Source organism: Clostridium sp. (assembly GCF_036643715.1).
Lineage (GTDB): Bacteria > Bacillota > Clostridia > Clostridiales > Clostridiaceae > Clostridium.
Window position 1 is genome coordinate 1 of the sequence record NZ_JAVXRL010000009.1, and the last position, 57,671, is coordinate 57,671.

Genomic DNA, 57,671 nt, shown 5'->3' on the forward strand with positions numbered 1-57,671 from the left:
AAATAGTACTCTTTCCTCTTCCAGATTCCCCTATTAAACAATTAATTTGTTTATTATCAAGTTCTAAATTAAAGTCTTTTAATACTACTTTAGTGCCAAAACTCTTATTAATATTTTTTAAAATTAATTTACACATCCTCTTGCCACCTATAATACCTTCCTGTTAAGACTTTATTTAATACTTCAAATAATATTGATATAACTGCAATTATAACAATCCATGAAAATATGCCAGGAGTATTAAAGTTCATCTTTTCAAGCTGAACTGCAGCACCTATACCATACTTAGGTTGTCCATGAACTTCTCCAGCAATTACAACTTTAAATGCTAGAGATAATGTTGGTACTAAAACTTTAAGTATATAAAAAATAACATTTGGTATATATACTTTTCTTACTTTCCAACTAAGGGGTACTTCATATATATCCATCATCTCTTCTATTTTTTTATCATTCTTTGTAAGAGTATTTAAAATACCTTCATAAAGAATAGGAAATACTATTGCAACACCAACTACAAAGGGCGCACTATCTTTGTTAAACCATATAAGAGCTAATACAACTAATACTAAAGTTGGAATTGTTTTGCCTATAGAATTTAAAGGTTTCAAAAAATTATTTATAAAGGGGTACAAACTTGAAAGTACCCCTATTATTGTTGCTAAAAGAAGTGCAATTGAAAAACTTACCAAAGTCCTGTAAAAGCTCCACAGCACAGTCTTTGTAAAGTCTTTATTGCATACAATTTCAACTAGTGAAGTATATACCTCTTGAAGCTTTGGAAGGTATATATCATTATTTATATAGCAAGCTATACCTTGCCATACTATTAATAATATAACACATCCAAATAAAATTTGTAATTTACTTTTCCATGTATAATCCGTCATCTGGAACTTTTCCACCTACTGATTTACTATCAAAATCATATAGTTTTTTGAAATAAGTATTGTATTCATTTTTTGAATCCTTAATTGGTACGTATTTTAAATTGGCTTTTTCCATAGCTTTTGCTATTATATCTTTATTTGCTGATACTCCAATTTCTTCACAAATTGGTCCTAGTTCATTTTTATTATCTACAGCAAATTTTACACTATTATCTAATTGTTCTAAAAACTTATCTACAAATTGTTTATTGTTCTTTATTAAATCTTCCTTAACAATAACAGTTGCTTGTGGGAATCCATAATCTGTTTTATTTAATTTTTCCCATTCTTCATTTAAATTCATAACTATATTTAAATCAGGCTTCTTTGCTAAAACTTGGCTTAATGCAGGTTCTGGTACAACTGCAAATTTTGCCTTTCCTGAAAGTATAGTCGGTGCAAGTTCTGTAATTCCATTTAAATAACTAAATGTTACATCCTTATCGACATTTAATCCAAGACTTTTTAATATATCTCTTGTAACTATATCTGGTGTAAGACCCTTTCCGATGTTATATATATCTTTTCCCTTTAGCTCATCTATATTGTTAATCTTTTCAGTTGAAACTAAATAAAATGATCCCCATCCTGTTGTTCCTGCTATTTTATAGCCTACCCCTTTATTATATTGAGTTGCTGCAACATTTGATGGAACTATAGCAATATCAGCATCACCTTTCATAACATCAGTAACAAGGTTCTCTGGTGTTTTCTCTATTGTATAATTAACGTTATACCCATCTTCAATCTTTGGATTATCTTTAATAAGTTTAGCAGCTCCCATAGCTGGCAGACCATCTGGTACAACTACCTTTATTTCTTTAGCTGTCTCTTCTGCTTTCTTATCTGATGTGCATCCAATAAACATGAATACTGACAGTACAACAAGTAAAATACTTGCAATTTTCTTTTTCATAATATCTCCTCCTTTTTCTGTTCTATATATATTATTGTGTTATTACACTGAAAAAATGTATATAGTATATAATCATACTATTTTTATAATTTTTTCGCTTTATATTAAATTATATCAAAAAAAAATATATATCTCTATAAAATTACCATGTATTTAATTCCATTGATATGATTACCCTATATTTAGTAAGTACTTTTAAAATTATAATATTTTTATTGAGGTGATTAATTTATGTATAACAAAAATATTGATGAGGTGCTAAAGGAAGTCTCCTCTGATAGTATAAACGGTCTTACAAATAATGAGGCTAAAGAAAGGCTTCAAAAGAATGGACCAAATAAACTATTAACTAAAAAGCCAAAAACATTAATTAGTATATTCTTTGCTCAAATAAACGATGCAATGATTTATATACTTATTGGTGCTGCTATTATCTCTGCAATAATGGGTGAATATAGTGACTCTATAATAATATTAATAGTAATTTTTATTAACGCAATAATAGGCGTTGTTCAAGAGTCAAAGGCTGAAAAGGCATTATCCGCTCTCAAAAGTTTATCCACACCTAAAGCACTAGTTAAACGCGATGGAGAAATTATTGAAATCCAATCTGAGGACGTTGTTCTTGGTGATATTATTGTAATTGATGCTGGTCGCTACATCCCTTGCGACCTTAGACTTATAGAAACTGCAAACTTAAAAATTGAAGAATCAGCCTTTACTGGTGAATCAGTACCTTCTGATAAGGATGCTACCGCTTTATTATCCGAAGCTGATGTTCCTATTGGTGATAGAAAAAACATGGCATACATGTCAACTCTCGCAACATATGGCAGGGGTTTAGGCGTATGTGTCGGAACTGCTATGGATACTGAAATCGGAAAAATTGCAAAAATGTTAGATGAAGAAAAAGAAGAACTAACTCCACTTCAAAAGAAATTATCCTCCCTTGGTAAAACACTTGGTATTGCTGCTGTTTTAATCTGTGCTTTAATACTTGTAATTGGAGTTATTCAAGGTAGAGACTTATTTGAAATGTTACTTACTTCTATAAGTTTAGCAGTTGCTGCAATACCTGAAGGTCTTCCAGCAATTGTTGCTATAGTACTTGCACTTGGAGTTCAAAGAATGATAAAGCAAAATGCTATAGTTAAAAAACTTCCAGCTGTTGAAACTTTAGGTTCTGTTAATATAATTTGTTCAGACAAGACAGGTACACTAACCCTTAATAAGATGACTGTTAGAAAAATTTACGATAATAATGATTTAGTTAAAGTACCTGACCTTAAAGAACTGAATCAAAATTGTAAAATTTTATTTGAAACAATGATTCTTTGTAATGATGCTACTGCTTCTGACAAAGGTGCTACTGGCGATCCAACTGAAGTTGCACTTTTAGATGTGGGGGTTAGATTCAATTTATTCAAAGATGATTTAAATAAAAAGTACCAAAGAGTTGATGAAGTTCCATTTGACTCTGACAGAAAACTTATGAGTACTTTAAATAAGTATGAATCTGGATTTAGAGTTCATACTAAAGGTGCTATAGATTCATTATTCACAGTTTGTAATTCAATATTATTAAATGGTGAAATCATTTCATTAACATCTGAAATGAAAGATAATCTACTTTCAAAAGCAAACAGTATGTCTGATGATGCTTTAAGAGTCCTTGGAGCCGCTTATAAGGATTTACCTTCTAAAGATATCGCTGTAGATAAAATCGAAGATAGCCTTGTTTTTGTAGGTCTTATGGGTATGATAGATCCGCCAAGAGAAGAAGTTAAAGATTCTATATCTCTTTGTAATAAAGCTGGAATAAGAACAATTATGATAACAGGTGACCATAAAAACACAGCTTATGCTATAGGTCACGAACTTGGAATTTCTGATGATTTTTCTGAATGTATTGAAGGTAATGAACTAAATAAATTAAGTGATGAAGATCTTACTAAAAATATAAATAATTATCGAATATTCGCAAGAGTATCACCTGAGCATAAAGTAAAAATTGTAAAAGCATTTAAATCTTATGGCAATATAGTATCAATGACAGGAGATGGCGTAAATGATGCTCCATCACTTAAGAGTGCTGATATAGGTGTTGCTATGGGAATAACAGGTACGGATGTTGCTAAAGGGGCTGCTGATATGATATTAACCGATGATAACTTTACAACAATAGTCAGCGCAGTTGAAGAAGGCCGTAATATTTATACTAATATTAAAAAGGCTATTACTTTCCTTTTATCTTGTAACTTTGGCGAAATAATAGCTCTATTCGTTGCAATACTACTTAACTGGGCAGCTCCACTTCAACCAATACACATTTTATGGGTAAACTTAATAACAGATAGTTTCCCAGCACTATCTCTTGGTGTTGATCCATCAGATGAAAGTGTTATGGATGACCCACCAAGAAATCCAAAAGAGAAAATATTTAGTAAAGATAATACAGTGATACTAATATTAAACGGTATTACAATTGGTATAGTTACTTTAATTGCTTTCCAAGTTGGACTTAATTACTATAGTGATTCATTAGTTCATGCACAAACAATGGCTTTCGTCGTACTTAGTGTATCTCAACTTTTCTTATCACTATCAATGAGAAGTTTAAGAAAATCAATATTTAAAGTTGGCTTATTTAAAAATAAATTCCTACTGCTTTCAATAGCACTCGGAATTGCACTTCAAATAATAATAATTTCAGTACCATTTTTAGCATCAGTATTTAAAGTGTATCCTTTAAGCATAAACGACTTTGGATTCGTATTCTTAATATCCCTAGTACCACTTGTAGTAAACGAAATAGTAAAACTTTTCATAAAAGACTAAAAAAATACCCTAGTATAACATGTACTAGGGTATTTTTCACTTACTAAATATATAAAACACTTAATTAACTTTAATATATACTTCATTTATATACTATAAGCATAAGAGCTATCTAATAAATCGGAAAGAATATTACAATAAACCTTAGAATTTAAACATTGCTGTATGAAAATTTACGTTAAAAAGATTCAATTGTCCGAGCGTATGCGAGTTTTGAATCTTTAGTAAATTTTCATTAAGGCAATGTTATAAATTCTTGGTGAAATTGTATTAATTCTTGTAGAATTATTAGATAGCTCTTTAATTTATTTTAAGATTGTTCCATTTTCATTTTGTTCTATAATTCCGTCCTTCATTAAGCCACCAAGTGCCATCTTGAAGTAGTTCTTACTTACATTAAATATTTCCTTTATTTCTTCTGGTGTTGATTTATCGTTATAAGCCATAGCACCACCATTAGATTTTAAATAATTAATTATATCTTCTTTAATCTCTTCTCTTGCATCTAATCTCTTTTTTCTTGTTGTTAATCCGATTATACCATCTTCGTATATTCTCTTAACTCTAGCTTCTATTTGTTGTCCTGGGAAAATAGTTTCGAAATGCTCATTTCCAAGTACTATCCCTCTATACTTTCCATCAATAGCAACTTTTATAGTAGTAGATGTTCCTTTACCATATGAAATTGCTGTAACCATTTGGTCAATCTCATATCCTTCACCTTCATCTAAATATCCGTCAACTTCAGTTGTTGCAGCAAGTCTTCCTGTTTTATCTAAGTATGCATAAAATAAGTATTTCTTACCAGTTAACATTTTGAATCTTTGCTCTCTCATTGGAACAAATAAATCTTTATCAAGTCCCATATCACAGAAAGCACCGATATTGTTTTGATCAACTACTTCTAAGTATGCAACCTTTCCAACCTCTATTAAAGGTTTCTTAAGTGTTGCAACTGGTCTATTTTTAGAATCTAAGTATATAAATACTTCTATTTCATCTCCAATTTCAATTTCCTTACCATTTAATAATCCTTTTGGAAGTAATATTTCTTCCTTTTCATCACCTATAAAGTAACCAAAATCTCTCTCTTTTAATACTTCTAGTGTATTGTATTCACCTATTTTTATCATTTTTCCTCCTATGTTAAGCGTACTCTTTGCTTAAACTTATATAATGTTTTGCTGATTGTTTTATACTATCTATTTCTTCTAGTTTTAACTTTCTAACAGCTTTTGCAGGATTACCAAGTATTAGAACTCCGTCTTCAAACTCTTTATTTTGAGTTACTAAAGCTCCAGCTCCTACAATAGAATTTTTCCCAATTTTTGCACCATTTAATATTATTGACCCCATACCGATTAATACATTATCTGAAATAATACATCCATGTATTATAGCCCCATGCCCTATAGTTACATCTTCTCCAATAATAGTTTCATAATCATCATCAACATGAACAACTGAATTTTCTTGTATGTTGCTACCTTTTTTAACAGTTATCTTGTTCATATCGCCTCTAAGTCTTGCGCCAAACCATATATTGCAATCTTCTTCTATATATACATCTCCAATTATTGACGTATCTTCTGAAATGTATGCCTTTTCACTAATTACCGGTGTATTTTCCTTAAAACTTTTAATCATAATACTCATCTCCATGTGAAATTCTTATACCATTTTATCATTTAAACAAATTGTTGTCATTATTTTATGCTATTTATCACTATATATAAGTAATAACAATTTTAAGGATATATTAAATATGGGTAAACATGATAAATGTGACATTAATATTTATAATTTAAAAGATGTAAATATGTTTTATGGCGTGCCAAGCTGTTATACCTCTTATTCTAATGGTATCTCCACTCCCTTCGAAGCTTTTAATTATGGATATCACAATAATTTAGATTTTTTATTTATTACAGATGTAAATAATTTTTTATCAAAAAACATTTCATATAATTCGAAAAATATATCTATGTGGAATTTATCTACATATCTATGTAGGAGATTTTCAAAGAAGAAAGAGAATTTCGTGCCAATGATAGGATTTGAAACAAAAATTATTCCTTATGGTGATATTGATATTATAAATTCAAATACGTTCTTTGTTGGAGACGTAGAAAATATTGAATTACTTATTTTATGGATGCTAAATAACAAAGATGCTTTTGCCATTCTAAAACACCCATTAAAAAGCACTTTAAGCCTTCCTTATAATAACGTACTAAATAAGATAATAACTTCTGTAGAGGTCTGTTATGGAGCTTTAGGTGATAGATATATAAGACGTGATAAGTTCTTCTTCAAATTATTAGATAAAGGTTGGAAATTGGGTACTATAAATAGCCAAAACAATACTAAGTTGGATTTTGGAGATTATGATAACGTAACAGGAATAGTAACTTCAAAGCTTTCAAAATCCAGTGTTATTGACAGTTTCCGTAATAGGCGTACATTCTCAACCGAATCAAGAAGTTTAAAACTCTTCTTTTTAGCAAATGATACTCTAATGGGTGGTCTGTTAAAAGGTGATACTAATAGAATAAAATTTTCTATATTATTAGAAGATAGATATTATGAGATAGTTAAAATAGAAATAATATCTAATGGTGGGGAAGTTGTTCATTCTGTTGATAATTTGAATTTAAATAGAATTAAATACATTTATGAACATATTGTTAACAAAAACCAAAGCTGGTTTGTAATCAAAATTTACCAAGCTTCTGATAAAATCTCTCTAAGTTCACCAGTTTTCATAGAATAAATGAAAAAAAAATCCAAAGATTATCTTTGGATTTTTTTATTTTTCTTTTATATGTTTAGCTCTATTTGGTTTAGCTTTTGGCTTTATAACAATCTTCTTTTCAGTGTTTTTCTTTACTCCACCAGTTTGTTGTATGTCCATAAACCATAAGAAACATAATACAATTACCGGAGTAGCAATTAAGCCTGCTATTGTATTTGGCATTAGACCTGTCATTTGTACAATAAGTAATATAACTGATACCGCAAGTGGTATGTATTTATTTACATGCACTTTTGGAAATACATATTTTCTTAGTAACATATATAATCCACCAACAACAACTAACATAATTAAAAAAGAAACTATAGAAATTAATATACCCATATCCTGTCCTCCTAACTGCGTTTATATAATTAATATTAATTTAAATTACTAATCTTTTCAAGTAGAATAAGTAAAAGATTAATTTTTTTTAAATTATCTATGCAATATATTGACTTTACTATCATTTAATGTAACATTATCAAAATAATAATATTTGTTAATATTTTTAAACATTTCTCATTTTAGCCTTTAAAAAATATTGATTCTTTGATAAAATATATCTTGATTTATAAATTTATTAATTCATAGAGGTGATTTAATGGCTGTAAACCCTAATTTACAATTAGATGATTTAGATCTTCAAATATTAGATTTATTAATAAAGGATTGTAGAACTCCATATTTAGAAATAGCTAGAATATGCCATGTTAGTGGTGGTACAATACACGTAAGAATGAAAAAAATGGAAGACATGGGTATTATAAAAGGTACCCGTATAATATTAAACCTACCAAAACTAGGTTATGATGTTTGCTGCTTCGTAGGTGTATATGTTGATAAAACTTCATCTTTCGAGTCCGTTATTGGCGAACTTCAAAAGATTAAAGAAGTAGTAGAATTACACTTAACTACTGGTAATTACTCAATATTCACAAAAGTTATTTGTAAGAACATAGCTGATTTACAAGAATTATTAATGAATAAGATAAATAATATATCAGGTATTCAAAGAACTGATACTATTATTTCATTATCACAACCTATAGACAGAAATATAACACTTTAATAAAATGAATAATGCTTTCTTAAGATGTTAATACTAAGTAATGAAAAAAAATGTTTTAAGGAAGTGTTTTTTTATGAAATTTCTTGATACTGTAGCACTTTTATTAGTAATAATAGGTGCAGTCAATTGGGGTTTAATTGGATTCTTTGGATTTGATTTAGTAGCTACCCTTTTTGGCGACATGAGTACCTTAAGTAGAATAGTATATTCACTTGTTGGTATTGCCGGACTTTATTCTATATCATTTTTTGCTAAGAGCAAATATGTAAATGATTAATAAGAAAAAAAATCAGTATGGAAGGTATACCCTTCCATATTGATTTTAAAAAAGAATTTTAGGAGGGATTTTATGAGTATAACTAGCCTCATTATATTATTTGCTATATATTCATTTTTGGGATGGTGTGCTGAAGTAATCTACCAGTACTGGACTCAAAAAAAGTTTATAAATAGAGGCTTTTTGTATGGACCGTTTTGTCCTATATACGGTATTTGTATTTTATTAGTTATTAATTTGTTAGAACGTTTTAGTAACAATTTAATTGTATTATTTTTAATATCAACTATTTTAATATCATTTATCGAATATACTACAAGTTTTGTTCTAGAGAAATTATTTCACCTTAAATGGTGGGATTATACAGATGACCCTTTAAACTTACATGGTAGAATCTGTTTTCATTTCTCTTTAGGTTGGGGCCTAGCTACTGTTTTTGCAATTAAAATAGTACATCCTATTTTAATAAATTTAGTAGAATCAATTTCGTTAAGTAGTAGTAAAATTATAATAATTATATTAATAAGTTACTTTACAATTGATTTATTATTAACCTTTATTAAGTTAATAAGCCCAACAAAAACTTCAGAGTTCCTAAAAAGTCATTTTAGAAATTAAAAAGAAGTTAATTAATAAAAGTAAAAGTGCCACATTGAATGTATAACATTTAATGTGGCACTTTTATATTTAAAACTATAATCTATTATAATTTTTTAATTTCTTCAAATAGTTCTAAAGCGGCATTTCTTGGTCCTACCTTTTCTTCACCCTTAACACCTAAACAAGTTCTTAATTGTCCTACTTTCACAGTTCCATCAAACATAGCTTTAAAGTATTTATCTAATAACTTATCTGTTTCTTCTTGTTTCTGTGCTGGTCCAAATGGATTTGCAAAGTATGATTCAACTAACCCTGTTTCTGAAGTTGTTCCCTTTGCCATTCTAGCTCCTGATCTGAATACTTTAATTGCATCCTTCGCATTATCAAAATAACTAATTGATTTTCCGTCCTCTGTTACTTGATCATAATTATTAGCATAATAGAATAAATCTATTTCATAACCTTTAATTATTTCACTATATGGTGCAACTGGCATTACTAGTCTTGCATTTATCTTATCTGGATTCATAAAGATACTTCTATCCATCTCTTTAAATGCATACCCTTGATCTAAATCATCTAATCTTACAAATGCCCCTGTTTCTGTTCCATAACCAAATATCTTTCCATCTTTAAGCTTAAATGTACCCATATCATCGAATATGATTGTCATATTTGAAATATGCTCTTCTCCAAGGGCTCTAAATGCTTCTAAACTTTCTGACTTTCCAGCTCCACTATCACCCATTATGGCAACATTAGCTGTTTTTCCATCTTTTAATGTAATATTTACCATAGCCCCATGAATTGGTAAATTACCTCTTTTTATCATTATTAAATTATGAAGAGTTAATGTCATCTTTTTCATATATCCGAAATAATCAATTTCTTCTGAGTGATTAACATATCCAAGCATAATATCATTTTCTTTGTCATCATAGAAAACAGTTTTAAGTTCATTTTTACTATTTTCGTCAGTAGCTCCAAAGACATAAATCATATCTGGCTTTCTTCCTCTACATTCTTCTTTTCTAGCCATTTCAAACAAGTTACATAATGTAATTCCATGAGCCATATAATCTCTGTGGAAATAAATATATGCTAAAAGTTCCCCAACTTTTGCAGGATAACAGAACCAATGATCTTCATTAATACTTGCGTACTTTAATGGATTTTCTTTGATTTCACTAAACATACCAGTTCTAGTATTTCTCTTAGGATATGTTATAAATGGTGTTTCTAAAAGTATACTATCTATAAATGGTACATTTTCTAAACCTTCATATCCCTTTGGCATTGGCCATAATAATTTATTTATCATAATACATGAATTTCCACCAGCTGGTATTTGTCTAAATACTTTTGGTTGAAGTTCAATTATGTTTTTCTCTACTTTTCTATAAAGACGAAGTATAAGTTTTGATAATGCGTCATTAGCTTCTGTAAAACTAATTTGAGCTAATCCATTCTCAACTCTTCCACCATTAATTAATGTATATCTTTCAAGTCTTCTCCAGAATAAGTATAATTCTTCAACTAATCCTATAAATTCTTCTTTATTCATAAGTAGTTCTTTATACTTTTCATTGAATTCAACTATTTCTTCAACATTCATAACAGTTAAAAATTTAAATGCTCTCATTAAATCAGTTCTTAAAACTAATATGTCTTCTGAATCTAATGCCTTAGATAAATATCTATAACTTAACGTTCTCTTATCCTTTATCTTCCTTAAATAACTATCTAAAACTCTTCTAAATCCATCGCTTTCAAGCACCCCTTCAAATGTAGAACAGTACTTTGCTGTGAAGTTTATTATTACTTTATCATTGCTCATAGAAAACTCTTTTTTCATAATTTTTGCCCCCTCATGAAATTTTCTCATTTAAAAAATTGCATATTTTGCATCATTTCAATCATTTAAAGCCATTATATCATATTTTATGCAATATTAATAACAAAATTTTATCATTTTTATTTTTATTTCATTTTTCCACATAATCCCACAATTCTTTTGTTTCAATTTTATTATTTCTAATATTTATTAAAACTTCATGTGAAGTTACGTTTAAATTAAAATGTGAAATGTGAAATGTAAAGTTTAAAATTCTTAATTTCTAATTCTAAATTTTAAATTCTAAATTTCTCTCCACAATTCACTAAAAAAAAAAAAAGAACTACACTTTACTGCAGTTCTTTTCAACTTATACTATACTCTTATCATGTTATTTATTACTTCATTTCTAACTCTTTCAGTTAGTGTTTTCTCTTCTTCTTTAGTAATTTCACTTGTATAAATAGGCTTTCCAAATACAATTGTAACTTTCCCTGGATTAAATGTCCTGTTATCTTCAAAACATTTTGATGTACCATCTATTGATACAGGAACTATTGGAGATTTAGCTTTAATTGCAAGTTTCATACTTCCCTTTTTAAATTCCTGAACTTCACCATCTTTTGATCTTGTTCCTTCTGGGAATATAGCCATATTATATCCACTCTTTAAATATTCAGCACCTTTATTAATAACTTTGATAGCACTTCTTGGGTTACTTCTATCTAAAGGAACACAATTCATATTCTTAACCCAAAAACCTAGTACAGGTACTTTTAAAACTTCTTGCTTAGCAACAAATCCTATATCTCGTTTTGATGCATATCTTAAAACCGGTATATCTAAAATACTCATATGATTACCAATAAAAGCACATGCTTCTTTAGGTATATTTTCATATCCTTTAATTTCAATATCCATTCCAACCATTTTTATAGTATAAATACACCATTTATAAAAAACGTCTTGTCCATAAGCGAAAGCATCTTTTTCACCTTTTGTTTTATATATGTACTTAAATTTTATTCCTTTTATCCATACGAACATCATATATACAAAATAACCAATATATTTAAATATCTTCATTTACTCACCTCATATTAAAATTTATTTAGTATTATATCACAATATGTAATCCTTTATTATTATACAATATGATGATAAACTAATACAGTATATATTTAAAATTGGAGGTTCAAGATGAAGAAAAATCTAAAAATTCTTTTATCATTTCTATTAATTTTCGCTATTTTTAGCCTTTCTGCATGTAGTACTACTACTTCTACTAATCCTGGTTCTAACATGTTAGTTCATTACATAAATGTTGGTCAAGGTGATGCAGAGCTTATTCAAGTAAATGGTTTAAATATGTTAATCGATGCTGGCCCTGGATCAAATGAGAAAGATTTAATTTCATATTTAGATAAATTGAAAATTAAAAATTTAGATTATGTAATAGCAACTCATCCTCATGAAGACCATATAGGTAATATGGATGATGTTATTAATACGTATGAGATAGGTAAATTCTATGCACCGAAAGTTGAACATACAACTAAAGCCTTTGAGAAAATGGTTACTGCCCTTAAAAAGAAAGATTTAAAAATCAATGTTATAAAAGAAGGAACAGACACAATTGACTTAGGTGAAAATACAAAAGTATCTGTATTCTCTCCAAAAGCTAATTTTAATGACAAAAAGGATTTGAATAATTATTCTCCTATAATTAAAATCCAGTATGGAAATAATTCATTCTTATTCACTGGAGATGCAGAGAAGCTTGAAGAAAATTATGTATTAGATAAAGGTTATGATGTTACGGCTGATGTATTAAAACTTGGTCATCATGGGTCTACTACTTCTACCTCTGAAAATTTCTTGAAAAAGGTTAATCCATCAATTGGTATTATATCTTGTGGTATTGACAATGATTATGGACACCCTCATAAAGAAACATTAAAGAAGCTAGAAAAATATAAAGTTAAAATTTATAGAACAGATAAAGATGGTACCATAACTTTATCTAGTGATGGTAAAAATATAGTAAAAGAGTAACTAAGAAAGAGACTGCTTAAAACAGTCTCTTTCTTTTTTAATTTATAGATAACTCTGCAATAACTGGATAATGATCTGATGGATACCCATTATTTATCATTCTATCGTCAATAGTAACGTTATAACAATCTATTTGATTAGATATTAATATATAATCTATAATACCTCCATCATATCCACCCTTGAAGTCATGAAATGTTCCTTCTATGTTGTGACTTACTTCATTATAAATGTTCTTTATAATGAAATCCCATCCATTATATACTTTTATTATATTAAATACTTCATCATCTAAATGACAATTAAAGTCTCCCATTATAATAAATTCTTTATCATTCTCTTCAAATTTTTTATGTACAAAATCTAATATAATCTTTATACCTTCTCTTCTTGCAAAATCACTTTCATGATCTAAATGAGTGTTGTAAATCATAAATTCTGTTCCATTTTCTTTGTCCCTAAATTCTCCCCATGTACAAATTCTTTCACAAGCGCTATTAAAACTTTTACTTCCTTTTACAGCAGGAGTTTCTGATAACCAAAACTGGCCTGATGATTTAAGATTCAAAATATCTTTTTTATAGAAGATTGAATTAAACTCCCCTAAATTATCGCCTTCTCTACCTTCTCCAATCCATGAATACTCAGTTAATTTCTCTTCTAAATCACCTAACATATGTATAAGACCTTCTTGTATACCTATACACAAAGGATTGTTATCTTCAATAACTTTGCATATCCTATTAGCCCGCTCTCCCCATTCGTTTTCGTTTCCACTAGTAAAATCATACTTTAAATTAAATGTCATAAAATTATTTTTCATAAATCCCCCTCAAAAATTTAAAATATATAAGAAAAAGAGATTGTTATGTACAATAATAATTAAAATTATTTTGAAACAATCTCTTCAACTTCTTCGTTATCTTCATTTACTATTTCTTCTTCATTATCTTCTAATGTTTCAATATTAAGATTCTCTTCTTCTATATTAACTTTTTCTTTAGTTTCTTCTTCTTCCTCTTCTTTTACGACTATATACTTTTTCCAATTAGTATATATACAATATAAGTTCACTACATCCTGTTCATTATAAAGAAGTATATTTTCTATCTTTTCTTTAGGCATCCTTTTTATATAATCAGTATCCTTCATTATCTTATGAAATGTCTTTGCAAGATTTGAGCCACTTATAACTTCACCCTGTCTATCGATATCAAATATTTTTTCCAATTTTTTAAGACCAATTGAAGTTTTAACATCTCTTTCATAAGCTTTTTGAAGATCTATTGATAAGAATTCCTCTTTGAAATCATAGGAAATATTATATTTATTGAATAAATAATTTATTACTGTAAAATCATTATTACCTGAAAAAGTAGATATGGCTCTTCTTCCGTTCTCTTTCATCTTTTGAAAATACTTTAAAGCTAAATTTAAAATATCTAAACCTTCTTTTCTATTTTCAATCATGTATTGAGTCACTTCTAAAGACCTATTATTTACATTATAAACACAAGCTCCAAAAACTCCTATGCACTTTGGTTTTTTATATACATAATGTTCTAAATCAAAAAATATTATCTCTTCAGGTAAAACCTCTTCATCAGTTTCTAAAAATTGTTTACAATCTACTTCATCTACAGGTATAACGTTCTCTTTTATAATCACAGAATCACTCTTTCTTATTCAAATTGTATATCCTCTACATTAAGATTATACGTTACATCTTTTCTTTCTACAATAACATTTATTCTATCTCTTAATTCTTTATCGTTTAAAATCTTCTTTAATAGTTCTTTTGTTGGATTCATTGCATATGGATTGGATACTTTACTAAGCATTGTGTAGTCTCCTGCAGTGTCTCCATAAGCATAACTACTCTCTAAATCTATATCATATTTTTCTTGTAATTCTTTAATAGCCTTCTCTTTACTTTCACTATCCCACATAGGAACTACATCCCCAGTATATACCCCTTCTTCATTTAAAATGTATTCTGCACCTCTAAAATCATTAAATCCATGTTTTAATGACATTTCTCTAACAAGTTCAATTGGAGAGCCTGATACAGTTATTAATATATGACCTTGTTCTTTGTGCCATCTTATTCTATCTCTAGTAAATGTATATACTCTATCACCTTTTTGTTCTATTACTCTTTTTGCTATAAATTCTATTTGATCCTTTTTAAGTCCTTTTATTGCATCCATATAAATATCGATCATCTTTAGAAGATATATATCATAATCTCCTTCTCTTCTATCCCATTTATCAAAGTCGTTTCTTACATCGTTATACCATTTTTCTGGTTCAATTATTTCATATTTAATCATTTTTTTAAAAACTTCTGTAATAAGTCCTTCTCTATATAAAGTTCCATCGATATCGAAAAATGCTGCTATGTTTTTTCCCATGTTTATTCCTCCTTAATTCTTCTTTCGTAGTTTAATGTTTATTATATTATACATACATTTTTTTCTTTTGCAATATAAATTTTTACATATAAATATATTATCCCATTATATTATTACCAAAATTTTTAATTTATATAAATTTACATTAAACATTGACTTATAAATTCATATAGTGATATTATAATAGTATGATAATGATTTTCATTGCGAGGTGTAAAGATAAATGGAATTAATAAATTTAAAACCTGGAGAACGCGGAATTATAAATAATATTGAAGGTAATAGTAAATTAACAAAACGCCTATTAGCACTTGGCTGTATAGAGGGTACAGAAATACTAATGAAATTAGTAGCTCCACTTGGAGATCCCCTTATAGTTAATTTCAGAGGATTTGATTTAGCTATACGAAAAAAAGATGCTAAAAATATTATATTGCTAACATAAGGAGGAATGCAAATGACAACAATAGCGCTACTCGGTAATCCAAATGTTGGTAAAACAACTTTATTTAATGCATTAACGGGATCAAAACAATACGTAGGTAACTGGCCTGGAGTTACTGTAGAGAAAAAGGAAGGCTACTATAAAGATATGAAAATAGTAGACTTACCAGGAATATATGCTATGGATACATTCTCACACGAAGAAACTGTAGCTAAAAACTTTTTAGAAAATGATGATGTAGATGTAATACTTAATATAGTAGATGGATCTAACTTAGATAGAAACCTTTACTTAACTACTCAACTTAAACAATTCAATAAACCAATCATACTTGCTATAAACATGATCGACGTTGTTAATAGTAGAGGATATGAAATTGATTATGACAAGCTATCTTCAGAACTTGGAGTTATAGTTATTCCTATAATAGCTGCAAAGAAACAAGGCATTGATTTGATTAAAGATGCTTTAGAAAAAAATAGTCATGCTGTTGCAAATGATAGTGAAAAATTTAACTTTAAAAGTGAAAAAGAAGCTTATACATACATAGAATCAGTAACTACTAAATGTTTACAAAAGAAAAATCCTAATAAAAAGACATTAACTGAAAAGTTAGATAAGGTATTTTTAAATCCTTGGCTTGCTTATCCATTATTTATTCTTATAATGGCATTTATGTTCCAATTTACATTTTCTTGGGTTGGACAACCACTATCAGATTTACTTGATGGATTATTAAATGATTCGTTTATGCCTTGGATGCATCATGTTGTTCTTGCAAATACTGCACCTTGGTTCCAATCACTTATTATTGATGGTGTAATTGGAGGTGTCGGTGGTATACTTGTTCTTCTACCAGTTATACTTGCATTGTTTGTTTGTATAACATTTTTAGAAGACAGTGGATATATGGCAAGAGTTGCATTTTTAATGGATAAAATAATGAGAAGAATGGGACTGTCTGGAAAAGCATTTATTCCTATGATAGTTGGATTTGGTTGTACAGTTCCGGCTATTATGTCAGCTAGAACATTAGAAAGTGAAAAAGATAGAAAGCTTACAGCTCTTCTTGTTCCTTTAATGTCATGTAATGCTAGACTTCCAGTTTATGCACTATTTGCTTCAGTATTTTTCACTGAACATAGAGGACTCGTTGTTGCTTCACTTTATCTTTTAGGTGTTGTTATAGCATTTTTACTTGGAATTTTATTTAAGAATACTCTATTTAAAAAGGATGAAGAACCTTTCATAATAGAATTACCAAATTATAAACTTCCACAACTTAAATCAATATGCAAACAAACTTTTGATAAAGGTAAAGGCTTTTTAAAGAAAGCTGGTACAATCATTTTTGCAATGAGCGTACTTATATGGTTCTTATCAAACTTTAACTTCAGCGGAATGGTTGATAACATTGATAATAGTATACTAGCTAGTATAGGATCATTTATAGCTCCTATCTTCGCTCCACTTGGTTTTGGTAACTGGCAATCTTCAGTATCATTACTTTCTGGAATGCTTGCTAAAGAGACAGTTGTTTCTACAATGGAAGTTATTTTTGCTGGTGACTTAAGAACAATTTTACCAACATTCTTTACTGCATTGTCAGCATACTCATTCTTAGCATTTATACTGCTTTATGTACCTTGTGTATCTGCAGTTGGTACTATGAAGAAGGAATATGGAACAAAGATGATGTTGTTCTCAGTAGCTTATCAACTAGTACTAGCTTGGGTTGTTGCATTCTTAATCTACAATATTGGTGGATTATTTATTTAAATGAAGGTGATATAAATGGAAATAGTAATAACAGTTGGTATCGTAGCTTTAGCTGCATATATACTATACAAAAATATAAAGAAATCTTCTAAAGGACATTGTAGCGGTTGTAGCGGTTGCAATAAGAAATGTCCATCTAGAAAATAAAAAAAAGCATCAAAGAGATTAAATCTCTTTGATGCTTTTATTTTTATATTATAAATTATTTATTACATCTTCTTCTTTTGATTCAAACTTACTTGCTTTCCTATCATAGTAAACTTTTAATGTTGCAACAGTTGGTGATGCTAAAAGCATCCCTATAGGTCCAAAAAAGCCTCCTCCGACTGTAACTCCAAGAACTATTAAGAATGGACTAACGCCTACCTTACCACCTACTATTTTAGGTTCTAAGTACCATGCATCAAATTGTTGTAGTGCTAATAAGAATATAAATACACTAAGAGCCTTCCAAGGTGATACAAATAGTGCAACTATTGAACATACAACTTCACCAACAAATGGTCCAAAGTATGGGATCATATTTGTAAATCCAACTACTATAGCAAGTAATATAGCATATGGTACTTGAAGTATCATAAGTCCAACAAGTGACATTAATCCAATTATTAATGAATCTAACGCCTTACTTCCTATATAAGCCCCTATCATCTTATTATATGTTCTGCATAAGCCAATTAAACTTTTGCTTCTCTTTTCTCCTAATATCATTACAGTAATTATTTTTGCTTGCTTTATGAATCTCTCTTTATCTATAAGAATATAGATAGAAATTAAAAAACCAAAGAAAAACATTATTATATCTGTTGTAATTGTTAAAAGTGATCCTGCTGTATTTTCTAATACTGACATTAATATAGTTCCAATTTTGCTTGATACCATAGATAAAGTTGAAAGAACCCCTGAATCTTGCATAATAGTATATACTTTATCATGCTTAAGAGCTGCATTAAACCACCCTTGCACTGTATCTACATAACTTGGAATTTCTTTTGTAATTGATATTATGCTATCTATAATACTCGGTACAACGAACACTCCAATTAAAACTAGTATACCTGCAACAATAATATATGTTCCAGCTACCGCTCCCCCCCTCTTTAAATGAAATTTTTTTTCAAATAATTTCATTACAGGATTTAATATATACGCAAATATAAATGCATATATAAATGGAGTCATTACAACGATAAATTTCTTGATTAATGAAAAATATACGTTATAATTATCTACTATTTTATAACCTATAAACGCCAAAACAACAAGTATAAGTATATCTTTGTATTTTAAATATTTGTTAAAGCCCACTTTTCTACTCCTCACTTTCCTTATATATCTTAATAAATTATACCACAACTCTCTTTTACTTATTGACTTTACTATGATTCTTAACATATTATTATAATAATAAAAAAAGCTGTACAATTACTACATTGAACAGCTTGCCAAATATTTTCTAAATCTCTTATAATTTTCTTAACAGTACAAATTCTCTCATAACTAACCATATAATCATTTGAAATTTTTCTCTCAATTTTCTCAATAAACTTTACCATATTTAACCCGTTAATTATACTGTGAAATTATAAATATATAATTTATTTAAGTATTATGGAAATAGAATTATTAAATGTACTTAAACTTTAATAACTTGAAAATAGAATGTTAACATTAGGGAAATCTAGGGATACGCTATTTTTTTTTACTTGCATACTATATTTTTCATTACCTTGTATTCCATACTATATAATAATTAATTTCCAAGTACTCAATAATAGATATTATATAGTACTTTTTATCACAAAGTAAGACTTTTTGTCATTTTTATCAATTAGTTAACATTATTCATTACTAGTTAATATTTAAATTTAAAATAAAAAGGCTACTACAAAATATTTTGTAATAACCTTTTTGAATGAAAAATTACATTTTTTCTACTACATCTATTCCAAGTAATCCTAATCCGTTCTTAATTACTTGTAAGCTTGCTTTAACTAATGAAAGTCTTGCTTTTTTAAGTTCTTCATCTTCTAAATTTAATACTGAATGTGCATTATAGAATTTATTGAATAACTTAGCTACATCAATTACATATCTTGACATAACTGATGGCTCTAGTTTTTCAACCGCTAAATGAATATTCTTTTTAAATCCTTCTAATGCTTTTATAAGTTCAAATTCTTCTTTAGTATTTAACTTACTATAATCAACATTTGAGAAATCTATATTAGAAGCTCTTTCTAATATACTATTTCCTCTAGCATATGAATATTGAACATATGGACCTGTTTCTCCTTCAAATGAAAGTATCTCTTTCCAATCAAAGATTATATCCTTTTCTCTTGAGTTCTTAAGATATGTGAATACAACAGCTCCAATACCTATCTTCTTAGCTACTTCTTCTTTATTTTCTAATTCTGGATTTTTCTCATTTATTATTTCAAGTGTCTTTTGAATTGCTTCATTTAATAATTCATCAAGAAGGATTACTTTACCCTTTCTAGTTGACATTCCACCATCTGCAAATTTAACTAATCCAAATCCTACGTGAACACAATTTTTAGCCCATTCTTTATCAGCAAGTTCTAAAGTTTTAAATACTTGCTTAAAGTGTAGTGCTTGAGGTGTTCCAACAACATAAATACTCTTATCAAAGTCATATGTCTTCTTTCTATAACATGCAGCTGCTAAGTCTCTTGTTGCATATATAGTTGCTCCGTCACCTTTTAATACTATACAAGGTGGCATATTATACTCATCAAGCATAACAACTTGAGCACCATTACTTTCTGTTAAAAGGTTCTTTTCTTTTAATTCATCTATTACGATTTGCATTTTATCATTATAGAATGCTTCTCCTGCAAGTGAATCAAATTTTACACCTAAAAGATCATATACTCTATTGAACTCTTTTAAGCTAAGTTCTCTAAATCTTTTCCATAAAGCAGTTTCTTCTTCTGCACCTTCTTCTAATCTCTTGAAGTGTAATCTTCCTTCATCAACTAATGATGGGTCCTTTTCTGCTTCATCATGGAACTTAACATATATTCTTAAAAGTTCTGCAATTGGTTCTCTTTCAAGTGCTTCTTCATCAACCCATCTTTTATAAGCTGCTATAAGCTTACCAAATTGAGTTCCCCAGTCTCCTAAGTGATTTATTCCAACTGTATTATATCCTTCCTCTTTAAATAACTTATAAAGAGAGTTTCCTATTGATGTAGTAAATAAGTGACCTACATGGAAAGGCTTTGCTATATTTGGTGATGAATATTCAACACATACATTTTTACCTTCTCCTATATTTGACTTACCGTAGTTATCTCCTTCAGTTAAAACTGTTTCAATTGCATTTTTTGTAAATGATGCTTTATCAACAAAGAAGTTTACATATGGTCCTAAACATTCTATTCTCTCAAATCCATCCTTATTTAACTTTGAAGCTAAATCTTGTGCTATCATGTTTGGAGCTTTTCTCATAACTTTAGCTAATTGGAAACATGGGAATGCAAAATCCCCCATATCTGACTTTGGTGGTGTTTCTATAAGCTTCTTGATATCTTCTATATCTAGATCAACGTACTCTTTTATTAATTTTGAAATTATTTCTTTATAATCCATTTTAAATTCCTCCTATATATTTTTCTCTTCTATATTTACGTAAAACATAATTATGTGCATAAAAAAACGCCTCTTATTATAATAAATAATAATAAGAGACGGAATAATATCAATTCTTCCGCGGTACCACTCTACTTGCATAAAGAAATGCCACTCTTTTTTGTTAACGCAAATGATGAATTTGCGGCTATCCCTACTCATTTCAGGCGCTTCTTAGAGGTTCTGTTTCAAATAATCTATCTTATAAGGCTTACACCAAAATGCCCTTACTCGCTAGAAGAATCGATTAATTTACTCTCCTCATCACAGAATTTATATTCTACTTTCTTTCATATATTATACATAGTTTCCTTAAGCAATGTCAACAAATACTTAAATATTATTATATTTAGCACACTCATATTGAAAATGTTGTATAATAGACATAAATATTTAAAATTAATTGCTATTTAAGGAGTTTGTTATGAAAAGAATTGGTGTCATTGAAATCGGAGCAAATTCAGTAACCCTTACATTAAACGAAGTTGAAGAGGATGGTTATTTTAGACCTATAGATGAACTTAATACATCTATCAGATTATGTCAGGATTTAGTTGATGGAACTGAAATTTCTGAAGAGAAATTAAATATTACATTATCAACTCTTAGAGTTTTTAAATCCATGTGTCAAGTATCAGGGGCAGAAAAAATAATTGCAATTGCTACAGAATCTTTTAGAAGCGCTTCAAACAGCGATTCTCTTATTAGTTTGATTAAAGCTGAATTAGGTATCGATATAACTATATTAAATATAGAAAAAGAAATATATTATAACTTTCTAGGAGTATCAAATACTATATACTTTAACAATTCACTTATTGTTGATATAGAAGGTACAGCTACTCACCTAGCATGGGTAAAAGACGGTGAAATAGTAAAATATCATTCACTACCAGCTGGAACGCTTAATTTAACAACTGAATACAACTTAGGTGATAGAATTTTAAGAGAGGACCTTGAAGCTGCAGTTTCTAATATACTGGAACTTTTAAATGATTGTCCTTGGCTTAAAGAGTGTAAATTCGATTCTATAATAGGGGTTGGTGGTACTATTAAGTGCTTAGGTCAACTTGATAGAATTAGAAAAAGGTATCCTTTTGGAGTTGCCCATAATTATACACTTAACGATATCGATGTTCATGATATATATAATCTATTAAAATGTAAAAGTCTTAAACAGCGTAAAATGGTTGATGGTCTTCCACGTGAAAGAGCTGATATAATTGTTGCAGGACTTTGTATATTCCAAAACATACTTACATATACAAACACTAGTGATGTTATTACATCTTCTAGAGGACTTAGAGAAGGTATTATGTATGAATATGTTGATACTAAATATGGATACGACAAAGATATGCTTTCCTTTAGTATTGAAGGTATTATAAATAAACTTAATATTAATAGAAATCATGCAAAACATGTTTATTTAATAGCACAAAAATTATATGAAGAACTTAGACCTCTTCATAAACTTGATTCTCGTTGTCCAAGAATTTTAAGAACAGCTTCCCTTTTACATGACTGTGGAATAAGTATTGATTACTATAATCATCATAAACACAGTTTTTATGTAATTTTAAATTCATGTATAAATGGATTAACACATAAGGAACTTTTTTTAAGTGCAGCAGTTGCAGCATCTCATAGAAATAATCACTACCATATTCCGTTTCCACAATTTTGTTCTGTAATAAATAAAATTGATGTTAAAACTATTGAATATATGGGAGCCATACTTAGAATTTCTGAAGGATTAGATAGAAGCTTAGAAGGTGCTGTTAAGGATATTAATGTTATTATATCTACAGAAACTGTAAAGCTTGAACTTAAATCTGATTTAAATTTAGAATTAGAAATACGTCAAGCAATGAGAAGCGCCTATTCATTTAAAGAAATATTTAATAGAAATTTACTAATAGATCAAATAGATTAAAAAAAGCAGCCTTTAAGGCTGCTTTTTTAAAATATAAACATGAGTAGCATTTGAGCTAAATTCATTATTATATTAGTTACAAATCTAACTGGTATACTTATTATCGGTCCTCCAACAAATATTATTGCAATTAGTATGAAAAACTGATATTGATATATCTTATCTGATAATCTATAAAAATGTTTTGGGCTTAAATCTCTAAATATACTAAATCCATCTAACCCTGGTAATGGAAGTAAGTTAAATACAAATAACATTGCATTAATTGAAATTATTTGCATAGAAATACTAAATAAAATTTGAAATAATGTACCTCTAAGTATTCCATAATTGGCAAGTACCATTATTATAAATACTAGAATTCCTCCAAAGAAAGCTACAGCTAAGTTAGCTAAAGGTCCAGCTAAGCTCACCTTTAAATCATCCTTATATTGATTCTTAAATGCTGATGGATTAACCTGTACTGGTTTTGCCCATCCTATCCCTACAAATAAAATCATTAACATCCCAATAGGATCTATATGATTTATTGGATTTAAATTTAATCTTCCTTGAAATCTTGGTGTTTTATCACCTAATTTATCTGCCATTTTTGCATGAGCATACTCATGAAATGTAAAACCTATCAATATAGCAGGAAGCATTAATATTTTCGAAAGTAAATAATCCATATATCTCGTTTCTCCTTCCCCATTTTAAAGTATTATAACATAAAACACAGCTTTAAAAAAACAAGCTGTGTTTTAATTATTTATTTTAAACCTACTTTTTTATTATTGTTTATTATTTGGTTTATCAGTAGTACTATTACCTGTTTGTTGATCATTTGTTGGTGGCACTACCGGTGGTTTTTCCTCTGGCTTTTCTTCCGGCTTAGATGTGTTGCCATTATTATTATTATTATTATTGTTACCATCATTATTATTGCTGTTGTTGTTGTTATTTCCATTATTATTGTTGTTATTGCTATTGTTATTATTGTTGTTATTTCCATTATTGTTGTTGCTATTATTATTATTGTTAGGCTTATTGTTATTGTTCGGTTTATTATTATTTGTGTTTGTATTATTATTTTTATTTGTATTATTCTTTACAGGTGGCACATAATCATAATCTTCATCTTCTTTTAACGGTCCGTTTTCTTCTATATGTTGATTATTTTGATTAAGGTATCCAGAAAGCTTATCTTTCCACACTTTGACACTGTAACTATTTGCATCTGGTGTCTTATCATTAAATATGAAATCTTCCATTATTTTAGCATTTTGCTCTTTATCAACTATAAGTACCCAACCTAAATTCTTATAAAGGCCTCCCCATGATATTTCATCATCAAAAGGAACTCTTAATTGTTCAAAATCTAAACTTGGGAATTTAGAAGCAGTGTATGCATAGTTAAGTATCATAAATGGTTCAATATTAGTTTTAACATATGGTAACAATGAAGCCATAACAGAAGGATACTTAAGCGGACTTAAGTCCTTAAACTTTTGAGTTACTAAATCAATAACCCTTCTTTGTCTTTCTGTTCTTTCGTAATCTCCATTACCTACTTTTCTAATTCTTGCATATGCTAATGCTTGTTGACCATCTAGTTTTTGCATTCCAGGTTCTGTTATTTTCGGTGATTTATCTTTTTCATATTCACCTATAAATTTATTCAATTCTGGAATTTCATAATCATGTACATCTACTTCAATTCCACCAACTTCATCTATAATCTGTTGGAATCCTCCAAAGTTAACCATAGCATACTTATTTAAGCTTATTCCAAAGTTATCTTTAATAGTTTTCATAAGTAGTTCAGGTCCTCCAAAAGCTAATGCAGCATTAATCTTTTGTTCTCCATGACCTTCTACATCTACTAATGTATCTCTCATAATTGATGTAAGTTTTAACTTCTTGTGATTGTTATCTATAGTTGCAATTATAATGGCATCCGCTCTAGCTGCTTCATCAAGCTTACGTGCATCAGTACCTATTAATAATATGTTTGTAATTCCTGCTTGTTCCTCATAAGTAACCTCTGGAGAAGTTCCTGAATTTTCTTGATATATTTGACCCCTTACATATAAGTAAAATGCTCCAGCACTTAATATTATAAGAAGTAATACTATTCCTATTGATATTAATATTTTTTTCTTCGTAGACATCTTTTTCTTTTCTTTATTTTTAACTCTTCTATTTTTATCTTCCTCGTGTCTCATTTATACCTCCTTATATATATAAAAAACTATTATTAATTAAAACCTTTTCTTTGTTAATTTTTTTAGTTATTTGTAAATTTTGTTTTAACAATACTATTATAATAGACTTTTATAACATATACTAGTATAAATTTATTCAAAATTCTTACTTTTTTTATATTTATCATCAATTTTCTTAAAATTTTATTTATTTCTCATTAAAATTTCATGTGCAAAAAACTTTTAAAAATAAATGGGCCGTTTTTTAATAACGACCCATTTTTATATTTTATAGTAATGTTATACCATTTTCTTTGCATATTTTATAATTTTCATCATCCCAAACAGAAGCTTGAACTTCTCCTATATGTGCTTTATTTAAAAAATACATACATATTCTAGATTGACCAATTCCTCCACCTATTGTATAAGGAAGTTTTCCTTCCAATAATGATTTATGGAAATCAAGTTTCTCTCTCTCTTCACAATTTGCTTCTTTTAATTGAGCTCTAAGCGATACTTCATCAACTCTTATCCCCATTGAAGATAATTCGATAGCTTTGTCTAATGTTGTGTTCCAGAAAAGAATATCTCCATTTAAGTTCCAATCATCATAATCTGGTGCTCTTCCATCATGCTTTTCGCCTGAATTTAAATCATGTCCAATTTGCATTATGAATACTGCGCCTTTTGCTTTACATATTGCATCTTCTCTTTCCTTTGGAGTTAGATCTTTATACATATCCTCTAATTCTTGTGATGTTATAAAGAATATATCCTCTGGAAGTTCTTCTTGTATTTTAACTAAGTTTTCACTTACATACTTTTCAGTACTTTTAAATACACTATAGATTTTATTTACAATTCCTCTTAAGAATTCTAAATTTCTATCCTCTTTGTTTATTATAAGTTCCCAGTCCCACTGATCAACATATATAGAATGTATATTATCAAGTTCTTCATCTCTTCTAATTGCATTCATATCTGCATATAGTCCCTTTCCTACTGGAAATTCATATCTATGAAGACTCATTCTCTTCCACTTTGCAAGTGAATGTACTATTTCTACATCTTCTGCTGATGCTAAAAGGTCAAACTTTACTGGTCTCTCTACCCCATTGAGATCATCATTTAACCCTGAACTTGAGTTTACAAAAAGTGGTGCTGACACTCTTATTAAATTTAACTCATTAGCCAAATTCTTTTCAAAATAATCCTTTATACTTTTAATAAAAACCTCAGTTTCAATCAATGTAGAACTGCTTTTATAGTCTGTTGGTATTATAATACTGCTTTTTTCCATAAATAAATAGCCCTCCTTAAATTTATATATTATTATATACAACTTCAAGGAGGATTACAAAGTTTTTTTCAGTTTTTTTAAATATTTTTAACTTTTTTTATGAAATATTAAACATGACACTCATTTAAATGCTTTTTTAATATTTCAGCTGACTCTTTTAATCTCTTCTTTTCATCATCAGATAATGAAATTTCTATTATTTCTTTAGAACCTTGTCTGTTTACTATAGTCGGAATAGCTAAATACATATCTTCTATTCCATATTGTCCTTCAAATAAAGTTCCAACTGTTAATATACTGTTCTCATCTCTAAATATTGCTTCAACAATTCTATTAACTGCAAGTGCAACTGCAAAATATGTCGCTTTTTTTCTATTTATTATTTCATAGGCTGCATTTTTAACATCCTCTTCAATTACTTTTCTTATTTCCTTATCCCATTCAAGCCCAGTTTGCTTTGCATACATATCAAAGTCTTCACCACCGACTCTTCCATTGCTCCAAGTTACAACTTCACTATCGCCATGTTCACCAATTACATATGAATGTATATTATTATTATTTACGTTAAAATACTTTCCTAGTACATACTTTAGTCTTGATGTATCAAGCACTGTACCTGAACCAATAACTCTTTGCTTAGGGAATCCTGATAGCTTATAAGTTATATAAGTTAACACATCAACTGGATTTGATACTACTAGTAATATTGCACCAGGACTTAATCTTGCGATTTCAGGGACGAATCCTTGGAATATCTTATAGTTCTTATCAATTATATCTAATCTTGTCTCTCCTTCTTTAGGACCAACCCCTGCAGTAATTATTACTATATCAGAATCCTTAGTTTCTTGTAATGATCCTGCATATATGTTTATAGGCTTTACAAAAGATGTACCATGAACTAAGTCCATTACCTCTCCTACTGCTTTTTCCATATTTATATCATATAAGCATATTTCTGTAGCTATACCACTATTCATTAATGCATAAGCTGTTGTAGCTCCAACGAAACCTGCCCCTATTATTGACACTTTTCTTTTTCCATCAACTATCATAAAAATTTCCTCCTAATTGTATATATAATCTTTATTTTCTCCAAATTTGAAACTATTATTATTAATTAATACAATATTAATAATTCCTAGTATATTTGTCTGATATACTTTTTCTTTAATTATACTATTTTTTTATAGTAAATTCAATAAATCTTACCAAATCGCTATGATTTATTTTTATTTTCTTATTTATAAATGTAGTATATAATTATTTTATATGTACAAGGAAATTTAGGAGGATATCTAATGAAATTACTATTTTTTGATACAGAAACAACAAGTATACGTCCTGGCCATATATGCCAGTTAAGCTACATAACTGTAGACACATCAACAAAACCTCAAACAACTATAGGTAAGAATTTCTTCTTTACTGTAGATGAAATGGATCCAAATGCTGAAGCAGTTCACGGATTTTCTTTAGAAAAACTATATGAACTATCTTCAGGTATGTATTTTGAAGATGTTGTCGGAGAATTTATTGATGATTTTATGGAAGCTGATTTTGTAATTGGTCATAATGTAAACTTTGATATAAAGTTCATGCACAGCGAACTTATCGGTCTTGGTGAAAACTATGAAGCTAAAAGAACATTCTGTACTATGGCTTATTACAAAGATGTTTGTAAGCTTTTAAAACCAAATGGTTCATATAAGAACCCTAAACTTGAAGAAGTTATATCATTCTTAAATATATCAAAAGAACAAATAGAACAAAAAGCTAATGAGTTATTTGAAGGCAGTGGAAATTATCACGATGCTAGATTTGATACTGCAGCTACTTATCTAACTGTTATTGAAGGATTAAAAAGAAGAATTATTCCACACGGATATTTTTCAGATATAATGAATAAATAATAATTAATAAACAGTTACAATACCTAAATATTGTAACTGTTTCCATTATGCTGTATAATTTAAATTGTACATTTTTTTGGTGGGGGAGGTATTATTTATGAGTACACAAGTTAAAACTTTAATTAAATTTGTATGTTCTCTGTTTATTATAACAATCTTATTAGATTTCGTATTTAAGAACGTTATAGTTTCATCAGCAATATCACTTTTAATTACAGTTGTATACTTTTATTCTCCTGAAAGGCTTATCGCTAAAAGAGAAGCAGAGGCAGCTAAAGAGGAACTTGCTGCATCTAATAATGATGATAAAAGTAAAAATTTAAAGGGTAAGAAAAAGGGAAAACAAAATAATAAAAAATAGGATTGAGCATATTTATGCTCAATCCTTTTAAATTTCCTTTAATATATCATTATATGTTTTCATAACTTCTTTATCCATTTGTGGTACTCCCTCTAATGGATAATGAAGTTCCATCTTTTCATATTTATTAACTCCTAGTACATGATATGGTAGAAGTTCTACTTTTTCTACATTATTAATATTAGAAATAAATTTTTTAAGTTCTCTTATATGGTCCACTCCATCTGTAAGCCCAGGTACAACAACATGCCTAACCCACACTTTTACATTGGATTTATTAAGTGCTTCCATAAACTTAATTGACTCATCCATATCTCTTAATGTTATAGCTTTATATCTTTCTCTAGTAACATCTTTAACATCAAAAAGAACTAAATCTGTATACTTTAATATTTCTTCATAATCTCCTCGTCCAAAACCTGCAGTATCAATACATGTATGTATTCCTTCTTTTTTGCATAGCTTTAAAATTTCTATAAGAAACTCTTTTTGAAGTAATGGTTCTCCACCAGAGAATGTTACTCCTCCATTTGATGTATCAAAGTATGGTTTATATTTTATAAGCTTACTTACTATTTCTTCTGGAGTATATGTTTCTCCACATCCATTTTCCCACGTATCTGGATTATGACAATACTTACATCTTAGTGCACATCCTTGAAAAAATACTACTATTCTTATCCCAGGTCCATCAACAAGGCCCATTGTTTCTATCGAATGAATTCTTCCTATAGTCATAGTATATATCCTCCTAAATTTATAAATTGAAATAAAGAATTTATAAATACTAAATTACTTATTTCAATTTATAATATATATCCTCTGCTAAATAAAATCTAGCAGAGGATAAATTTAATTCAAATTACATTTTTGAATGGAATGTTCTGTTTATAACATCTAATTGTTGTTCTCTTGTTAACTTAATGAAGTTTACAGCATATCCTGAAACTCTAATAGTTAATTGTGGATATTCTTCTGGTCTTTCCATAGCATCTAATAATGTTTCTCTATTAAATACATTAACATTTAAATGATGCGCCTTTTGACCAAAGTATCCATCCATAAGATTGCTTAAGTTTGATATTCTATCTTCATCTGACTTTCCTAAAGCATCTGGGATGATTGAGAAAGTATTTGAAATACCATCTTGTGAATCTTCATATGGAAGTTTAGCAACTGAATTTAATGATGCTAATGATCCGCTTGTATCTCTTCCGTGCATAGGGTTAGCTCCTGGTGCAAATGGTTCTCCAGCTTTTCTTCCGCATGGTGTTGTACCAGTTTTCTTACCATATACTACATTTGAAGTAATAGTTAAGATTGATTGAGTGTGGAATGCATTTCTATAAGTCTTATTCTTTCTGATTTTATCCATCATGTTTCTAACAAGATATACAGCTATTTCATCAACTCTATCGTCGTCATTTCCGTATTTAGGGAAATCTCCTTCGATTTCAAAATCTACTGCTATTCCTTCTTCATTTCTTATTGGTCTAACTTTAGCATACTTAATAGCTGATAATGAGTCAGCACAAACTGATAAACCTGCTATACCACAAGCCATTGTTCTAAATACATCTCTATCATGTAATGCCATTTGTAATGATTCATATGAATACTTATCATGCATGTAGTGGATACAGTTTAATGTATTAACATAAAGAGTTGCTAACCAATCTGTCATCGCATCAAATTTTTCCATTACTTCATTGTAGTCTAAGTAATCACTATTTATTGGTGCCATCTTAGGACCTACTTGTACTCCTGACTTTTCATCTTTACCACCATTAATTGTGTAAAGTAAAGTCTTAGCTAAGTTAACTCTAGCTCCGAAGAATTGCATTTGCTTTCCAACTTTCATTGCAGATACACAACAAGCTATAGCATAGTCATCTCCCCAGTATTCAAGCATTAAGTCATCATTTTCATATTGAACAGAGCTTGTATCAATTGAAACCTTTGAACAGAAATCTTTGAAGTTTTGTGGTAATCTAGTTGACCATAAAACTGTAAGATTTGGTTCTGGTGATGGTCCTAAAGTATAAAGTGTATTAAGTACTCTATATGAGTTCTTAGTAACTAAAGTTCTTCCATCTACTCCCATACCAGCAATTGATTCAGTTACCCATGTTGGGTCTCCTGAGAATAAGTCATTATATTCTGGAGTTCTTAAGAACTTAACTAATCTAAGCTTCATTACGAAGTGATCCATTATTTCTTGAGCTTCCTCTTCAGTTATAACTCCTGCTTCTAAATCTCTTTCTATGAAAATATCTAAGAAAGTTGAAGTTCTACCAAGTGACATTGCTGCACCGTTTTGTTGTTTGATTGCAGCTAAGTATCCAAAGTATAACCATTGAACTGCTTCTTTAGCATTGCTAGCTGGTACAGATAAATCTAAACCGTAGCTTAATCCCATTGATTTTAATTCTTTTAAAGCAACTATTTGATCTGATATTTCTTCTCTTAATTGAATTACATCAGCATCTATTGTTCCAACTTCTAAGCTCTTCTTTTGCTTTAATTTATCTTGTATTAATCTATCAACACCATATAATGCAACTCTTCTATAATCACCTATGATTCTACCTCTACCATAAGCATCCGGAAGACCAGTTACTATACCATATTTTCTAGCTAATTTCATTTCATCTGTATAAGCATCGAATACACCTTGGTTATGTGTCTTTCTATACTTTGTGAATACTTCTGATATTTTTGAATCTACTTCATATCCATAAGCTTTAGCAGCGTTTTCAGCCATTCTTATACCACCTTGTGGCATAACTGCTCTTTTAAGTGGAGCATCTGTTTGAACACCTACAATTTTTTCAATTGCTTTATCTATATATCCAGGCTCGTAAGCATCGATTCCAGATACAGTTTTAGTATCAACGTCTAAAACTCCGTTTTCTCTTTCTTGCTTAAATAATTCACTTACATCATCCCAAAGCTTTTTAGTGTTTTCTGTAGCACCAGCTAAGAATGAAGCATCCCCTTCAAACGGAGTGTAGTTATTTTGTATGAAATTTCTAACGTCTATTTCCTTTTTCCAGTTCCCTTCTTTGAAACCTTCCCATTGATTAAACATATTAACCTCGCCTCACTTTCTCATCGTTTATGGTTTAATTATAATTAAAGAATAATCTTTAGTCAATAATAACTTTCATTTGAAAATATTTATCATTAATTAAACTCATTTACATTATCTATTTTAAACTAAAAGACGTTAAATGTAAAAGTTTTTTTAACATTTAACGCCCTTTATGTAGAAAATGTGTATTATTTTTCTATTTTATTAACATTTGATTTATTTAGTACCATACTTCTCATAATATTCTCTTATTCTTCCTAGTATCTCATCATTTATTAAAACTTTTCCGTTAACTTCTTTATTGTATAAGTAATCTATAACTTCACTCATAGTTACAATTGCACATGTTTTAAACCCAAATTTTTCTTTAATTTCAGTTAATGCAGACTTTTCACCTTGACCTCTTTCCATTCTATCTACTGATATTATAAGACCTTTAACATCCACATCACCTTGTTCTTTTAAAATTGGCATTGTCTCATAAATTGAAGTTCCTGCTGTCGTTACATCTTCAACTATTAAAACTCTATCACCATCTTTTAGTTTTCCACCTAAAAGTATTCCTTTGTCACCATGGTCTTTAACTTCTTTTCTATTTGAACAATAATCTACATCTATATTATATAAATCTGATAATGCTATTGTTGTTGTAACTGTTAATGGTATCCCTTTATATGCCGGTCCAAATAAAACATCATATTCATCATTAAAGTTCTCTTTAATAGCTTTAGCGTAGAACTCTCCTAGCTTCTTAAGTTGACTTCCTTTTTTATAATTTCCCGTATTTACGAAAAATGGAGTATTTCTACCACTCTTTGTAACAAAGTCCCCAAAAGTTAGTACTTCACATTCTATCATAAATTCAATAAATTCTTTTTTATAATTTTCCATTAAACAATTCCTCCAAACAATATATTATAGTTTAAATAATCCCTCTTATTTCATTTATATCTTTTATTCCTTCTTCAATTAGGAATCTTTCCATGCCTTCTATAATTTCTTTACCTGCCATAGGATTAGTAAAGTTTACTGTTCCTATTTGAATCGCTGTTGCCCCAGCCATAATAAACTCTATAGCATCTTCATAAGTTGTTATTCCGCCTAAACCTATAACTGGTATATTTATAGCTTTACTTACTTCATGTACCATTCTAAGTGCTACAGGCTTTATTGCAGGACCTGACAAGCCTGCATATATATTATTAAATACAGGTTTCTTATTTTTAATATCTATTGCCATTCCCTTTAATGTATTTATAAGTGATATAGAGTCAGCTCCAGCTTCTTCGCATCTAACTGCCATATCAACAATATTTTCTGCATTTGGTGAAAGCTTAACCATTAAATGCTTATCAGTTATAGCTTTCATTTTTTTAACTACTTCATACGCAACATCGCCTTTTATTCCAAAAGCCATTCCGCCACTTTTCACATTAGGGCAAGATATATTAAGTTCTATTATTTCAATGTCGGTATTATTTAGTTTACTTACTGCCATTTCATAATCTTCTATACACCCTCCACCTACATTTGCTATTATATTTGTATCAAACTTCTTCATCTTCTGAAGTTCATTTTCTATAAATCCATCTATTCCTGGGTTTTGAAGCCCTACTGAATTCATCATTCCACTTGGAGTTTCATAAACTCTTACTCCATCGTTTCCTTCTTTTTTATTTATTGTAAGCCCTTTTGAAGATATTCCTCCTAAGATTCCTACATCATAAAAATTGTTATACTCTTCACCAAATCCAAAAGTACCTGATGCTGCTATAACAGGATTTTTAAACTCTATTCCATTTATATCAACTTTCAACATATTAAAGTCCCTCCTATAGTTCTACATAGTATCCATCAAATACTGGACCATCTTTACATGTTCTTTTATTGCCATCTTTAGTCTTGCATGTACATACTAGACAAGCACCTACACCACAAGCCATATGCTTTTCCATTGATACAAAAACATTTGTGTTGCTTTCTTTGCACATTTCTACAACCTTTTTCATCATAACTTCTGGACCACAGCATAATACTGTATCATATTTTTTTGTATCTAATATATCTGTAACAAATCCTTTTGTTCCATTATCCCCTGTATTCGTAGCAATATTTACACTATCACCGTATTTTTCAAACTCATCTATAAGATAAACTTCATCTCTAAACCCTGCATATACATCAATAGTTCTAGCAGTATTATTTTTTCTAAGTTCTTTACACACTTGAATCATCGGTGCAGTTCCAACACCGCCTGCTACTATTGAAACTCTTCCAAGATCTTTTGAAACATCAAACCCATTTCCAAGAGGTCCTGTAACCTTTATCTTTTCTCCTTCTTTAAGAGTAGACATCTCTTCTGTTCCCTTCCCTACTACTGCATATATGAAAGTTAGCTCATTCCCTTCTTTTTCACATATACTTATAGGTCTTGGAAGCAATGATCTTTCAGTTTTAATCATGTAAAATTGTCCGCATTTTATATCTCTTTCTGATTCTACAACTAATTTATATACTTCCTTATTAATTCTCTCATTGCTTATAACTTTTACTTCTTCATATGCCATACTCATTTTTAATTCCTCCTATTTACCACAAGCTCTTCTTATTTCGTCTCTCATTCTAATTGCTTCTTCTCTTGCACAGTCAGCAAATTTTTCTTCATTTTCATTACTCTTTTTATATGCTAATAGGATTCCTCTTGACGAGTTAACTACTCCACCATTTCCGTCTCTTAAGTAAAGTGCCACATCTTCAGCTTTTCCACCTTGCGCTCCATATCCTGGTATTAAGAAAAACATCTCTTTTAAGTTTTCTCTTATTTTAGCTCCCTCTTCTTTATGAGTACATCCTATAACTCCACCAAGCTGAGTATAACCACATTTTCCAACGTAAGGTTTTCCAAGGTTTAAAACTTTCTCTCCAACTATGTCATACACATTTTTATTTTCTTTATCTTTTATATATTCTATATCTATTGCACCTTTATTAGATGTTCTAACTAAGCTAAATAATCCTTTTTCTCCTGACTCTATATAAGGAATATATGGCATTACGCTATCCATACCCATGTAAGGGCTCACTGTTATAAAATCAACTTCAAAGTCCCCTTCAAAATGCGCTTTTGCATACATTTTAGCAGTTGCATCTATATCTCCCCTTTTAATATCCCCAATTACGATTTCGCCTTTATCTCTAAGGTACTTTACTGTATCTCTATAAGCTTCAAGACCTTCTATTCCAAGAGCCTCATAATAAGCTATTTGAACTTTAAAGCATGCTGCAACATCATATGTTTTATCTATTATCATCTTATTAAACTCAAATATAGCTTCTTTATTGTTCCTTCCTTCTTTTATGAATTGTGGAATGTATGATAGGTCTGTATCAAGACCTACACATACAACTCCTCTCTCTTCTACTCTATCATATAATCTATCTATAATATTTTTCATAAAACACCCGCCTATTTTTTATATAATACTTTCCCTGATTTTATAGTCATAACTACTTCACCATAATATTTCATTCCTTCAAAAGGAGTATTCTTTCCCTTTGAACTAAATTCTTCTGAATTTATAGTTATTTCCTTATTAAGGTCTACTAATACTACATCTCCATCTAATCCAACACTTATGTTTCCCTTATTCATCTTTAATATTTTAGATGGATTTCTAGACATCATCTCTGATAATCTATTTATTGTTATAACTCCATTTTTAACTAATGTTGTATAACAAATCGGGAAAGCAGTTTCAAGACCTACCATTCCAGGTGACCCCTTCTCTTTATCTTCTTTAGTATGTGGCGCATGGTCTGTCCCAATACATTCTACATCTCCATGACTTATTGCCTTTAATAAAAATTCAACGTCATCTTTTTCTCTAATTGGCGGATTTACTCTATAGTCACTTATATCTCTAGTTAATGCTATATGGTGTGGAGTAACTTCACATGTTACTTTTACACCTTGACATCTTCCATCAATTATATATTTAATTGCTTCTTTAGTGCTTACATGAGCCATATGAAGTTTAGCTCCTGTAACTTTAGCTAAAGTTATATCTCTCCATGTCATCATATTTTCAGCTAATCTCATATCTATATCTGAAAACTCACTTGATTCTGCATGAGACATTAAAACCCAATCATTTTCTTTCGCTATCTTCATAGCTTCCATCATAACTCTAGAATCTGAAACGCCTACACCATCATCTGATATTGCCGTTATTCTTTCATCATATTTAAAACTCTCTAAGTGTGATAATGTCTTTCCATCAAAGTTTTTTGTTATAGTTACACATTGATGTATGTCTATAAGGTTTAATTCTTTTTCTTTATTTTTAACATAATCTAGTACTTCCTTTGTTGAACATATTGGATTTGTATTTCCCATTAAACAAACTCCAGTATATCCACCCCTTAAAGCAGCTTTTGACCCTGTTTCTAAGTCTTCTTTGTAAGTTAAGCCTGGATCTCTAAAGTGAGCATGTGTATCAACAAATGCTGGCATTAATGTTAATCCCTTTGCATCTACTACTTCTACTCCATCTTTATTAATATTTGTTCCAAGTTCTTCTATCTTTCCATTCTCTATATAAACATCGCCAATAAAGTTTTGGCTAGAATCTATTACATTTGCGTTTTTTATTAATATATTCAAATTAAACACCTCTTTTGTAACTTATTTTAATTTGCATATGTGATCACAATATTCACATCTATAAGTTGCATTTTCTTTATCTACTAATACAAAGCTTTGAGGCACATAATCTTCATCTGCTGTTACACATCTTGAATTTTCACAAACTATTATATTTTGAACTTTTAAAGGTAATTCTGGTATTACCTTATTTATTATCTTTTCATCTCTTACTTCATTTATAGTAACATTTGGAGATAACAAAGCTAGTATTCTATAATCAAGTTCTTCTATTCCTTCTATTTTTATAATATCTTTTCTTTCAATTCTGTTGCTCTCAACATTCATTATTAAAGCTACACTTAAGTCTGATTTATCCAAATTCAAGTGATTAAATATCTTTATTCCAACTCCAGCTTTTATATGGTCTATAACTAATCCATTTCTTATACTTGTAATTTCTAACATATTAACATACCCCCAATAGCTTACATATTAATGCCATTCTTACATACATTCCGTATTCAGCTTGCTTAAAATATGCTGCTCTTTCATCTTTATCTACTTCTATAGCTATTTCATTAACTCTTGGAAGTGGATGCATAACTATCATATCTTCTTTGCTACAGCTCATCTTTTCTTCATCTAATACATAGCAATCTTTAAGTCTTAAATATTCTTCTTCGTTGAAGAATCTTTCTTTTTGAATTCTAGTCATGTAAAGTATATCTAATTCGTCTATTACATCATCTAACTTTTCAACTTCTCTAAATTCTATATTGTTTTTGATTAAAACTTCTTCTCTTATATAATCTGGTATTTTAAGTTCTTTTGGTGATATCAAGATAAATTTATTACCTTTATATCTGCTCATTGCTTTAATTAAAGAATGTACTGTTCTTCCATACTTTAAGTCTCCACATATACCGATTGTATGATTTTCTAATCCTTCTTTTAGGGATGTTATTGTTAATAGATCTGTTAGTGTTTGAGTTGGATGTTGATGTCCACCATCACCAGCATTTATTACTGGAACATCTGAATATATGCTTGCAACTTTAGCTGATCCTTCTCTTGGATGTCTCATAGCTATAATATCTGAATATATTGATACCATTTTTATAGTATCTGCAAGTGTTTCACCTTTTGATGCTGAACTTGAATTTGGTTCTGAAAAACCTAAGATTTTACCACCTAGTCTCATCATAGCTGCTTCGAAGCTAAATCTTGTTCTTGTACTAGGCTCATAAAATAGAGTCGCAAGGATTTTGCCATCACAAATGTTAGCATACTCCTTTGGATTTTTAATAATTTGATGTGCTAATTCGAATATCTCTTCTAGTTGTTCTATGGAAAAATCCATAGGTTCGATTAAATGTTTGTTTTTTAACATAATATCACTCCTTCTTAACCTCTCTGTGTTAAATTTAAAGGGACTCGGTTTTTAGTTTTTAGTTTATAAAAAAAGCCTTCCTTAAAAGTTTAAGGAAGGCGTAGTTATCCTATAATGATAATACTTACTAAACTATAACTTCCTTACTGATCTCTCTGAATCAAATTAAAGGTTATCTTTTCTGTAAGAATACCATGTAAAACAAATTCTGTCAATATTTAAAATATATTTTTTTAGTTCCAATTATTCATAACATCATCCCACATCATCTTCCCAGATTTAGCTAGAGTTACTGTTCCGTAAACACTATTTGGTATTGACATAGATAGGACTGTAAATGCAAAAGTACCCTTTGATAATTGAATTAGAGCTGTATCATTTTCAACTCCAGGTTTATCTCCAGTCTTGCTTGAAATTTCATATTTTAAATCATCTGGAATATAAAGTGCTAATTTATTTTTTATTTGTTGTCTTCTAAGTATATCAATTAGCATTGTACTATTTTCTTTACTTAAAAAAGTTTGATCATATAATACTTTCCAAACTCTTGATAAATCTCTTGCCGTAGTTAAATTCTCAACTTTAGGTTTTTCTTTTCTTTCATCAGTTGTCTTTCTATTTAGGACAGTATTCTTAAGACCCATTTCTTTAATATACTCATTAATCTTTTCCATACCAACAATGTCTATAATCTTATTTGCTGCTGTATTATCACTTTGAATAAGCATTGCAACTAAAAGTTCAAATACAGTATATTCTCTTGCGTTAAACTCATGAATTATACCAGTTCCATAAACTTTATCTGCTCCCTCTATATTTATCTTATCCATAAAAGAAACATTTCCATTCTCAACATCTTTAATAAGTGATATTGCGATAGGCAACTTCATACAACCTGCAGCTACCATCTGAACGTTTTCATTGTAACCATACACAAATCCTCTATTTAGGTCTTCAAAAAAGAAGCCATAAGTTCCAATTCTTGATTCTAAATATTTTTTTATCTCTTTCATAATACCCTCCAGCTTTAAAATTAAAATCTGTCCTATATTAATAAAATTATAACATATTTTTATAAAATTTTGAAGTTTTTTAAATTTATGTTATTTGATGAAAATACAGGACTCAGCCATGCTATAGTCCTGTATAAAACTTACTAATCCCCGAAAGAAATTCCTATTTTTTTAGCTATTGTAACTAATTCACAATCTGGATTAACTTGTTTAGTATGCTGACCAATAACATTTTCTAATGTATCATTTGTTAGCTTATCCCCTTTTAAACAAACCATACTTCCGAAAAGTCCTTCATTTATCATTTCAACAGCCCCAACACCATATCTTGTTGATAATATTCTATCAAAAGTTGAAGCATTTCCACCTCTTTGAATATGACCAAGAACAGTGCACCTGACTTCATGATCTTTAATTACTTTTTCTAGATCGTCAGCTAATTTATTACCTATTCCACCAAGTCTAATTGGATCTGGACTATCTGCTACAATTTTTGAAACAACAACATCACCATCTTTAGACTTTGCACCTTCAGCAACAACTATAATAGTAAATAGTTTTCCTTCTGCTTTTCTTTGATTAACTTTTTCTACTATTTTGTTAATATCGTATGGAATTTCAGGTAGAAGAATTACATCAGCAGATCCTGCTATTCCTGATTCAAGAGCTATCCATCCAGCCCCTCTTCCCATTACTTCACATAACATTATTCTATGATGTGATTCAGCTGTTGTATGAAGTCTATCTAAAGCTTCTGTTGCAACATCAATTGCTGTATTAAATCCAAATGTTACATCTGTTGATGCTAAATCATTATCTATAGTTTTAGGAACTCCTATAACTTTAACTCCTTTTCTTGAGAAATCTCTAGCTGAAGTTAAAGTTCCATCGCCTCCTATTACTACTAATACGTCAACACCCTCCATTTTTAAGTTCTCAACTGCTACATCAGAAACGTCTTTCTTAACCATTTCTCCATTTTCTTCTACTGAATAATCAAAAAGATTATCTTTGTTTGAACTATAAAGAATTGTTCCGCCTCTATGGAGAATTCCAGATACTGATTCTAAAGTTAATGGAATATAATCGTTATTATATAAACCACGATATCCAAATTTATATCCTATAACCTCATAACCATAATTTAAAATAGCAGTTCTAGTAACCGCTCTAATTACCGCATTAAGCCCTGGACAATCCCCGCCTCCAGTTAATAAGGCTATTTTTTTTATCTTTTTTGTCATCTCAAAAATCCCCCTCTACCCATTTTATACCTGTTATTAATTAAATCTTCTTTATTTTCTGATAATTTCAAACAAAAAAAATTTAATTCCTTTTCATAGTGACATTTACGCGATACATAATGCAATTGTTTTCAAATTTAACATTAAAAGTAAACTGTTCTTTTTTTTATAATATCATAATTTTGGAATATATTAAAGATTTTTTTTGATTTAATGGTATTTTTTTCATAATATTATTTCAAAATTTCCCCTCTAACTTTTTCCCATTCATCCTCTTTGTATTCTCCGTCAAAATTTCTTAAATTATCATGAATATCTAAGTAAAATCCTTTTTCATCTATTAAATTTTTTTCTATTATTTTTTTAATCCCATCTTCTTTAAATAATAAATTCCATTCATCTTGAGATATATAATTTTTGTAGTCATCATATTCATCTTTACTTATAAATGTATCATATCTGCCATCAAAGAATACCATAACATCATCATTTATTTTTATTATTTTTTCTACCATCGCCCATAATGGTTCCTTCTTACTATCAGTTTTTATTAAAACAACCAAACTATCATTTAAATTCATAAGTTTTGCTAACTGAACTCTACTCATACCGATATCATTTTTAATCCATTTTTTATTTTCTAAAATCTCTTTAACACTATTTATCAAATCCATAATAACACACTCCTTTACATTATTATTTGTAAATAAAAAAAATAAATTCAGCCAAATAAAAATTTGACTGAATTTATTAAAACTTTATAATGCTGGTAATGCAATTACCCCTGCAAATACTAATACTGCAAGTAAAACACCTACTGCAATTCTGTATACTGCAAATATTCTCATAGGTTTCTTCTTTAAGTAACTTACAAACTTATTCATTACAACTAATGCAACGATAAATGCAACTACGAACCCAACTCCAAGTGCAACCCAATTTGTTGCATCCATTATTGAATAATCAAATTTAATCATATCTAATAATGTTGATCCAAACATTGCTGGTATTGCTAAGAAGAATGAAAATTCAGCAGCAACTGGTGTTGATAATCCACCGATCCAACCACCCATTATTGTTGAAGCACTTCTTGACATTCCTGGCCACATTGCAAAACATTGTGCCACTCCAACTATCAATGCTTCTTTAGGTGTAATTTTATCTATATTATTTGCTTTTGGTCTTCTTTTTCTATATATATTTTCTATAACTATTAAAAGTATACCCCCGACTATAAATCCGTAGATTACAGCTACTGGTGTAAATAAAGTTTTTATCGCATCATGTAATGCAAGTCCAACTATAAGTGCTGGTATTGATCCAACTATTACATTAATTCCGAATCTAAAACCTGTTTTTCCTTCTTTACCTTTTGTAAATATATATTGGAAAAATTCAACTACACTGCTACTAATCTTTTTCCAATAAAGTACTACGACTGCTAATATAGCTCCTAGTTGTATAACAACTGTGAACATGTTCGCAAAGTCTCCTGTAAAATTAATCAAGTCTCCTACTAAAATCATATGTCCTGTTGAAGATACAGGAACGAATTCTGTAAGACCTTCTACTATTGCTATAATAATTGCTTTAAGTATTAAGATTAAATCTAAACCCACCAATTCTCACTCACTTTCATAATTTATTGACTTTATAATTATAATTGCAATATTCATAGTTGTCTACATTATTTACCTAATCGTATTAAATTTTACAAAACTTAAGGTTATTAATTTAAATAAAAACAGGTTGTATCAAAATTTGATACAACCTATTTTTTAATTTATATTATTTTAAAACACTAGCAACAATCTTTTCTTTTTCTTCTGAAACATTAGGTACAAAACTCTTAAGTAAAGTAAATTCACCTTTTAGTTCATAATCCCCAAGATATGCAGGTATTAATATACTGTCACCCATTTTAATTTCTAAAGCTTCCCCATTAGAAATTATTTCTCCATTTCCTTCAACACAAGTAAATAAGTAAAATCTATTTTTATCACTTGATTCTTTAGCACTAGTTTTAACTTCATATTTTTCTATTGCAAAATATTCACCTAAGCAAAGTACTGTTTTATCATATCCCTCTTCATGAATTGTGATACCTTTAATATTTTCTCCCTTTAATGAAAAATCAATTACATCTAAAGCTTTTGCTACGTGAATTTCTCTTCCTCTATTATAGTCATATACTCTATATGTTGTATCACTATTTTGTTGTATTTCTGCAATTACAACACCTTCACAAATTGCATGAACTAATCCACTTTTAACGTAGAACATATCACCTTTTTTAACTTTTATTTCATTTAAGTATGGAGATAAGTCTCCTTCTTTTATTGCTCTTTCAAATGTTTTTTTATCGCAATCTTTAGTACCAACAATAAGTGTAGCGCCTTCCTTTGCATCAACAACATACCAAGCTTCTGTTTTTCCAAGGTCATTATCTTCTCTCTTTGCATATTCATCTCCTGGATGAACTTGAACTGATAACTTATCGTTAGCATTTATAAGTTTTATTAATAATGGGAAATTATCTGCTTCAATTTTATCTCCAACAAGCTTATGTCCTAAATTCTTTAAAAGCTCATCAAATTTCATTCCTTTAAATTCGCCATTTTCAACTACTCCAGTTCCATTTCTATGGCAAGCTATATCCCATGTTTCTCCTATTAATCCTTCCTTTGGCATGTTATCTCTAAACTTTTCTAAGTCTCTGCCACCCCAAATTTTATCGTAATATAAGTTTTCAAATTTAATTGGATACATACACCTAACTCCTTCTCATGCGTTCTTTTATTAATATAATATTTCAACTTGAGAGATATCTAATTTTTTATAATTACCATCTTCAAGTTCTTTATTTGCTCTTTTTATTGTATCATAATTATTCTTTATAGAATTCTTAATTAAAATATCTTCTACATTATCTTTTAACTGCTCTGAAGACTTCATATTTTCATAAGCTCTACCAAGTTCTTCTGAATATACTGCATAATAAATAGCCGCATTATTTAATGCTTTTGCATTATTTTCATTAATTTTATAAGCACTCTTAATAGCTTCTATAGCCTTATCTCCATCTTCATTTTTAAGATAACAAGCACCTAGCATATTAAAATATCCATCATTTGAATCATCAACTTGTACTAAAAGCTCTAAGTTTTTTATAGCACCTTTAAGATCATCCTTTTTCATATTTATAATCGCCATATTATAGTAATTCTCTGCTCTTTTATCTTCTAATGAAGACGCTAATTTATAGTAGTTATATGCAGTTTCTATGTTTTGTTTTACTTGATCATAAAATACAGCAGCATTTTCTACCATTTCATAATTATAAGGTTCATAATACATACCTCTTCTTAAATATGAAGGTATTGCATCTATATTATCTTGTTTTATAAGCATATTACTAAATAACTCTGCGTATATCTTTCCATAATCACCATTTAACTTAGAACATTCCATTCCATATTCTATAGTCTTTTTGTAATTTTCATCTTTAAGATAATCTTCTGCAATTATATAGTTTGCACCATAATTATTTTTATACTCTTCCTTTATATACTCAATGCTATCTTCATAGCTTCCATTAAGCGCTTTACTTATATCTATCTTTATAGAATGAGCTAATAATGAATTACTATTAGCATCACTTATTGAATTAATAATAGATTTAGCCTCTTCTACTTTCATTTTATCTAAAGAATACATCTTTGATATAATAATCTTATTAAAATCATCTTCTTTGCTATTATTATAAAGATTTTCTATATATTTTTTACTATCTTCGTTTTTACTTGAAACAACTTCCTCAATTACATCTAATATTCTTATCTCGTTGTTATCCTTTTCAAATGAACTTTTTAAAAGTTCAAATGCCTTTTCATTATTATCTACTATTATATTTAAATTTGCAACTTCTGCAAGTTCATATGAATTATCATCTACATTAATATTGTCTACCATATCTTTAGCCTTACCTTTATCCCCATTAGCTAAATACACTGCTACCATAGTTTTTCTTAATTTTTTATTATTTTCGTTTGTCTTTAAAAAATCTTCTCCATATTCTTGTGCTTTACCATACTCTCCGTTCATTAAATAAGTAAAAGTTATGTAATTACCAATCTTCATATCATCTTCTTCATACTTTGCTTGTCCATCCTTCTTTATAAGGTCACACCTTTGTCTGTACGCTTTTTCTAATAATGAATTAGAAGCTGTTTTTTCACCTTTTAAAGAGTGTATTTCTGCCTTTTTCACTGTCCAAATTGGCCATTCCTTATCTGATTCTTTTTTAGAATATTCTTCTATAGCTAAATCATAATTACCAGCATAATATTCAACTTCTTTTTCATTTAGCATAAGTTCCACTTCAGTACCAACTGCTACTTTAGAAGCTACTACTACAATAATAGCGAATATCATCGTATAAGAAATTGTAATTACACTGCCTATATACGGCTTATCATTTACTATCTTTTTATACTTCACCCATATCTTCCCCATAAAACTCTTCATAAATTATCCCCCATAACTACATTTTGTTTTATATTTCTTCATGATATATTAAGAATTTATTCATATATTTAACATTTTATCAAATTTTTATTTATAAATCTACATTAATATACTATCTTCTGTTTTTTCTCTTTACAATATATTAATTTTATTGTATTTAAAAAGATTTCGATGTAATATATTTTTGTGATATACTAGTTATTATTTGTAAGGTGATTATTTATAATTAAATTGTATTAAAGGGTAACTTTACTTCTATTATGTAAATTATCCTTTCTATATATAACTGTATGTAATAAATTTTAGGGTGGTGAACGTTATTAATATAAAATCAGTTATAAGTATTATTTCAAGTAAAATAGTACTTTTCATATCAAAGAATTTCTTAAAAGGTGGTAGTACCTTCCCAGGAAGAGTTGCCTTAAAATTAGATAGAAATATTTTAAAAACTGTTTCTAAAGGTTATAAGGTTGTTCTTGTAACTGGTACTAATGGAAAAACAACTACAACAAGTATGATTACAAATATTTTAAAAGAGAATAATTTCGAAGTAATAACAAACAACACAGGGGCTAACCTTTTCCCAGGTATAGTTGCTTGTTTTATTGATAACTTTAAATTCTCAAGTAATAATAGTACTAAATATGCTGTTATTGAAGTTGATGAAGCTAATGTTAAATTCATTACTGAATACATAAGTCCTGAACTACTTACTGTAACAAACTTATTTAGAGATCAATTGGACAGATATGGTGAAGTTTATACTACTCTTACAAAAATTTTAGAAGGAGTTACTAAATCTCCAACTACTAAACTTGTATTAAATGGTGATGAATCTTTACTAGGAAAATTAGATTTAAAAAATCCTACAGATTTTTATGGATTTAGTGTTCCAGTTAAAGAAAACACCAAACTTGATGTAAATGCAGATTCGAAGTTCTGTAAATTTTGTAAATCTCCATATGAATATAATTTTATAACTTACAATCACTTAGGAGACTTTTATTGTCCTAGCTGCGGATATAAAAGACATACTCTTAAATATTCTGTTGATGAAATTATAAATATTACTCCTGATTATTCAGAGGTTGTTATTAATGGCAGCAACATTACAATTAGTCAGTCTGGTGTTTATAATATTTACAATGGTCTTTGTGCTTATTCAATCGCTAAAGAACTTGGAGTTTCTGATAAAGTAATTGCAAAATCTTTAGGAAAGCAAGACTCAAGCTTCGGAAGGCAAGAGACTATTAATATTGATGGTAAGAATGTAAAAATAATTCTTGTTAAAAATCCAGCAGGATATAACCAAGCACTTGATACACTATGTTTAAATAAAGAACCATTTTCTGCTTTATTTATGCTAAATGATAATTATGCAGACGGACGAGATGTATCTTGGATATGGGATGTTAACTTTGAAAAGTTACACACTTTACCTATGAACAATGTATTTGTTTCAGGTATGAGAATGTATGATATGGCAGTAAGACTTAAAACAGCTGGTCTTAATAAAGATAAATTTATATTAGAAGAAGATTACGAAAAGTTAACTAATAAAATAAAAGAGTGTGATGATACTAATATTTATATTCTTGCAACTTATACTGCAATGATTAATTATAGAAAACATCTTCACTCAAAAGGTTACATTAAGAAACTTTGGTAAAAGGAGGCGTTAAGCTATGGAATTAAACATTTGTCACTTATATCCAGACCTTTTAAATGTTTATGGTGATGTTGGAAATATTTTAATTTTAAAATCTAGAGCAGAAAGTCGTGGAATAACTGTTAATATTCATAATGTATCAATTAACGATGATTTTAATGCTGATGATTTTGATATTGTATTTTTTGGTGGTGGTCAAGATTACGAACAATCAATCGTTTCAGATGACTTAAAAAATAATAAAACAATTGAACTTACAAGATACGTAGAAGATTCAAAAGTTTTAATTGCAATATGCGGTGGTTATCAATTACTTGGTAAATATTACAGAGCACCTAACGGTGAAAAGCTTGAAGGTCTTGGTATTCTTAATATTTATACTGAAGGTGGAGATACTCGTTTTATTGGTAATACTATAATTCACAATGATGAGTTTAATCAAACATATGTTGGTTTTGAAAACCATTCAGGAAGAACATATATAAATGATTTAAAACCACTTGGAAAAGTAATTGAAGGTTACGGAAACAATGGAGAAGATGGTCATGAAGGATGTATTTATAAAAATACTTTTGGAACTTACTTCCACGGTTCTCTTCTTTCTAAAAATCCTGAACTTGCAGATAAATTTTTAGAACTTGCCCTTAATAAAAAGTATGATGAAGTTTGTCTTGATAAATTAGATGATACTTTTGAACTTAGTGGTAAGGAATGTATTTTAAAAAGATTTGAAAATAAAGATAAATAATAAAAAAGCACTTACAAAGAATTTAAACTTTCTTTGTAAGTGTTTTTTTATTGCCTATTTATTACTTTTCCATTTTTTAAATATTGGATTTCTTCTTTTGTGATATTATTTAAAGTTTTAAATTCGTAATTTAGTAATTTGTATTCTTGTATTATACTATCTAATGTTGTTGCTGTACTCTTCTTCCCTTCTGCATCATGCATTAAAACAACTTCAATCTTATAAGTTCCCGCACTATTTTTTATATTTTTCTTTATAGATTCACTAGATACTTTTGCAGCTGATGCATCTCCTGAATCAACATTCCAGTCTATGTACATAATATTTTTGTTTAAAAGTTCTGTTTTAATACTATCTAGTACATTTTTCTTACAAACAAGATTTGTTGAACCTCCAGGTAATCTTACAAACTTAGCTTTTGTATTCTCTCCTAAAAGTTTGTTTATTTTACTTTGACAGCAATTCAAATCTTTAAAGTATGAGTCTTTGCTTTCATAAACTTCATTGTACTCATGTATGTTACAATGTGGATAGATAGCCATACCAGCTTTTTTTAAGTTTTTTATGTTTTCTTTGTTATTTTCGGCACTTCTTCCTACAACGAAGAAAGTAGCCTTTACGCCATTTTTATTTAGAACATCTAATATGTTTGCTGTATTTGTTCTAGATGGCCCGTCATCAAAGGTTAGATACACTATTTTTTTATTTTGAGTAGTACAGTTCACAGGAATACAAGCCCAGCTAATTGTTATAGTTAGTATAATTGCAATTATTGTTGGTATTTTCTTTAAAACTTTTATACTATCACCCCCTTATTTATAGTTTGCCTACAATCTTCATTTTTATTTAATTATATTGTAAGAATTTAATGGGTATTTTCAGGTAATGTTTATTGTTATATGCAGCTATCGGTGTTATACTTTTTTTTAGGCACGTCCATTTTATTAATATCAAAATTACAAACGAGGTGGAGAAATGAGTTTTACTAAGAAGGGTTTACTACTAAAAACAATGGCTTTTGTTTTTGTTATTTCTTTATTAGCTCCTCTAGGAGTTATTAAATCATATGCAGATACACAAACGCCTGAACCATCAATAACAGCAAAATATGCTATTACTATGGATTTAAAAACTGGAGAAGTTATATATTCAAAAAATGCAGATGCAAAAGCGTATCCTGCAAGTATAACTAAGCTGTTAACTGCATTAATATTTGCAGATAATGCACACAAAACTGATACAATTAAATTTACTGAGTCTGCAAAAGCTCAACCTCCATATTCACTACATTCTAATTGGCCTGGTGTCACAATGAAAGTTTCTGATACAATGTCAGCTGATGATGTAATGAAAGGGTTACTAATGTTCTCAGGAAATGATGCAGCTTATATGATAGCTGATCACGTTTCTGGAAATGCGGAAAACTTTGCAGTACTTATGAATAAGAAGGCTCAAGAAATAGGTATGAAAAACAGTCATTTTGTAACACCTAACGGTTTACACGATGCTGACCATTATACAACTGCTTATGATTTAGCTTTACTTACAAGAGAAGCTTTTAAAAACCCATGGGTTAAAGAAGTTATGGAAACTAAAAATGCAACTATTTCAATCGGTGGAAAAACTGTAAATTTAGAAAATAGAAATAAAACATTAGGTAAATATGGTAATGAAGCTGGTAAAACAGGTACTACTAACCAAGCTGGTGAATGCCTAGCTTCTGTTTATAATAGAGATGGAAGAGAAATCATTGGTATTGTTTTAAATTCATCAGTAAGTGCTAATGATACAACAAGATATAATGATATGAATGCTATTATGGATTATAGCTATAATGCTAAACCAGCTGTTTACAAATCAACTGGTGATTCAATTCAGAACGTAACTTTAAATTATAAAATGTTTAAGTTCTTCGGTCCTGAAAAAACAATAGAAGCACCAGTAAAGTTATCAGAAGATGCTATGCTTTATAAAAATTCATTTAATGATAAAAATGTAGCTATAGATTTTAATTCTGATAGTCATGATGCATGGTCTGTTGCAGCTCATAATAATGTTGATCTTTCACTTTCAGCGAAAAATTATACTACTACTTTAAAAGGTAATATTGGAGTATCAATAGGTCAATTATTAAAGGCAAACATGTTTGCTTACCTTGGTGTTGTTTTAGCTATAGTTATTATAGTTTTAATAATAATACTACTTATAAGAACAATTAACAAAAGACGTTACAGTAAAAGACGTTATGGAAATTACAGAAGATATTAATATTTAGTGCGGAAAAAAAGTAGAGAATATATATTCTCTACTTTTTATTTTTACTTTGTTTTATTGTCTTTTTTTTTGATTTTATTTTTACATTTACTTTGTTCTTATTTTTAACTTTATCACTATAAACTTTCTTTTCTACTTTACTTTCTTTATCATTATTTTTTGTAACTTTCTTCTTCATAACTGAATAGCCAAATGATCCAATTGATGTTCTAGGAAGCTTATAATATTCTCCGTGACAATAAGCTAAAAGATCTCCCTGTTCAAAGTGTATCTTTCCTTTTTCATCTATTAAGTCTTCATTTATGTGAGAACCTAATACTTCAGCTACAAACATATCATGACTTCCAAGTGCGGTAACACTCTTAACTCTACACTCTATATTTATTGGACACTCCTCGATATAGGATGCATTTATATGAGTGCATTTTTTCATTGTAAATTTCATTTCTTCAATTTTATCCACTTTTCTTCCACTTCTAACACCACAAAAGTCAACCTGTTTTGTCATCCCAGCATGAGGGATATTAACGACAAACTCCATACTTTCTTTTATATATTCATATGATAATCTTTCTGGTCTTATTGAAATTGATAACATTGGTGGTCTTGTGCAAACTGTTCCTGCCCATCCAACAGTAAATACATTCTCTTTTCCATCATTATTTTTGGATGAAATAAGTACTACCGGAACCGGGTTTAAAACTACACTTCCTTTAAAATCTCTCTTTTCCATTCTTTTGTTACTCCCATTCTTTCCATATTTCAGGTTTATATCCAACAGTCGCAATCTTTCCGTTTCTTACTATTGGTGTATTTATTAAACTTTGATCTTTTAAGAGTATTTCAAGCTTCATGTCACTACTTCTTATTTTATCTAAGTTAGACTTTTTATATCCTTTTGACTTAACGTTAATAAGCTCACTTAAAGCTATTGATTTTTTAATATTATCAAGTTCACCCTTAGAAATTCCTTTTTCTTTCATATCTCTAAAAGAATAGCTTATATTTCTTTCTTTAAAGTATCTCTCTGCTTTTTTTGTATCAAAGCATTTTTTAGTTCCAAATATTTGTATATTCATTATTCAATCAACTCTTCTCTATTATTAAATATATTTTAATAACCCAATTGGCGAATCTATAAAATAATCAGGTTTTACTTTTTCTAACCTCTTTATATCAAGCGCTGTATATTTAACTCCACAAGTCTTGCACCCAGCATTCTTCCCACAAAGCAAATCAAAATGACTATCTCCAACCATTATAGTATCTTCTGGTTTAACATTTAACTTTTCACATGCATACAAAGCTGGCTCTCCTTCTGGTTTATGCTTTTTAGTATATTCAGGAGTTACTATTACATCCATATAATTTATTATTTTGGATATTTCCATACCTCTTATAGCAAGTATCTCTCTTTTTGATGTTACTATCCCAATTTTTATTCCTTTTCTCTTAAGTTCTTTTAAAAGATCCTCTACTTCATCAAAGGCATCACACATATCATCATGTAATTCTTCATTGTAAGTCCTATACATACTAATTAGGTTTTCTATATTTTCTTCATTAGTATACTTTTTAAAACTTTCCTGAAGTGGTTGTCCAAACATACTTGTTATTTCATTTTTTGATACTTCTAAATTTAAACCTTCTCTAAATGTATGATCAAAGGATTTACAAATAAGTTCATTAGTATTTATTAATGTTCCATCTAAATCAAATAAAACTGCCTTTATCACCTTATAACCTCCTTTTATCTTCACATATAATCGTTATTATATCAAAATTTCAAATGTATTACTATTTAATATATGTGAATTGAATTATATATTTTTTTATGATATTATCATCTACGTAGAATCTAAAATGGAGGTTTGTCATGGAAGTACAACTTAAGCATAGAGATTTTTATTTTGATACACTTAAAGGTTTTCTAATAATATGTGTTATTGTCGGAAATTCATTAGAACTTGCAAGTCCTCAGAATATTAATACGCATTATTTTATATTATTTTTATATATTTTTCACATGCCACTTTTTACATTCGTTTCAGGTTATTTTTCAAAACTTAGTAAACGAACTACAGCACAAAAAGTAAAATCAACATTTAAATTGTATGTAATTGCACAATTTATATACACTATTTTTTATAAATACATTTTAGGAAATGGTAGTTATAAGTTTGAATTACTTTATGCAAAATGGACACTTTGGTATTTATTATCCCTTACTTGTTGGTATATATTATCTGACTATGTAACTGATAAGAAAAAATGGCTCATAGGTTCAATCATTGTATCACTTTTAATTGGATTTGATAATACAGTTGGAAGTCTTGGCAGTGTATCTAGAACAGTTTTCTTCTTTCCATTCTTTGTTGCTGGAATGTCTTTTGATAAAAAATATATAGAACTCTTAAAAAAACATATTCTTAAGCTTGTAAGTGCATCTTTAATAGTTCTAATCGTATTATATTTTGTTGCACCTTATACAAAAATGGAATTATTCTTTGAATTATCAAGCTATTCTAGCTATTATGATAATATGATATTCCCATTAACACTTAGATTATTTCATTACATTAGTGCATTTATAGTTGGAGCATTAATTCTTACATTTATACCAAGCAAAAAAACAATACTAGCTCCACTTGGACAAAATTCATTGATTTTATATTTACTTCACTCAGGTATTAGTTACATTCTCATTGGCTGGGGTGTTGCAAGGTATGATAATATTCTATATTTAATTTTATCTGAAATGCTAATAGTTATAACTACCGTTATACTAGCAACATTATTTGTAAAAGCAAAAAACAAATATAAATCTAAAAGAGCATTATAAAAAGTTAATCAAAAAAAGTCTAAAAGTATTTTATTCTTAAAATATTTTTAGACTTTTTTTCTTATTATCCCTTGTAGTTTAACATTATCACATAATTTGTCATACTATAAACCATAAGTAATTTTTTTGTTATGGAAGGAATATATTATGAAAAAAAAATCTAAAATCGCTCTTTTCTTAGCTGTTATTTTTTCATTATCAGTCTGCTTTACTGGATGCTTTAAGAAAGATAACACTTCTGAACGAAAAACAGTTCGCTTAAATGAGGTAGTTCGTTCTATATTCTATGCACCTATGTATGTTTCAATAAATGAAGGCTTCTTTGAAGATGAAGGCATAAATATAGATTTATCAACTGGTCAAGGTGCTGATAAGGTTATGCAAAATGTTCTATCTAAAAATTCTGATATAGGTTTCTGTGGACCTGAGCAAGTTATATACATTTACAATCAAGGAAGAGAAGATTATCCTATTCTTTTTGCAGGACTTACTAAAAGAGATGGTTCTTTCTTAGTTGGAAGAGAAAAAGAAACTGACTTTACATGGAGTTCATTAAAAGGTAAAGATATAATCGGTGGAAGGCCTGGTGGTGTTCCTGAAATGTCACTTGAATATGTATTAAATAAAAATAATATAGTACCAAAGCAAGATGTAAATATGGTAACTAACTTAGATTTTACAGCAACAGCTGGTGCTTTTAAAGCCGGCACTGGTGATTATGTAGCACTATTTGAACCTACTGCTTCCATGCTTGAAAAAGAAGGTAGTGGTAATATAGTTGCTTCTATTGGGGAATCCTCTGGTGAAATGCCTTATACCTCTTTCTTTGCAACAAAATCTTATATGGATAATAATAAAGAAACAATCGAAAAGTTTACTCGGGCTATATATAAAGGACAAACTTGGTTTATAAATCACTCTTCCGAAGAAATAGCAGATTCAATAAGTTCATTTTTCCCTGGCACTGATAAAGATATCATGGTTTCTGTTATAGATAATTACAAGAAGATTGACGCTTTAGCAAGCGACCCAACTATTACTGAAGAAGGTTTAAATCATTTAATGGATATAATATCAGCTTATGATTCATCTCTTATTAAGTCTAGACCATCTTTCGATACTATTGTTAATACAGAATTTGCTGAAAAAGTCATATCTGAAAATGCTAAGTAACTTTAAATAGGGGCTCTTATAAAGCCCCTTAAAAATTATTGCCTTTTATTTATACATAACAATATTAAAGGTGGTGAAATTATTTTGGCTCTACTAAACATTAATAACTTGACAATGAATTATCACTCTCTAAAAGGAGAAACTGAAGCTATTAAGAACATTAGCTTCTCAGTCAATGAAAAAGATTTTTTAAGTATTCTTGGCCCCTCTGGCTGTGGTAAATCTACTTTGCTAAATATAATGAGTGGACTTATCCCTCAGTCTAGTGGGACTATCACATATAATAATTCTCCAATACAAAATAATTTAGATAAGATAGGTTATATGTTTCAAAAGGATCATTTATTTGAATGGACTTCAGTATGGAATAATGTAACACTTGGCTTGAAAATTAAAGGTCTTTTAAACGAAGAAAGTATAAATAGAGTTCAATCACTTTTAGATAATTATGACTTAAGTAAATTTAAAGATCATAAACCTTCTGAGTTATCAGGTGGAATGCGTCAAAGAGTATCTTTAATTAGAACTCTTGCTCTTAACCCTAAAGTACTATTTTTAGATGAACCATTCTCTGCCCTTGATTATCAAACAAGGTTAAATGTATGTGATGAAATATATGAAATAATAAAATTAGAAGGTAAAACTGCGGTAATGGTAACCCATGATATAGGAGAAGCAATATCCACGTCAAACAGAGTTCTTGTTTTATCAAAGCGCCCTGCTATTATACGTAATGAAATCCTTATTAATTTTAAAACTAAAGATTTAACTCCATTTAAGAAGAGAACTGAAAGTGAGTTTAAAGAATACTTTGATTTATTATGGAAGGAGCTTGATGACAATGCTTAGTCAAGAACACGCACTTTATTTAAAAAAACTAAAATTTGACAAATTCAAGGTTGCCTTCTTTAGAGTGTTTATACTAGTTTCTTTTATACTTCTTTGGGAAATAGCTGCATCTTATAAATGGATTGATCCATTTTTAACATCTTCTCCAAGTAGAATATTTGATTCACTAGTTCAATTTATTAATGAAGGAACCTTATTAACTCATATTTCTGTTACTTGTTATGAAACTATACTTGGTTTTTTACTTGGAACAATACTTGGAACTTTAATTGCTATAATTCTTTGGTGGTGCCCCTTCACTTCAAAAGTGTTGGACCCTTATTTAGTTGTATTAAATGCACTTCCTAAAGTAGCATTAGCCCCAATTATAATATTTTGGGTTGGAAACGGAAAGGTTGCAATTATTGTAATAGCACTTTTAATTTCTATAGTGACTACTATAATAAGTGTTTTAACAGGTTTTAATGATATTGATAAAGAAAAACTTCTTCTTATGAAAACTTTCCAAGCTTCTAAATTACAAATACTACGTTATTTAATATTCCCTTATACAGTACCAGTTTTAATTTCTGCACTTAAAATTAATGTTGGACTTTCTTGGGTAGGTGTAATAATGGGAGAATTCTTAGTTGCACGAGAAGGTCTTGGATTCTTAATTGTATATGGAGGCCAAATATCTCAGCTTAATATGGTTATGATGAGTATCGTAATTCTTTCTGTAATAGCCTTCCTTATGTACAAAATAGTAGCTATTCTTGAAACTAAGTTTGTAAAAAATTAATTAACATTGTATTCACTTTTCATTAATACAAATTTTAACGATAACCATTTCATTAAGTTAAGCAGTGGGTTTAAGGAGATATTCTTCTTTTTAATCTACTGCTTCATTTTTATAACACTCTGTTTACTTAATTCTACTAAAGTGATACATTTATAAGGTACAAACGATACTAAGGAGAGATTAACTTGAAATTATTTAGAGAAGCACTCATAATATTTGGGATATATTTAGTAGGAGAAGTAATAGTTGCTCTTACTCATATACCAATACCAGGAAATATAATAGGACTTTTATTACTTTTAGTAGGTCTTTGCACTAAAATAATAAAAGTAAGTCAAGTAGAAACTTTAGCAAATTTCTTTTTAGATCATTTAGCATTCTTCTTCTTACCAGCTGGAGTAAGCTTAATGAACTCACTTGGAATTATAAAAACTAGCTTAATTCAAATAATAATAGTATGTATAATTACTACTGCAATTATTATAGCTTCTACCGGACTAATAGTACAATTTATTGTTAATCTATTAAATAAAAATAAGAAAGGAACTAAAGAAAATGAGCTTAATAACTAATAATATATTTTTCGGCATAGTTCTTTCTCTTATAGCTTTTGAGATTGGATTACTAATAAGCAGAAAGACAAATATTCCTATATTCAATCCTTTACTAGTTGCTATAATAATAGTTATAGGATTCCTAACAGCATTCCATATTAACTTTGATGTATATAATAAAAGTGCACAATTTATCAATATGTTCTTAGGGCCTGCGACTGTAGTACTTGCAGTACCACTTTATAAGCAAATTGAATTACTTAAAAAAAATGCAATTGCTATTTTTATAGGTATTTTCTTTGGAACACTAATTGGTATTTTTTCAATTATACTATTATCACATGCAATAGGACTTGATGTACCTATGATAGTATCATTAATACCAAAATCTGTTACAACACCAATAGGAATTGCCATAAGTGAACAGTTTAACGGTATTGTTCCAGTTACTGTCCTTGCAATAATTTTATCTGGAATAATAGGTGCCATAATTGGACCAACTATTTGTAGAATATTTAAAATAACAAATAGAATCGCAATTGGTATTTCTCTTGGAACAGCATCTCATGCTGTTGGTACTAGTAAAGCACTAGAACTTGGAGAAACTGAAGGTGCCATGAGTTCACTTTCAATCGGTATAGCTGGTATGATGACAGTTTTCGTTGCACCACTTGCCTTTAACATAGCAATGTTTGTTTATAAATTGTTATTTCATTAAATAAATTTACTTATTTAATTACAAAAAAGTCTTAAAATATTAAATTAATATTTTAAGACTTTTTCGTTTATAAAACTATTTTAAATTGTTATTTTTAACTCTATATGATAAATCCTTGATTTTTGCTTCTATAGTTCTTGCAATTTTTATAAATTCTTCATCTGACTTTCCAGTAGGATCTTCAAAACCCCAATCTTCTGTATGTTCAGCCTTCAAATACGGACACACTACATTGCATCCCATCTTAATTGCTATATCAATTTCAGGTATATCTTGTAATAATTTTGATTTATGTTTTTCATTCATATTAACACCATATAGTTCTTTTATTATTCTAACTGCATCTTGATTTATCTCAGGCTTTGTTTCTGTGCCTGCTGAATAACTTTCAAATATATCACTTGCAAAAAGATTTCCAAGAGCCTCTGCCATTTGAGATCTACATGAGTTATGAACACATACAAAAGCTACTTTTGGTTTCTTCATATGCTTATATCTCCTTTAATTAAATATATTTTATTATTTAATAAATTCTATTTTCCAATTAAAGTACCCTGTTTCCTCATTTTTTTCATATCTAAAATATGCTGAGAATACATTCCCCTTTTTACTCTTTAAATTTCTAAATCCAACTCTTCCTTTTTCTAAAAGAATTTGAACCATTTCTTTACTTACTTGTTTACCAAATGACGTAATATACTTATCATCTTTCCATATTGTATATTTGCAGCCATTTTTCCAATTAGAGCATCCAAATCCTCTATCCCCTTCAATAACAGGGTTACCACACTGTGGACACTTACCAATAGGTTCTACATCTTCTGGTAGTTCTACTTTG

At 29.0% G+C, this 57,671-nt stretch carries 59 protein-coding genes and 1 other annotated feature (1 of these 60 running past the window's edge); of the genes, 21 read left to right on the top strand and 38 right to left on the bottom strand.

Translation table 11 applies throughout. The features are described from left to right. Positions 1-128: 128 nt before the first annotated feature. Together RSF37_RS04265 and RSF37_RS04270 are read right to left on the bottom strand one after the other, a co-directional pair. Positions 129-890, bottom strand: coding sequence for an ABC transporter permease (locus RSF37_RS04265; RefSeq protein WP_332563154.1), 762 nt, complete (start codon positions 888-890; stop codon positions 129-131). Continuing rightward, the gene (locus RSF37_RS04270; protein WP_332563155.1) at positions 865-1,845 is read right to left on the bottom strand and encodes an ABC transporter substrate-binding protein; all 981 of its coding nucleotides are present in this window, start codon (positions 1,843-1,845) and stop codon (positions 865-867) included. Before RSF37_RS04270 ends, RSF37_RS04265 begins: the two co-directional genes overlap by 26 nt. A 231-nt stretch (positions 1,846-2,076) precedes the next feature. On the opposite strand from RSF37_RS04270, the gene RSF37_RS04275 reads away from it, so the two are divergent. After that, positions 2,077-4,683 (top strand): calcium-translocating P-type ATPase, PMCA-type, encoded by a 2,607-nt coding sequence (locus tag RSF37_RS04275; protein WP_332563156.1) that lies wholly within the window; start codon positions 2,077-2,079, stop codon positions 4,681-4,683. Between the two features lie 305 nt (positions 4,684-4,988). Here the strand turns inward: RSF37_RS04275 and RSF37_RS04280 are convergent, their stop codons facing one another. Together RSF37_RS04280 and RSF37_RS04285 are read right to left on the bottom strand one after the other, a co-directional pair. Beyond that, positions 4,989-5,816: a CvfB family protein gene (locus RSF37_RS04280; protein ID WP_332563157.1), complete on the bottom strand. Its 828-nt coding sequence runs from the start codon at positions 5,814-5,816 to the stop codon at positions 4,989-4,991. 13 nt (positions 5,817-5,829) lie between these two features. Next, positions 5,830-6,330, bottom strand: a complete 501-nt coding sequence (locus tag RSF37_RS04285; RefSeq protein ID WP_332563158.1) for a gamma carbonic anhydrase family protein — start codon at positions 6,328-6,330, stop codon at positions 5,830-5,832. A gap of 118 nt (positions 6,331-6,448) precedes the next feature. On the opposite strand from RSF37_RS04285, the gene RSF37_RS04290 reads away from it, so the two are divergent. Next, positions 6,449-7,456: a histidinol phosphatase gene (locus RSF37_RS04290; RefSeq protein WP_332563159.1), complete on the top strand. Its 1,008-nt coding sequence runs from the start codon at positions 6,449-6,451 to the stop codon at positions 7,454-7,456. 36 nt (positions 7,457-7,492) lie between these two features. Here the strand turns inward: RSF37_RS04290 and RSF37_RS04295 are convergent, their stop codons facing one another. Continuing rightward, a complete protein-coding gene (locus tag RSF37_RS04295; RefSeq protein ID WP_332563160.1) occupies positions 7,493-7,822 on the bottom strand; it encodes a hypothetical protein in 330 nt (109 codons plus the stop codon). Positions 7,823-8,081: 259 nt separating this feature from the next. On the opposite strand from RSF37_RS04295, the gene RSF37_RS04300 reads away from it, so the two are divergent. The 3 genes from RSF37_RS04300 (at position 8,082) to RSF37_RS04310 (ending at position 9,444) form a co-directional block, all read left to right on the top strand. Further along, positions 8,082-8,549: an Lrp/AsnC ligand binding domain-containing protein gene (locus RSF37_RS04300; RefSeq protein ID WP_332563161.1), complete on the top strand. Its 468-nt coding sequence runs from the start codon at positions 8,082-8,084 to the stop codon at positions 8,547-8,549. A gap of 73 nt (positions 8,550-8,622) precedes the next feature. Further along, entirely contained in the window at positions 8,623-8,826 is a 204-nt protein-coding gene (locus RSF37_RS04305) for a DUF378 domain-containing protein (protein WP_332563162.1), read from the top strand. 72 nt (positions 8,827-8,898) lie between these two features. Then, positions 8,899-9,444 (top strand): putative ABC transporter permease, encoded by a 546-nt coding sequence (locus RSF37_RS04310; RefSeq protein WP_332563163.1) that lies wholly within the window; start codon positions 8,899-8,901, stop codon positions 9,442-9,444. Positions 9,445-9,529: 85 nt separating this feature from the next. On the opposite strand, the gene RSF37_RS04315 is transcribed toward RSF37_RS04310, so the two are convergent. Together RSF37_RS04315 and RSF37_RS04320 are read right to left on the bottom strand one after the other, a co-directional pair. Beyond that, positions 9,530-11,281 (bottom strand): phosphoenolpyruvate carboxykinase, encoded by a 1,752-nt coding sequence (locus tag RSF37_RS04315; protein WP_332563164.1) that lies wholly within the window; start codon positions 11,279-11,281, stop codon positions 9,530-9,532. A gap of 354 nt (positions 11,282-11,635) precedes the next feature. After that, entirely contained in the window at positions 11,636-12,346 is a 711-nt protein-coding gene (locus tag RSF37_RS04320) for a lysophospholipid acyltransferase family protein (RefSeq protein ID WP_332563165.1), read from the bottom strand. A 114-nt stretch (positions 12,347-12,460) separates the two neighbouring features. Here RSF37_RS04320 and RSF37_RS04325 point away from each other — a divergent pair, with 114 nt between their 5' ends. Beyond that, positions 12,461-13,315, top strand: a complete 855-nt coding sequence (locus RSF37_RS04325) for a ComEC/Rec2 family competence protein (protein WP_332563166.1) — start codon at positions 12,461-12,463, stop codon at positions 13,313-13,315. Positions 13,316-13,352: 37 nt separating this feature from the next. On the opposite strand, the gene RSF37_RS04330 is transcribed toward RSF37_RS04325, so the two are convergent. From RSF37_RS04330 to RSF37_RS04340, 3 genes are all read right to left on the bottom strand, one after another. After that, positions 13,353-14,138 carry an endonuclease/exonuclease/phosphatase family protein gene (locus RSF37_RS04330; protein WP_332563167.1) on the bottom strand — a complete coding sequence of 262 codons (786 nt, stop codon included), beginning with the start codon at positions 14,136-14,138 and terminating at the stop codon, positions 13,353-13,355. Positions 14,139-14,203: 65 nt separating this feature from the next. Beyond that, on the bottom strand, positions 14,204-14,983 hold the full coding sequence (locus tag RSF37_RS04335) for a ribonuclease H-like domain-containing protein (protein WP_332563168.1): 780 nt from the start codon (positions 14,981-14,983) through the stop codon (positions 14,204-14,206). A 14-nt stretch (positions 14,984-14,997) separates the two neighbouring features. Next, positions 14,998-15,729: an HAD-IB family hydrolase gene (locus tag RSF37_RS04340; protein WP_332563169.1), complete on the bottom strand. Its 732-nt coding sequence runs from the start codon at positions 15,727-15,729 to the stop codon at positions 14,998-15,000. Positions 15,730-15,952: 223 nt separating this feature from the next. On the opposite strand from RSF37_RS04340, the gene RSF37_RS04345 reads away from it, so the two are divergent. The 3 genes from RSF37_RS04345 to RSF37_RS04355 are packed head-to-tail and all read left to right on the top strand — an operon-like array spanning position 15,953 to position 18,100. Next, positions 15,953-16,174 carry a FeoA family protein gene (locus tag RSF37_RS04345; RefSeq protein WP_332563170.1) on the top strand — a complete coding sequence of 74 codons (222 nt, stop codon included), beginning with the start codon at positions 15,953-15,955 and terminating at the stop codon, positions 16,172-16,174. Between the two features lie 12 nt (positions 16,175-16,186). Further along, a complete protein-coding gene (gene feoB, locus RSF37_RS04350; protein ID WP_332563171.1) occupies positions 16,187-17,953 on the top strand; it encodes a ferrous iron transport protein B in 1,767 nt (588 codons plus the stop codon). A gap of 15 nt (positions 17,954-17,968) precedes the next feature. Continuing rightward, on the top strand, positions 17,969-18,100 hold the full coding sequence (locus tag RSF37_RS04355; protein WP_332563172.1) for a FeoB-associated Cys-rich membrane protein: 132 nt from the start codon (positions 17,969-17,971) through the stop codon (positions 18,098-18,100). 48 nt (positions 18,101-18,148) lie between these two features. Here RSF37_RS04355 and RSF37_RS04360 read toward each other — a convergent pair whose 3' ends face one another. The 3 genes from RSF37_RS04360 to argS form a co-directional block, all read right to left on the bottom strand. Beyond that, the gene (locus RSF37_RS04360) at positions 18,149-19,261 is read right to left on the bottom strand and encodes an AI-2E family transporter (protein ID WP_332563173.1); all 1,113 of its coding nucleotides are present in this window, start codon (positions 19,259-19,261) and stop codon (positions 18,149-18,151) included. Positions 19,262-19,341: 80 nt separating this feature from the next. Then, complete coding sequence (locus RSF37_RS04365) at positions 19,342-19,509, bottom strand: hypothetical protein (RefSeq protein ID WP_332563174.1); 168 nt, start codon at positions 19,507-19,509, stop codon at positions 19,342-19,344. Between the two features lie 367 nt (positions 19,510-19,876). Continuing rightward, complete coding sequence (gene argS / locus RSF37_RS04370; RefSeq protein ID WP_332563175.1) at positions 19,877-21,571, bottom strand: arginine--tRNA ligase; 1,695 nt, start codon at positions 21,569-21,571, stop codon at positions 19,877-19,879. Between the two features lie 91 nt (positions 21,572-21,662). Then, positions 21,663-21,887 (bottom strand) — a binding site (T-box leader). Positions 21,888-22,034: 147 nt separating this feature from the next. On the opposite strand from argS, the gene RSF37_RS04375 reads away from it, so the two are divergent. Continuing rightward, the gene (locus RSF37_RS04375) at positions 22,035-23,546 is read left to right on the top strand and encodes a Ppx/GppA phosphatase family protein (protein ID WP_332563176.1); all 1,512 of its coding nucleotides are present in this window, start codon (positions 22,035-22,037) and stop codon (positions 23,544-23,546) included. Positions 23,547-23,572: 26 nt separating this feature from the next. On the opposite strand, the gene RSF37_RS04380 is transcribed toward RSF37_RS04375, so the two are convergent. The 4 genes from RSF37_RS04380 to RSF37_RS04395 form a co-directional block, all read right to left on the bottom strand. Further along, on the bottom strand, positions 23,573-24,217 hold the full coding sequence (locus RSF37_RS04380) for a site-2 protease family protein (protein WP_332563177.1): 645 nt from the start codon (positions 24,215-24,217) through the stop codon (positions 23,573-23,575). 102 nt (positions 24,218-24,319) lie between these two features. Further along, positions 24,320-25,753, bottom strand: a complete 1,434-nt coding sequence (locus RSF37_RS04385) for an LCP family protein (RefSeq protein ID WP_332563178.1) — start codon at positions 25,751-25,753, stop codon at positions 24,320-24,322. Between the two features lie 268 nt (positions 25,754-26,021). Further along, the gene (gene asnA, locus RSF37_RS04390; protein ID WP_332563179.1) at positions 26,022-27,035 is read right to left on the bottom strand and encodes an aspartate--ammonia ligase; all 1,014 of its coding nucleotides are present in this window, start codon (positions 27,033-27,035) and stop codon (positions 26,022-26,024) included. 107 nt (positions 27,036-27,142) lie between these two features. Beyond that, on the bottom strand, positions 27,143-28,093 hold the full coding sequence (locus RSF37_RS04395) for an L-lactate dehydrogenase (RefSeq protein WP_332563180.1): 951 nt from the start codon (positions 28,091-28,093) through the stop codon (positions 27,143-27,145). A 246-nt stretch (positions 28,094-28,339) separates the two neighbouring features. Here RSF37_RS04395 and RSF37_RS04400 point away from each other — a divergent pair, with 246 nt between their 5' ends. Continuing rightward, complete coding sequence (locus RSF37_RS04400; RefSeq protein WP_332563181.1) at positions 28,340-28,951, top strand: 3'-5' exonuclease; 612 nt, start codon at positions 28,340-28,342, stop codon at positions 28,949-28,951. 97 nt (positions 28,952-29,048) lie between these two features. Beyond that, entirely contained in the window at positions 29,049-29,312 is a 264-nt protein-coding gene (locus tag RSF37_RS04405) for a hypothetical protein (protein ID WP_332563182.1), read from the top strand. A gap of 27 nt (positions 29,313-29,339) precedes the next feature. Here the strand turns inward: RSF37_RS04405 and pflA are convergent, their stop codons facing one another. The 15 genes from pflA to RSF37_RS04480 all read right to left on the bottom strand — a co-directional run bounded on the left by pflA (position 29,340) and on the right by RSF37_RS04480 (position 45,225). Next, on the bottom strand, positions 29,340-30,050 hold the full coding sequence (gene pflA, locus RSF37_RS04410) for a pyruvate formate-lyase-activating protein (RefSeq protein ID WP_332563183.1): 711 nt from the start codon (positions 30,048-30,050) through the stop codon (positions 29,340-29,342). Positions 30,051-30,174: 124 nt separating this feature from the next. After that, on the bottom strand, positions 30,175-32,403 hold the full coding sequence (gene pflB / locus RSF37_RS04415; RefSeq protein ID WP_332563184.1) for a formate C-acetyltransferase: 2,229 nt from the start codon (positions 32,401-32,403) through the stop codon (positions 30,175-30,177). A 219-nt stretch (positions 32,404-32,622) separates the two neighbouring features. Next, positions 32,623-33,297, bottom strand: coding sequence for an orotate phosphoribosyltransferase (pyrE, locus tag RSF37_RS04420; RefSeq protein ID WP_332563185.1), 675 nt, complete (start codon positions 33,295-33,297; stop codon positions 32,623-32,625). Between the two features lie 31 nt (positions 33,298-33,328). Further along, positions 33,329-34,225 (bottom strand): dihydroorotate dehydrogenase, encoded by an 897-nt coding sequence (locus tag RSF37_RS04425; protein ID WP_332563186.1) that lies wholly within the window; start codon positions 34,223-34,225, stop codon positions 33,329-33,331. 13 nt (positions 34,226-34,238) lie between these two features. After that, positions 34,239-34,979, bottom strand: a complete 741-nt coding sequence (locus RSF37_RS04430; protein ID WP_332563187.1) for a dihydroorotate dehydrogenase electron transfer subunit — start codon at positions 34,977-34,979, stop codon at positions 34,239-34,241. Positions 34,980-34,991: 12 nt separating this feature from the next. Beyond that, a complete protein-coding gene (pyrF, locus tag RSF37_RS04435; protein WP_332563188.1) occupies positions 34,992-35,861 on the bottom strand; it encodes an orotidine-5'-phosphate decarboxylase in 870 nt (289 codons plus the stop codon). An 11-nt stretch (positions 35,862-35,872) separates the two neighbouring features. Then, the gene (locus RSF37_RS04440; RefSeq protein ID WP_332563189.1) at positions 35,873-37,069 is read right to left on the bottom strand and encodes a dihydroorotase; all 1,197 of its coding nucleotides are present in this window, start codon (positions 37,067-37,069) and stop codon (positions 35,873-35,875) included. A 21-nt stretch (positions 37,070-37,090) separates the two neighbouring features. After that, the gene (locus RSF37_RS04445; protein WP_332563190.1) at positions 37,091-37,516 is read right to left on the bottom strand and encodes an aspartate carbamoyltransferase regulatory subunit; all 426 of its coding nucleotides are present in this window, start codon (positions 37,514-37,516) and stop codon (positions 37,091-37,093) included. 1 nt (position 37,517) lies between these two features. Beyond that, on the bottom strand, positions 37,518-38,441 hold the full coding sequence (gene pyrB, locus RSF37_RS04450) for an aspartate carbamoyltransferase (RefSeq protein WP_332563191.1): 924 nt from the start codon (positions 38,439-38,441) through the stop codon (positions 37,518-37,520). A gap of 233 nt (positions 38,442-38,674) precedes the next feature. Then, the gene (locus RSF37_RS04455; protein WP_332563192.1) at positions 38,675-39,454 is read right to left on the bottom strand and encodes a serine hydrolase; all 780 of its coding nucleotides are present in this window, start codon (positions 39,452-39,454) and stop codon (positions 38,675-38,677) included. A 143-nt stretch (positions 39,455-39,597) separates the two neighbouring features. Beyond that, on the bottom strand, positions 39,598-40,698 hold the full coding sequence (locus RSF37_RS04460; RefSeq protein ID WP_332563193.1) for a 6-phosphofructokinase: 1,101 nt from the start codon (positions 40,696-40,698) through the stop codon (positions 39,598-39,600). Positions 40,699-40,931: 233 nt separating this feature from the next. Beyond that, positions 40,932-41,372, bottom strand: coding sequence for a hypothetical protein (locus RSF37_RS04465; RefSeq protein ID WP_332563194.1), 441 nt, complete (start codon positions 41,370-41,372; stop codon positions 40,932-40,934). An 84-nt stretch (positions 41,373-41,456) separates the two neighbouring features. Beyond that, positions 41,457-42,317, bottom strand: coding sequence for an undecaprenyl-diphosphate phosphatase (locus RSF37_RS04470; protein WP_332563195.1), 861 nt, complete (start codon positions 42,315-42,317; stop codon positions 41,457-41,459). Positions 42,318-42,486: 169 nt separating this feature from the next. Then, positions 42,487-43,467: a mannose-6-phosphate isomerase, class I gene (manA, locus tag RSF37_RS04475; protein ID WP_332563196.1), complete on the bottom strand. Its 981-nt coding sequence runs from the start codon at positions 43,465-43,467 to the stop codon at positions 42,487-42,489. A 30-nt stretch (positions 43,468-43,497) separates the two neighbouring features. Continuing rightward, on the bottom strand, positions 43,498-45,225 hold the full coding sequence (locus tag RSF37_RS04480; RefSeq protein ID WP_332563197.1) for a tetratricopeptide repeat protein: 1,728 nt from the start codon (positions 45,223-45,225) through the stop codon (positions 43,498-43,500). A gap of 310 nt (positions 45,226-45,535) precedes the next feature. On the opposite strand from RSF37_RS04480, the gene RSF37_RS04485 reads away from it, so the two are divergent. Next, positions 45,536-46,894 (top strand): Mur ligase family protein, encoded by a 1,359-nt coding sequence (locus tag RSF37_RS04485; RefSeq protein WP_332563198.1) that lies wholly within the window; start codon positions 45,536-45,538, stop codon positions 46,892-46,894. A gap of 16 nt (positions 46,895-46,910) precedes the next feature. Continuing rightward, on the top strand, positions 46,911-47,642 hold the full coding sequence (locus tag RSF37_RS04490) for a type 1 glutamine amidotransferase (RefSeq protein ID WP_332563199.1): 732 nt from the start codon (positions 46,911-46,913) through the stop codon (positions 47,640-47,642). A 47-nt stretch (positions 47,643-47,689) separates the two neighbouring features. On the opposite strand, the gene RSF37_RS04495 is transcribed toward RSF37_RS04490, so the two are convergent. Then, positions 47,690-48,367 carry a polysaccharide deacetylase family protein gene (locus tag RSF37_RS04495; RefSeq protein ID WP_332563200.1) on the bottom strand — a complete coding sequence of 226 codons (678 nt, stop codon included), beginning with the start codon at positions 48,365-48,367 and terminating at the stop codon, positions 47,690-47,692. Between the two features lie 250 nt (positions 48,368-48,617). Between RSF37_RS04495 and RSF37_RS04500 the strand changes: the two genes are divergently transcribed. Beyond that, positions 48,618-49,910, top strand: coding sequence for a D-alanyl-D-alanine carboxypeptidase family protein (locus RSF37_RS04500; RefSeq protein ID WP_332563201.1), 1,293 nt, complete (start codon positions 48,618-48,620; stop codon positions 49,908-49,910). 37 nt (positions 49,911-49,947) lie between these two features. Here RSF37_RS04500 and RSF37_RS04505 read toward each other — a convergent pair whose 3' ends face one another. From RSF37_RS04505 to ppaX, 3 genes are read right to left on the bottom strand one after another with little or no spacing between them, the layout of a single operon-like run. Then, positions 49,948-50,649: a flavin reductase family protein gene (locus RSF37_RS04505; protein ID WP_332563202.1), complete on the bottom strand. Its 702-nt coding sequence runs from the start codon at positions 50,647-50,649 to the stop codon at positions 49,948-49,950. Positions 50,650-50,656: 7 nt separating this feature from the next. Then, entirely contained in the window at positions 50,657-50,995 is a 339-nt protein-coding gene (locus RSF37_RS04510) for an arsenate reductase family protein (protein ID WP_332563203.1), read from the bottom strand. A gap of 24 nt (positions 50,996-51,019) precedes the next feature. Next, positions 51,020-51,652, bottom strand: coding sequence for a pyrophosphatase PpaX (ppaX, locus tag RSF37_RS04515; protein WP_332563204.1), 633 nt, complete (start codon positions 51,650-51,652; stop codon positions 51,020-51,022). A gap of 140 nt (positions 51,653-51,792) precedes the next feature. Here ppaX and RSF37_RS04520 point away from each other — a divergent pair, with 140 nt between their 5' ends. The 6 genes from RSF37_RS04520 (at position 51,793) to RSF37_RS04545 (ending at position 56,833) form a co-directional block, all read left to right on the top strand. Continuing rightward, positions 51,793-52,758: an acyltransferase family protein gene (locus RSF37_RS04520; RefSeq protein ID WP_332563205.1), complete on the top strand. Its 966-nt coding sequence runs from the start codon at positions 51,793-51,795 to the stop codon at positions 52,756-52,758. Positions 52,759-52,905: 147 nt separating this feature from the next. Continuing rightward, positions 52,906-53,931, top strand: a complete 1,026-nt coding sequence (locus RSF37_RS04525; protein ID WP_332563206.1) for an ABC transporter substrate-binding protein — start codon at positions 52,906-52,908, stop codon at positions 53,929-53,931. 84 nt (positions 53,932-54,015) lie between these two features. After that, positions 54,016-54,780: an ABC transporter ATP-binding protein gene (locus RSF37_RS04530; RefSeq protein WP_332563207.1), complete on the top strand. Its 765-nt coding sequence runs from the start codon at positions 54,016-54,018 to the stop codon at positions 54,778-54,780. Beyond that, entirely contained in the window at positions 54,773-55,561 is a 789-nt protein-coding gene (locus RSF37_RS04535) for an ABC transporter permease (protein WP_442878704.1), read from the top strand. The genes RSF37_RS04530 and RSF37_RS04535 overlap by 8 nt, the downstream gene beginning before the upstream one ends. Positions 55,562-55,746: 185 nt before the next feature. After that, positions 55,747-56,133 carry a CidA/LrgA family protein gene (locus tag RSF37_RS04540; RefSeq protein ID WP_332563209.1) on the top strand — a complete coding sequence of 129 codons (387 nt, stop codon included), beginning with the start codon at positions 55,747-55,749 and terminating at the stop codon, positions 56,131-56,133. Beyond that, positions 56,117-56,833: an LrgB family protein gene (locus tag RSF37_RS04545; RefSeq protein ID WP_332563210.1), complete on the top strand. Its 717-nt coding sequence runs from the start codon at positions 56,117-56,119 to the stop codon at positions 56,831-56,833. The genes RSF37_RS04540 and RSF37_RS04545 overlap by 17 nt, the downstream gene beginning before the upstream one ends. Positions 56,834-56,908: 75 nt before the next feature. Here the strand turns inward: RSF37_RS04545 and RSF37_RS04550 are convergent, their stop codons facing one another. Next, a complete protein-coding gene (locus tag RSF37_RS04550; protein WP_332563211.1) occupies positions 56,909-57,319 on the bottom strand; it encodes an arsenate reductase ArsC in 411 nt (136 codons plus the stop codon). A gap of 33 nt (positions 57,320-57,352) precedes the next feature. After that, positions 57,353-57,671, bottom strand: the 3' end of a protein-coding gene (locus RSF37_RS04555) for a type IA DNA topoisomerase (RefSeq protein ID WP_332563212.1). Its footprint extends 1,841 nt past the window's final position; 319 of the gene's 2,160 nt are visible here — the last part of the coding sequence; the start codon falls outside the window, past its right edge; its stop codon occupies positions 57,353-57,355.

Excerpts from the sequence above, each read along its gene's own strand:
- RSF37_RS04290 (WP_332563159.1), top strand. The coding sequence starts at position 6,449 with ATGGGTAAACATGATAAATGTGACATTAATATTTATAATTTAAAAGAT.
- RSF37_RS04380 (WP_332563177.1), bottom strand. The coding sequence starts at position 24,217 with ATGGATTATTTACTTTCGAAAATATTAATGCTTCCTGCTATATTGATA.
- RSF37_RS04325 (WP_332563166.1), top strand. The coding sequence starts at position 12,461 with ATGAAGAAAAATCTAAAAATTCTTTTATCATTTCTATTAATTTTCGCT.
- RSF37_RS04385 (WP_332563178.1), bottom strand. The coding sequence starts at position 25,753 with ATGAGACACGAGGAAGATAAAAATAGAAGAGTTAAAAATAAAGAAAAG.
- RSF37_RS04270 (WP_332563155.1), bottom strand. The coding sequence starts at position 1,845 with ATGAAAAAGAAAATTGCAAGTATTTTACTTGTTGTACTGTCAGTATTC.
- RSF37_RS04345 (WP_332563170.1), top strand. The coding sequence starts at position 15,953 with ATGGAATTAATAAATTTAAAACCTGGAGAACGCGGAATTATAAATAAT.
- feoB (WP_332563171.1), top strand. The coding sequence starts at position 16,187 with ATGACAACAATAGCGCTACTCGGTAATCCAAATGTTGGTAAAACAACT.
- manA (WP_332563196.1), bottom strand. The coding sequence starts at position 43,467 with ATGTATCCAATTAAATTTGAAAACTTATATTACGATAAAATTTGGGGT.
- RSF37_RS04520 (WP_332563205.1), top strand. The coding sequence starts at position 51,793 with ATGGAAGTACAACTTAAGCATAGAGATTTTTATTTTGATACACTTAAA.
- RSF37_RS04375 (WP_332563176.1), top strand. The coding sequence starts at position 22,035 with ATGAAAAGAATTGGTGTCATTGAAATCGGAGCAAATTCAGTAACCCTT.
- pflB (WP_332563184.1), bottom strand. The coding sequence starts at position 32,403 with ATGTTTAATCAATGGGAAGGTTTCAAAGAAGGGAACTGGAAAAAGGAA.
- RSF37_RS04490 (WP_332563199.1), top strand. The coding sequence starts at position 46,911 with ATGGAATTAAACATTTGTCACTTATATCCAGACCTTTTAAATGTTTAT.
- RSF37_RS04480 (WP_332563197.1), bottom strand. The coding sequence starts at position 45,225 with ATGAAGAGTTTTATGGGGAAGATATGGGTGAAGTATAAAAAGATAGTA.
- RSF37_RS04425 (WP_332563186.1), bottom strand. The coding sequence starts at position 34,225 with ATGTTGAAAGTTGATATAAATGGAATAGAGTTTAAAAATCCTGTTATA.
- RSF37_RS04455 (WP_332563192.1), bottom strand. The coding sequence starts at position 39,454 with ATGAAAGAGATAAAAAAATATTTAGAATCAAGAATTGGAACTTATGGC.
- argS (WP_332563175.1), bottom strand. The coding sequence starts at position 21,571 with ATGGATTATAAAGAAATAATTTCAAAATTAATAAAAGAGTACGTTGAT.
- RSF37_RS04525 (WP_332563206.1), top strand. The coding sequence starts at position 52,906 with ATGAAAAAAAAATCTAAAATCGCTCTTTTCTTAGCTGTTATTTTTTCA.
- RSF37_RS04275 (WP_332563156.1), top strand. The coding sequence starts at position 2,077 with ATGTATAACAAAAATATTGATGAGGTGCTAAAGGAAGTCTCCTCTGAT.
- RSF37_RS04295 (WP_332563160.1), bottom strand. The coding sequence starts at position 7,822 with ATGGGTATATTAATTTCTATAGTTTCTTTTTTAATTATGTTAGTTGTT.
- RSF37_RS04500 (WP_332563201.1), top strand. The coding sequence starts at position 48,618 with ATGAGTTTTACTAAGAAGGGTTTACTACTAAAAACAATGGCTTTTGTT.
- RSF37_RS04465 (WP_332563194.1), bottom strand. The coding sequence starts at position 41,372 with ATGGATTTGATAAATAGTGTTAAAGAGATTTTAGAAAATAAAAAATGG.
- RSF37_RS04305 (WP_332563162.1), top strand. The coding sequence starts at position 8,623 with ATGAAATTTCTTGATACTGTAGCACTTTTATTAGTAATAATAGGTGCA.
- RSF37_RS04535 (WP_442878704.1), top strand. The coding sequence starts at position 54,773 with ATGCTTAGTCAAGAACACGCACTTTATTTAAAAAAACTAAAATTTGAC.
- RSF37_RS04365 (WP_332563174.1), bottom strand. The coding sequence starts at position 19,509 with ATGGTAAAGTTTATTGAGAAAATTGAGAGAAAAATTTCAAATGATTAT.
- RSF37_RS04265 (WP_332563154.1), bottom strand. The coding sequence starts at position 890 with ATGACGGATTATACATGGAAAAGTAAATTACAAATTTTATTTGGATGT.
- RSF37_RS04330 (WP_332563167.1), bottom strand. The coding sequence starts at position 14,138 with ATGAAAAATAATTTTATGACATTTAATTTAAAGTATGATTTTACTAGT.
- RSF37_RS04405 (WP_332563182.1), top strand. The coding sequence starts at position 29,049 with ATGAGTACACAAGTTAAAACTTTAATTAAATTTGTATGTTCTCTGTTT.
- RSF37_RS04430 (WP_332563187.1), bottom strand. The coding sequence starts at position 34,979 with ATGAGTATGGCATATGAAGAAGTAAAAGTTATAAGCAATGAGAGAATT.
- RSF37_RS04550 (WP_332563211.1), bottom strand. The coding sequence starts at position 57,319 with ATGAAGAAACCAAAAGTAGCTTTTGTATGTGTTCATAACTCATGTAGA.
- RSF37_RS04545 (WP_332563210.1), top strand. The coding sequence starts at position 56,117 with ATGAGCTTAATAACTAATAATATATTTTTCGGCATAGTTCTTTCTCTT.
- pyrB (WP_332563191.1), bottom strand. The coding sequence starts at position 38,441 with ATGTTAAAAAACAAACATTTAATCGAACCTATGGATTTTTCCATAGAA.
- RSF37_RS04280 (WP_332563157.1), bottom strand. The coding sequence starts at position 5,816 with ATGATAAAAATAGGTGAATACAATACACTAGAAGTATTAAAAGAGAGA.
- RSF37_RS04395 (WP_332563180.1), bottom strand. The coding sequence starts at position 28,093 with ATGATAGTTGATGGAAAAAGAAAAGTGTCAATAATAGGGGCAGGTTTC.
- RSF37_RS04355 (WP_332563172.1), top strand. The coding sequence starts at position 17,969 with ATGGAAATAGTAATAACAGTTGGTATCGTAGCTTTAGCTGCATATATA.
- RSF37_RS04400 (WP_332563181.1), top strand. The coding sequence starts at position 28,340 with ATGAAATTACTATTTTTTGATACAGAAACAACAAGTATACGTCCTGGC.
- asnA (WP_332563179.1), bottom strand. The coding sequence starts at position 27,035 with ATGGAAAAAAGCAGTATTATAATACCAACAGACTATAAAAGCAGTTCT.
- RSF37_RS04505 (WP_332563202.1), bottom strand. The coding sequence starts at position 50,649 with ATGGAAAAGAGAGATTTTAAAGGAAGTGTAGTTTTAAACCCGGTTCCG.
- pyrE (WP_332563185.1), bottom strand. The coding sequence starts at position 33,297 with ATGGAAAATTATAAAAAAGAATTTATTGAATTTATGATAGAATGTGAA.
- RSF37_RS04315 (WP_332563164.1), bottom strand. The coding sequence starts at position 11,281 with ATGAAAAAAGAGTTTTCTATGAGCAATGATAAAGTAATAATAAACTTC.
- RSF37_RS04310 (WP_332563163.1), top strand. The coding sequence starts at position 8,899 with ATGAGTATAACTAGCCTCATTATATTATTTGCTATATATTCATTTTTG.
- RSF37_RS04460 (WP_332563193.1), bottom strand. The coding sequence starts at position 40,698 with ATGACAAAAAAGATAAAAAAAATAGCCTTATTAACTGGAGGCGGGGAT.
- pyrF (WP_332563188.1), bottom strand. The coding sequence starts at position 35,861 with ATGAAAAATATTATAGATAGATTATATGATAGAGTAGAAGAGAGAGGA.
- RSF37_RS04510 (WP_332563203.1), bottom strand. The coding sequence starts at position 50,995 with ATGAATATACAAATATTTGGAACTAAAAAATGCTTTGATACAAAAAAA.
- RSF37_RS04320 (WP_332563165.1), bottom strand. The coding sequence starts at position 12,346 with ATGAAGATATTTAAATATATTGGTTATTTTGTATATATGATGTTCGTA.
- RSF37_RS04445 (WP_332563190.1), bottom strand. The coding sequence starts at position 37,516 with ATGTTAGAAATTACAAGTATAAGAAATGGATTAGTTATAGACCATATA.
- pflA (WP_332563183.1), bottom strand. The coding sequence starts at position 30,050 with ATGACTATAGGAAGAATTCATTCGATAGAAACAATGGGCCTTGTTGAT.
- RSF37_RS04300 (WP_332563161.1), top strand. The coding sequence starts at position 8,082 with ATGGCTGTAAACCCTAATTTACAATTAGATGATTTAGATCTTCAAATA.
- RSF37_RS04340 (WP_332563169.1), bottom strand. The coding sequence starts at position 15,729 with ATGGGAAAAAACATAGCAGCATTTTTCGATATCGATGGAACTTTATAT.
- RSF37_RS04285 (WP_332563158.1), bottom strand. The coding sequence starts at position 6,330 with ATGATTAAAAGTTTTAAGGAAAATACACCGGTAATTAGTGAAAAGGCA.